At 69.3% G+C, this 53233-nt stretch carries 61 protein-coding genes and 1 pseudogene (1 of these 62 cut by a window edge); 31 read left to right on the forward strand and 31 right to left on the reverse strand.

The window, feature by feature from the left end; all coding sequences use genetic code 11:
* Positions 1-141, forward strand: a pseudogene (locus tag Q7T09_RS06645) (IS5/IS1182 family transposase); the annotation flags it as partial.
* Here the strand turns inward: Q7T09_RS06645 and Q7T09_RS06650 are convergent.
* From Q7T09_RS06650 to Q7T09_RS06670, 5 genes are all read right to left on the reverse strand, one after another.
* Positions 138-545: a hypothetical protein gene (locus Q7T09_RS06650; RefSeq protein ID WP_304698654.1), complete on the reverse strand. Its 408-nt coding sequence runs from the start codon at positions 543-545 to the stop codon at positions 138-140. The pseudogene Q7T09_RS06645 and the gene Q7T09_RS06650 sit on opposite strands and share 4 nt — an antisense overlap.
* A 23-nt stretch (positions 546-568) precedes the next feature.
* The gene (locus tag Q7T09_RS06655) at positions 569-1786 is read right to left on the reverse strand and encodes a hypothetical protein (protein ID WP_304698655.1); all 1218 of its coding nucleotides are present in this window, start codon (positions 1784-1786) and stop codon (positions 569-571) included.
* Positions 1787-1905: 119 nt separating this feature from the next.
* Positions 1906-2253 (reverse strand): hypothetical protein, encoded by a 348-nt coding sequence (locus Q7T09_RS06660; protein WP_304698656.1) that lies wholly within the window; start codon positions 2251-2253, stop codon positions 1906-1908.
* A gap of 36 nt (positions 2254-2289) precedes the next feature.
* Positions 2290-3333 carry a cysteine synthase A gene (cysK, locus tag Q7T09_RS06665; protein WP_304698657.1) on the reverse strand — a complete coding sequence of 348 codons (1044 nt, stop codon included), beginning with the start codon at positions 3331-3333 and terminating at the stop codon, positions 2290-2292.
* A gap of 72 nt (positions 3334-3405) precedes the next feature.
* Positions 3406-3930 (reverse strand): GNAT family N-acetyltransferase, encoded by a 525-nt coding sequence (locus tag Q7T09_RS06670; protein WP_304698658.1) that lies wholly within the window; start codon positions 3928-3930, stop codon positions 3406-3408.
* Positions 3931-4447: 517 nt separating this feature from the next.
* On the opposite strand from Q7T09_RS06670, the gene Q7T09_RS06675 reads away from it, so the two are divergent.
* The gene (locus Q7T09_RS06675) at positions 4448-5242 is read left to right on the forward strand and encodes an SDR family oxidoreductase (protein WP_304698660.1); all 795 of its coding nucleotides are present in this window, start codon (positions 4448-4450) and stop codon (positions 5240-5242) included.
* Here the strand turns inward: Q7T09_RS06675 and Q7T09_RS06680 are convergent.
* From Q7T09_RS06680 to Q7T09_RS06695, 4 genes are all read right to left on the reverse strand, one after another.
* Positions 5239-5661: a type II toxin-antitoxin system VapC family toxin gene (locus tag Q7T09_RS06680; RefSeq protein WP_304698662.1), complete on the reverse strand. Its 423-nt coding sequence runs from the start codon at positions 5659-5661 to the stop codon at positions 5239-5241. The genes Q7T09_RS06675 and Q7T09_RS06680 overlap by 4 nt on opposite strands.
* The gene (locus Q7T09_RS06685) at positions 5661-5903 is read right to left on the reverse strand and encodes a type II toxin-antitoxin system Phd/YefM family antitoxin (RefSeq protein ID WP_304698664.1); all 243 of its coding nucleotides are present in this window, start codon (positions 5901-5903) and stop codon (positions 5661-5663) included. Before Q7T09_RS06685 ends, Q7T09_RS06680 begins: the two co-directional genes overlap by 1 nt.
* A gap of 61 nt (positions 5904-5964) precedes the next feature.
* Positions 5965-6387 carry a hypothetical protein gene (locus Q7T09_RS06690; RefSeq protein WP_304698666.1) on the reverse strand — a complete coding sequence of 141 codons (423 nt, stop codon included), beginning with the start codon at positions 6385-6387 and terminating at the stop codon, positions 5965-5967.
* 127 nt (positions 6388-6514) lie between these two features.
* On the reverse strand, positions 6515-7267 hold the full coding sequence (locus Q7T09_RS06695) for a hypothetical protein (protein WP_304698667.1): 753 nt from the start codon (positions 7265-7267) through the stop codon (positions 6515-6517).
* A 144-nt stretch (positions 7268-7411) separates the two neighbouring features.
* On the opposite strand from Q7T09_RS06695, the gene Q7T09_RS06700 reads away from it, so the two are divergent.
* Positions 7412-7771 (forward strand): DUF2200 domain-containing protein, encoded by a 360-nt coding sequence (locus Q7T09_RS06700; protein ID WP_304698668.1) that lies wholly within the window; start codon positions 7412-7414, stop codon positions 7769-7771.
* Positions 7772-8083: 312 nt separating this feature from the next.
* On the opposite strand, the gene Q7T09_RS06705 is transcribed toward Q7T09_RS06700, so the two are convergent.
* Entirely contained in the window at positions 8084-9100 is a 1017-nt protein-coding gene (locus Q7T09_RS06705; protein ID WP_304698670.1) for a phosphotransferase, read from the reverse strand.
* Positions 9101-9402: 302 nt separating this feature from the next.
* On the opposite strand from Q7T09_RS06705, the gene Q7T09_RS06710 reads away from it, so the two are divergent.
* The gene (locus Q7T09_RS06710; RefSeq protein WP_304698671.1) at positions 9403-10092 is read left to right on the forward strand and encodes a glutathione S-transferase family protein; all 690 of its coding nucleotides are present in this window, start codon (positions 9403-9405) and stop codon (positions 10090-10092) included.
* Positions 10093-10132: 40 nt separating this feature from the next.
* Here Q7T09_RS06710 and Q7T09_RS06715 read toward each other — a convergent pair whose 3' ends face one another.
* The 3 genes from Q7T09_RS06715 to Q7T09_RS06725 all read right to left on the reverse strand — a co-directional run bounded on the left by Q7T09_RS06715 (position 10133) and on the right by Q7T09_RS06725 (position 11391).
* Positions 10133-10303 (reverse strand): hypothetical protein, encoded by a 171-nt coding sequence (locus Q7T09_RS06715; protein WP_304698673.1) that lies wholly within the window; start codon positions 10301-10303, stop codon positions 10133-10135.
* Between the two features lie 171 nt (positions 10304-10474).
* The gene (locus Q7T09_RS06720; protein ID WP_304698675.1) at positions 10475-10975 is read right to left on the reverse strand and encodes a MarR family winged helix-turn-helix transcriptional regulator; all 501 of its coding nucleotides are present in this window, start codon (positions 10973-10975) and stop codon (positions 10475-10477) included.
* A complete protein-coding gene (locus Q7T09_RS06725; protein WP_304698677.1) occupies positions 10972-11391 on the reverse strand; it encodes an organic hydroperoxide resistance protein in 420 nt (139 codons plus the stop codon). Before Q7T09_RS06725 ends, Q7T09_RS06720 begins: the two co-directional genes overlap by 4 nt.
* A gap of 165 nt (positions 11392-11556) precedes the next feature.
* Here Q7T09_RS06725 and Q7T09_RS06730 point away from each other — a divergent pair, with 165 nt between their 5' ends.
* Positions 11557-12834: a NupC/NupG family nucleoside CNT transporter gene (locus tag Q7T09_RS06730; protein ID WP_304698679.1), complete on the forward strand. Its 1278-nt coding sequence runs from the start codon at positions 11557-11559 to the stop codon at positions 12832-12834.
* A 3-nt stretch (positions 12835-12837) separates the two neighbouring features.
* Here the strand turns inward: Q7T09_RS06730 and Q7T09_RS06735 are convergent, their stop codons facing one another.
* Entirely contained in the window at positions 12838-13836 is a 999-nt protein-coding gene (locus tag Q7T09_RS06735; RefSeq protein WP_304698681.1) for an MsnO8 family LLM class oxidoreductase, read from the reverse strand.
* Positions 13836-14294: a PaaI family thioesterase gene (locus tag Q7T09_RS06740; protein WP_304698683.1), complete on the reverse strand. Its 459-nt coding sequence runs from the start codon at positions 14292-14294 to the stop codon at positions 13836-13838. Before Q7T09_RS06740 ends, Q7T09_RS06735 begins: the two co-directional genes overlap by 1 nt.
* A 109-nt stretch (positions 14295-14403) precedes the next feature.
* Between Q7T09_RS06740 and pcaF the strand changes: the two genes are divergently transcribed.
* From pcaF to Q7T09_RS06775, 7 genes are read left to right on the forward strand one after another with little or no spacing between them, the layout of a single operon-like run.
* Complete coding sequence (gene pcaF / locus Q7T09_RS06745) at positions 14404-15612, forward strand: 3-oxoadipyl-CoA thiolase (RefSeq protein WP_304698685.1); 1209 nt, start codon at positions 14404-14406, stop codon at positions 15610-15612.
* The gene (locus Q7T09_RS06750; protein ID WP_304698686.1) at positions 15609-16226 is read left to right on the forward strand and encodes a hypothetical protein; all 618 of its coding nucleotides are present in this window, start codon (positions 15609-15611) and stop codon (positions 16224-16226) included. The genes pcaF and Q7T09_RS06750 overlap by 4 nt, the downstream gene beginning before the upstream one ends.
* A gap of 17 nt (positions 16227-16243) precedes the next feature.
* On the forward strand, positions 16244-17392 hold the full coding sequence (locus Q7T09_RS06755; RefSeq protein ID WP_304698687.1) for an acyl-CoA dehydrogenase family protein: 1149 nt from the start codon (positions 16244-16246) through the stop codon (positions 17390-17392).
* Between the two features lie 2 nt (positions 17393-17394).
* On the forward strand, positions 17395-17712 hold the full coding sequence (locus tag Q7T09_RS06760; RefSeq protein ID WP_304698690.1) for a DUF3253 domain-containing protein: 318 nt from the start codon (positions 17395-17397) through the stop codon (positions 17710-17712).
* 35 nt (positions 17713-17747) lie between these two features.
* A complete protein-coding gene (locus Q7T09_RS06765) occupies positions 17748-18332 on the forward strand; it encodes a uracil-DNA glycosylase family protein (protein WP_304698692.1) in 585 nt (194 codons plus the stop codon).
* Positions 18329-19351, forward strand: coding sequence for an alpha/beta hydrolase (locus Q7T09_RS06770; RefSeq protein WP_304698694.1), 1023 nt, complete (start codon positions 18329-18331; stop codon positions 19349-19351). Before Q7T09_RS06765 ends, Q7T09_RS06770 begins: the two co-directional genes overlap by 4 nt.
* 60 nt (positions 19352-19411) lie before the next feature.
* On the forward strand, positions 19412-20488 hold the full coding sequence (locus tag Q7T09_RS06775; RefSeq protein WP_304698695.1) for a Glu/Leu/Phe/Val dehydrogenase dimerization domain-containing protein: 1077 nt from the start codon (positions 19412-19414) through the stop codon (positions 20486-20488).
* An 11-nt stretch (positions 20489-20499) separates the two neighbouring features.
* Here the strand turns inward: Q7T09_RS06775 and Q7T09_RS06780 are convergent, their stop codons facing one another.
* Both Q7T09_RS06780 and Q7T09_RS06785 read right to left on the reverse strand, forming a co-directional pair.
* Positions 20500-21810, reverse strand: coding sequence for an MFS transporter (locus Q7T09_RS06780; RefSeq protein WP_304698696.1), 1311 nt, complete (start codon positions 21808-21810; stop codon positions 20500-20502).
* A gap of 161 nt (positions 21811-21971) precedes the next feature.
* Positions 21972-23147: an MFS transporter gene (locus Q7T09_RS06785; RefSeq protein WP_304698697.1), complete on the reverse strand. Its 1176-nt coding sequence runs from the start codon at positions 23145-23147 to the stop codon at positions 21972-21974.
* A 531-nt stretch (positions 23148-23678) separates the two neighbouring features.
* Here Q7T09_RS06785 and Q7T09_RS06790 point away from each other — a divergent pair.
* Positions 23679-25862 (forward strand): transglycosylase domain-containing protein, encoded by a 2184-nt coding sequence (locus tag Q7T09_RS06790; protein WP_304698698.1) that lies wholly within the window; start codon positions 23679-23681, stop codon positions 25860-25862.
* Positions 25863-25985: 123 nt separating this feature from the next.
* Here the strand turns inward: Q7T09_RS06790 and Q7T09_RS06795 are convergent, their stop codons facing one another.
* The 5 genes from Q7T09_RS06795 to Q7T09_RS06815 all read right to left on the reverse strand — a co-directional run bounded on the left by Q7T09_RS06795 (position 25986) and on the right by Q7T09_RS06815 (position 30416).
* Positions 25986-27140, reverse strand: coding sequence for an MFS transporter (locus Q7T09_RS06795; RefSeq protein ID WP_304698699.1), 1155 nt, complete (start codon positions 27138-27140; stop codon positions 25986-25988).
* Positions 27141-27797, reverse strand: coding sequence for a TetR/AcrR family transcriptional regulator (locus tag Q7T09_RS06800; protein WP_304698700.1), 657 nt, complete (start codon positions 27795-27797; stop codon positions 27141-27143).
* A gap of 73 nt (positions 27798-27870) precedes the next feature.
* Entirely contained in the window at positions 27871-29055 is a 1185-nt protein-coding gene (locus Q7T09_RS06805; RefSeq protein ID WP_304698701.1) for a VWA domain-containing protein, read from the reverse strand.
* A gap of 161 nt (positions 29056-29216) precedes the next feature.
* Positions 29217-29726, reverse strand: a complete 510-nt coding sequence (locus tag Q7T09_RS06810) for a recombinase family protein (protein ID WP_370689212.1) — start codon at positions 29724-29726, stop codon at positions 29217-29219.
* 135 nt (positions 29727-29861) lie between these two features.
* Positions 29862-30416 carry a GNAT family N-acetyltransferase gene (locus Q7T09_RS06815; RefSeq protein ID WP_304698703.1) on the reverse strand — a complete coding sequence of 185 codons (555 nt, stop codon included), beginning with the start codon at positions 30414-30416 and terminating at the stop codon, positions 29862-29864.
* A gap of 38 nt (positions 30417-30454) precedes the next feature.
* Here Q7T09_RS06815 and Q7T09_RS06820 point away from each other — a divergent pair, with 38 nt between their 5' ends.
* The 4 genes from Q7T09_RS06820 to dxs all read left to right on the forward strand — a co-directional run bounded on the left by Q7T09_RS06820 (position 30455) and on the right by dxs (position 34534).
* The gene (locus tag Q7T09_RS06820) at positions 30455-31381 is read left to right on the forward strand and encodes a histone deacetylase family protein (RefSeq protein ID WP_304698704.1); all 927 of its coding nucleotides are present in this window, start codon (positions 30455-30457) and stop codon (positions 31379-31381) included.
* A gap of 78 nt (positions 31382-31459) precedes the next feature.
* Positions 31460-31702 carry an exodeoxyribonuclease VII small subunit gene (locus Q7T09_RS06825; protein ID WP_304698706.1) on the forward strand — a complete coding sequence of 81 codons (243 nt, stop codon included), beginning with the start codon at positions 31460-31462 and terminating at the stop codon, positions 31700-31702.
* Positions 31702-32583, forward strand: coding sequence for a polyprenyl synthetase family protein (locus tag Q7T09_RS06830; RefSeq protein ID WP_304698708.1), 882 nt, complete (start codon positions 31702-31704; stop codon positions 32581-32583). Before Q7T09_RS06825 ends, Q7T09_RS06830 begins: the two co-directional genes overlap by 1 nt.
* Positions 32584-32608: 25 nt before the next feature.
* The gene (gene dxs, locus Q7T09_RS06835; RefSeq protein ID WP_304698710.1) at positions 32609-34534 is read left to right on the forward strand and encodes a 1-deoxy-D-xylulose-5-phosphate synthase; all 1926 of its coding nucleotides are present in this window, start codon (positions 32609-32611) and stop codon (positions 34532-34534) included.
* Here the strand turns inward: dxs and Q7T09_RS06840 are convergent.
* The 6 genes from Q7T09_RS06840 to flgF are packed head-to-tail and all read right to left on the reverse strand — an operon-like array spanning position 34531 to position 38611.
* Entirely contained in the window at positions 34531-35028 is a 498-nt protein-coding gene (locus tag Q7T09_RS06840; RefSeq protein WP_304698712.1) for a hypothetical protein, read from the reverse strand. The genes dxs and Q7T09_RS06840 overlap by 4 nt on opposite strands.
* Before the next feature lie 32 nt (positions 35029-35060).
* Positions 35061-35540: a hypothetical protein gene (locus Q7T09_RS06845; RefSeq protein WP_304698714.1), complete on the reverse strand. Its 480-nt coding sequence runs from the start codon at positions 35538-35540 to the stop codon at positions 35061-35063.
* Positions 35541-35587: 47 nt separating this feature from the next.
* Positions 35588-36310 carry a flagellar basal body L-ring protein FlgH gene (gene flgH / locus Q7T09_RS06850; RefSeq protein ID WP_304698715.1) on the reverse strand — a complete coding sequence of 241 codons (723 nt, stop codon included), beginning with the start codon at positions 36308-36310 and terminating at the stop codon, positions 35588-35590.
* 15 nt (positions 36311-36325) lie between these two features.
* On the reverse strand, positions 36326-37066 hold the full coding sequence (flgA, locus tag Q7T09_RS06855) for a flagellar basal body P-ring formation chaperone FlgA (RefSeq protein WP_304698716.1): 741 nt from the start codon (positions 37064-37066) through the stop codon (positions 36326-36328).
* 4 nt (positions 37067-37070) lie between these two features.
* Positions 37071-37859 (reverse strand): flagellar basal-body rod protein FlgG, encoded by a 789-nt coding sequence (gene flgG / locus Q7T09_RS06860; RefSeq protein ID WP_304698719.1) that lies wholly within the window; start codon positions 37857-37859, stop codon positions 37071-37073.
* A gap of 14 nt (positions 37860-37873) precedes the next feature.
* Positions 37874-38611, reverse strand: a complete 738-nt coding sequence (gene flgF / locus Q7T09_RS06865; RefSeq protein WP_304698721.1) for a flagellar basal-body rod protein FlgF — start codon at positions 38609-38611, stop codon at positions 37874-37876.
* 225 nt (positions 38612-38836) lie between these two features.
* On the opposite strand from flgF, the gene Q7T09_RS06870 reads away from it, so the two are divergent.
* Genes Q7T09_RS06870 through Q7T09_RS06890 form a run of 5 tightly spaced genes read left to right on the forward strand, consistent with a single transcriptional unit; the run spans position 38837 to position 44996 of the window.
* Complete coding sequence (locus Q7T09_RS06870) at positions 38837-39433, forward strand: flagellar basal body-associated FliL family protein (protein ID WP_304698723.1); 597 nt, start codon at positions 38837-38839, stop codon at positions 39431-39433.
* A 26-nt stretch (positions 39434-39459) separates the two neighbouring features.
* Positions 39460-40527, forward strand: a complete 1068-nt coding sequence (gene fliM, locus Q7T09_RS06875; RefSeq protein WP_304698724.1) for a flagellar motor switch protein FliM — start codon at positions 39460-39462, stop codon at positions 40525-40527.
* The gene (locus Q7T09_RS06880) at positions 40524-41066 is read left to right on the forward strand and encodes a DUF6468 domain-containing protein (protein WP_304698726.1); all 543 of its coding nucleotides are present in this window, start codon (positions 40524-40526) and stop codon (positions 41064-41066) included. Before fliM ends, Q7T09_RS06880 begins: the two co-directional genes overlap by 4 nt.
* On the forward strand, positions 41063-42043 hold the full coding sequence (locus Q7T09_RS06885; protein WP_304698728.1) for a MotE family protein: 981 nt from the start codon (positions 41063-41065) through the stop codon (positions 42041-42043). Before Q7T09_RS06880 ends, Q7T09_RS06885 begins: the two co-directional genes overlap by 4 nt.
* A 4-nt stretch (positions 42044-42047) precedes the next feature.
* On the forward strand, positions 42048-44996 hold the full coding sequence (locus Q7T09_RS06890; protein WP_304698730.1) for an endoglucanase: 2949 nt from the start codon (positions 42048-42050) through the stop codon (positions 44994-44996).
* Here the strand turns inward: Q7T09_RS06890 and fliP are convergent, their stop codons facing one another.
* Together fliP and Q7T09_RS06900 are read right to left on the reverse strand one after the other, a co-directional pair.
* A complete protein-coding gene (gene fliP / locus Q7T09_RS06895) occupies positions 44997-45794 on the reverse strand; it encodes a flagellar type III secretion system pore protein FliP (protein WP_370689213.1) in 798 nt (265 codons plus the stop codon).
* Positions 45794-46063 carry a flagellar biosynthetic protein FliO gene (locus Q7T09_RS06900; RefSeq protein ID WP_304698732.1) on the reverse strand — a complete coding sequence of 90 codons (270 nt, stop codon included), beginning with the start codon at positions 46061-46063 and terminating at the stop codon, positions 45794-45796. Before Q7T09_RS06900 ends, fliP begins: the two co-directional genes overlap by 1 nt.
* Before the next feature lie 107 nt (positions 46064-46170).
* Here Q7T09_RS06900 and flgB point away from each other — a divergent pair, with 107 nt between their 5' ends.
* The 5 genes from flgB to Q7T09_RS06925 are packed head-to-tail and all read left to right on the forward strand — an operon-like array spanning position 46171 to position 49672.
* Positions 46171-46593: a flagellar basal body rod protein FlgB gene (gene flgB / locus Q7T09_RS06905; RefSeq protein ID WP_304698769.1), complete on the forward strand. Its 423-nt coding sequence runs from the start codon at positions 46171-46173 to the stop codon at positions 46591-46593.
* 10 nt (positions 46594-46603) lie between these two features.
* Positions 46604-47023, forward strand: a complete 420-nt coding sequence (gene flgC, locus Q7T09_RS06910; protein ID WP_304698734.1) for a flagellar basal body rod protein FlgC — start codon at positions 46604-46606, stop codon at positions 47021-47023.
* Positions 47024-47034: 11 nt separating this feature from the next.
* Positions 47035-47340 carry a flagellar hook-basal body complex protein FliE gene (locus Q7T09_RS06915; RefSeq protein ID WP_304698736.1) on the forward strand — a complete coding sequence of 102 codons (306 nt, stop codon included), beginning with the start codon at positions 47035-47037 and terminating at the stop codon, positions 47338-47340.
* A 23-nt stretch (positions 47341-47363) separates the two neighbouring features.
* Positions 47364-48137, forward strand: a complete 774-nt coding sequence (locus Q7T09_RS06920) for an ABC transporter ATP-binding protein (RefSeq protein ID WP_304698738.1) — start codon at positions 47364-47366, stop codon at positions 48135-48137.
* Entirely contained in the window at positions 48134-49672 is a 1539-nt protein-coding gene (locus tag Q7T09_RS06925; RefSeq protein ID WP_304698740.1) for a glycine betaine ABC transporter substrate-binding protein, read from the forward strand. The genes Q7T09_RS06920 and Q7T09_RS06925 overlap by 4 nt, the downstream gene beginning before the upstream one ends.
* 95 nt (positions 49673-49767) lie before the next feature.
* On the opposite strand, the gene Q7T09_RS06930 is transcribed toward Q7T09_RS06925, so the two are convergent.
* Positions 49768-50163, reverse strand: a complete 396-nt coding sequence (locus tag Q7T09_RS06930; protein ID WP_304698741.1) for an endonuclease domain-containing protein — start codon at positions 50161-50163, stop codon at positions 49768-49770.
* Positions 50164-50314: 151 nt separating this feature from the next.
* Here Q7T09_RS06930 and fliQ point away from each other — a divergent pair, with 151 nt between their 5' ends.
* The 4 genes from fliQ to cckA all read left to right on the forward strand — a co-directional run.
* Entirely contained in the window at positions 50315-50578 is a 264-nt protein-coding gene (fliQ, locus tag Q7T09_RS06935; protein WP_304698743.1) for a flagellar biosynthesis protein FliQ, read from the forward strand.
* A gap of 10 nt (positions 50579-50588) precedes the next feature.
* Positions 50589-51347: a flagellar biosynthetic protein FliR gene (gene fliR, locus Q7T09_RS06940; RefSeq protein ID WP_304698745.1), complete on the forward strand. Its 759-nt coding sequence runs from the start codon at positions 50589-50591 to the stop codon at positions 51345-51347.
* 1 nt (position 51348) lies between these two features.
* Entirely contained in the window at positions 51349-52455 is a 1107-nt protein-coding gene (gene flhB / locus Q7T09_RS06945) for a flagellar biosynthesis protein FlhB (RefSeq protein ID WP_304698746.1), read from the forward strand.
* Positions 52456-52587: 132 nt separating this feature from the next.
* Positions 52588-53233 carry the 5' end (the start) of a cell cycle histidine kinase CckA gene (gene cckA / locus Q7T09_RS06950; RefSeq protein ID WP_304698748.1) on the forward strand. Its footprint extends 1421 nt past the window's final position, so the window shows 646 of its 2067 coding nt (coding positions 1-646); the start codon lies at positions 52588-52590; the stop codon falls past the right edge of the window.

Here is a 53233-nt window from a genome sequence, read left to right on the forward strand (position 1 = left end):
CTGGTCGAGCGCTGCTTCTCAAAGCTCAAGCACAGCCGAAGACTGGCCACCCGATACGACAAGACCGCCGACAGCTATATCGGCTTCATACTCGTCGCAGCCGCTCGGCTGTGGGTCAGACATTTCGTCAACAGAACCTAGTCGTGCTCATCCACGGGCGATGCACTTACGGGCGGTTTGAGGTTGCTGTCGGCATACCATTGAAGATGGTGAAAACGGGGATCGCGTCCCAATGCCCCGTTTAGCCGTTTCATGACGTCAACATAGATGGGGCTCGGAGGCCGTTTGAAGAGTTTGTCCGTCAGGCTACGCGACAAGTCCTCGCAGTTAAGGAGGAGGGTCTCGTCCATCGCTGTGACCAGACCTCCGAACCGTCGTTCAGACGCCCGGAACTCGAAGCCCCACCCGTGATCGTCGTACTCTGGCGGCGAGACTTGAAAGCCGAAGCCCTTGAGAATCTCAACAATCGCCTCGGTCACGGCCCGACCGCGGAACTGCGGCACGCCATCCTCATCCTCGACGCCGTCCTCCGGAAAGTCGCTCACGAATTCCGCCCAAGGTCGAACCATCATCGCGGGGTCTCCTCACCCAGACGGTCGTAGATCAATGCGCCGGTCCCAGTGGCGCTCGCGCCTGCAGCCGCTTTCAACGGCGCCGGAGAACTGTGCCAAACGCGTTCAAGGCCCTCATACTTCTTCAGGCCCAACGGCTCGCCGTCCCAGCCGCCGGTGCGCCTGTAGTAGGGTAGATTTGCATGGTGGAAGCGAGGATCAACCTTGTAGTGAAGCTCGTAGAAATCGCCCCGGCTGATGTTCTGCGGTGAGAGGACATTAAACGGGCTTTCTATGAACCATTCTGGGGGCTTCCAGCCCACGATGGCCTTCGGTAGCGGCAAAGGTCCCACCTTCTCCTGAAGCGTGAAGCTTCGCGCGACGTTGTGATGGCCTCTGCCTTTATAGGGCTCAGCCAAGTAAGCGGCCTGTGTCGGATTGAAGCCTTGCTTCAGGCGTTTGGCGATCTGCGCCTCTTTGGACAGATAGCCTAACCCCGCGATTTCTTTAGCAACCGCGCCACCGTACAAGGTCGATCCAACGTCGAATGCAAGCTCTCCCTGGTTCTTGCCGATCTCGTAGTTGCGCTTCAGCTCCCCGTCGACCGTCGTCGCGCCAGGAGAAGCCCCCAGGTCGAGATTGGTCCGCGCCTTGCGAAGGAGTCCTCCTAAGTCTGCGACCACTTCCCCCGGATTTGAGACGCCATTTTTAGCGTACCTCAGCACTTGGTCGCCGGCTTCGAAGACTTGACCCCATGCAGCTTCACCTGGCGCTGAGTAGGTCGCGTCCAGTGGATCCATCAGCCGCGAGACAAAATTCACGCTCGAACCAACGTCTCGGATCGTATTTCTGGCTCCTCGTGCGGCGCCCACAACTCGGCCGGCGGGAAGTGCGACCATCTTGGCGGCGGCCTTGCCCGCATGGTCCAGCAGGCCGGGGTTGTTCGGACGGGCACTGACCGAAGCCAGCTTCCTCACTGGAATCGACGCTGCATGCCCTTGCGGCGCCGGCGGCGCCTTACCTTGCTTAAGAAGCTTCGCGCCAAGCGCCAGCACATCGCTGGGGCGCATCGCGGCGAGATTTTCGCCCGTCGTTGTGGCGCGTTCCCAGGCTTCTCGCCCGGCGGCCTCGGCATCCCGTTTCAGCCGATACGCATCGGCGTTCCGTTGCGCCATCCAGTCTTCGACATTGTCTAAAACACCCGCGCGTCGCTGCGCTGGCTGCCGTTCAGCCATGGAGCATCCTCACCTCAATTCAGGAAATGATTGCTCAGCGACGCGCTGAGTTCAGCCTGAACTATGGGGCAAGCGGCACCGAAAGGCAAGAACAAAAGAAGAACAAATTTGGTCGAAGGCTACCGCAACCCCGCCGCCTTCGCCTCGCTGCGGTCCTTGGACCAGCCGAAGACCAGCAGGGCGACGATGGCGATGCGCAGCCCCCACAGCAGCAGATCGCTGGTCCCCGCCGGCGCCAGCAGGCTCACCGGCAGACCCGCCAGCAGCAGCAGCTTCACGCTCCAGCGCCGCCACAGCCGCGTCCGATAGCCCGCCCGCCAGGCCGCGTGCTCGGCGTCTTCGTCGGTGGGGCCGCCGGTGAGCACCCCAGCCGGCACGGCGATCCGCTCAGGCCTCGGAGCCAGCGCAACCGCCCGCGCCACCGGCGGCGGGACATAAGCGGGAACCTGGCGGCGTCCAAAGCTCATGGGCGGCAGGCTAGGCCCGCCGCCGTGAACGCGCCGTTAGTCCGCCTTCCCCAACGGCGTCGAGTCGAAGATCACCTGCTCGTCCGGCGTCATCTCCACCGGCACGTCGGCGAACAGCGGGGTCGAGAGGTAGCGCTCGCCGGTGTCGGGCAGCATGCAGAGGATGTTGGCCCCCTTGGGCGCCGTGGCCGCGATCCTCAGGGCCCCGGCGAAGGTGGCGCCGGAGGTGATCCCCACGAAGATCCCCTCCTGGTCGGCCAGCCGCTTGCTCATGGTCAGCGACTCCGGCCCGGCGATCGGCAGGATCTGGTCGATCAGTTCCATGGCCACCGCGTCGCCGGTCAGCTTGGGGATGAAGTCGGGGGTCCAGCCCTGCATGGGGTGGGGCTTCCAGGCCGGGTGTCCCGCCGCGGCGCTGCCGTCGGGATTGCGCGCCTGTTCCGCGCCGCTCCCCAGCAACTGGGCGTCCTCGGGTTCGCAGACGATGATCTTGGTCTTGGGGCTCTTGTCCTTCAGCACCCGGGAGACGCCCTTCAGGGTGCCGCCGGTGCCGTAGCCGGTGACCCAGTAGTCCAGGGTCTCGCCCGCGAAGTCGGCCAGGATCTCCTGGGCGGTGGTCGCCGAGTGCATGTCCGGATTGGCTTCGTTCTCGAACTGCCGGGTCAGGAACCAGCCGTGCTTCTGCGCCAGCTCCACCGCCTTGGCCACCATCCCGGTGCCCCGCAACGCGGCGGGCGTGGTGATCACCTTGGCGCCCAGGAACCGCATCAGCTTGCGCCGCTCCACCGAGAAGCTCTCGGCCATGGTGACCACCAGGGGATAGCCCTTCTGGGCGCAGACCATGGCCAGGCCGATGCCGGTATTGCCGCTGGTGGCCTCGATCACCGTCTGGCCGGGCTTGAGCGCCCCGGATTTCTCGGCCGCCTCGATGACGCCGAGCGCCAGGCGGTCCTTCACCGAGCCCAGGGGGTTGAAGGCCTCGACCTTGACCCACAGGTTCACGCCGGCCGGCCCCAGCTTGTTGATCCGCACCACCGGCGTGCGGCCGATGGTTTCGAGAATGGTCTGGTATCTGGCCATCGGCGGGCTCCGGTCATGCGCGGGAAACTGGCGCGCAACCTATGTCTTGGCTTGGCCCCGCCACAACCCCAGTCAGGACATCGCCACCCCCATCGTCGTGGTCAGCTCCTCATGCCAGTCCTTGCGGGTGCGGGAATAGATCAGGCAGTCGGCCGGATCGCCCGACCCGAAGCCGGAACTGCGCAACAGCCCCTCGCGGGTGAAGCCGCAGCGTTCGGCCAGCTTCCACGACGCGGTGTTCCACGCCTCGATCATCAGCTGCTGGCGGTAGAGCCCCGGCCGCTGGTCGAACAGCAGGTCGGAGAATTCCCGCACCGCCGGCGCGGCCAGGCCGCGGCCCCGGTCGGCGGGGTCGTGCAGGATATAGCCCAGCTCGAAGCCGTGGATGCAGGGCGCGGCGCGGTAGAACTGACAGGTCCCCACCAGCCGACCGTCCGCCTCGATGGCCACAGCGCCGGACTCCTCGGTCCAGAAGCCGGTGGCCGCGAAGGTCTCCGCCAGCCGCTCGGGCGCGGTCATCGGTTCGGTGATGGAGACGGTGAAGGGATAGCGAGCGATCTGCGCGAGATCTGCGGCTTCGATACGGCGGATGGTCATGGGGGGGCCTTTGGACATGGGACGTCGGAACCCGCGCGGGATGCGGGTGTGAAGGGCGCACAGGTCGCGCCGATGTCCGGGGTCAGGCCATGGGGGGAGGCTAGCGGAGAACGCGGGGGCGTCAACGGCCTCCTCCTCGCCCCTTTGGGGGAGAGGTCGGGCGAGGGGGCCTCCGCGCAGCGGAGGTCTTGCTGCGCCCGGAGCGACAACGGGCCTTCAGAAAGAGCCCTCACCCGACCTCTCCCGCAAGCGGGAGAGGAGGAGCTGATGTCAGATCCTCCCCCAGGCGCGTAGCGCCGATGTGGGGGAGGTGGCTCGTCGCCGCGCGACGAGACGGAAGGGGATCGACGTAGTCGACACAAACCGCCGTCAAACGAGAGTCAAAGTCCCCCTCAGTCAGCTTCGCTGACAGCTCCCCCAGTGGGGGAGCATCTGAGAGCCCCCGACGCGGGGTCACCCTTTCTCACCCCTTCGCCGCGCCCTAAGCTCGGCCCCAACGAACATCAGAGGAAACCCCATGGCCCAAGACACCCAACTCGTCGGCAAGACCTGCTTCGTCGCCGGCGCCTCCAGCGGCATCAATCTCGGCATCGCCAAGCGCTTCGCCGCGGCCGGCGGCAATGTCGTCATCATCAGCCGCAGCGAGGAGAAGATCGCCGCCGCCGCCAAGGAGGTCTCCACCTTCGGCAAGCCCTGCATCGGCATCGCCGCCGACGTCCGCGACTACGCCGCCGTCGAGGCCGCGCTGAAGCGAACCCACACCGAGTTCGGCGACATCGACATCGTGCTCTCCGGGGCGGCGGGCAACTTCGTGGCCCCGGCCCTGGGCATGAGCGCCAACGGCTTCAAGACCGTCGTCGACATCGACCTGATCGGCACCTTCAACGTCCTGCGCGCCTCCTTCGAGTTCCTGCGCCGTCCGGGCGCGAGCCTGATCTCCATCACCGCCGGCCAGGGCGAGCGGGCCTCGATGTTCCAGGCCCATGTCTGCGCCGCCAAGGCCGGGATCAACATGCTCACCAAGTGCCTGGCGCTCGAGTGGGGCCCGGCCGGCGTGCGGGTCAACGCCGTCTCGCCCGGCCCCATCGCCGACACCGAGGGCATGGCCCGCCTGGCCTCCACGCCGGAGGCCGAGGAGCGGGTGAAGAGCCGCAACCCGATGCGCCGCTACGGCACCAAGGACGAGATCGCCGACATGTGCCTGTTCCTGTCCTCGGACCAGGCCAAGTACGTCAACGGCGCCATCATCCCGGTCGACGGCGGCTCCGGCTGCGGCGACGCCGCCGGCAACGCGCTCGCCAACTACGCCTAGAGAAGCTCGACCTTCAGGCCCAGGGCCTGACCGGCCTCGGCCAGCCGTCGATCCAGGGTGCACAGCGCCGCGCCCTGGTCGACGGCGATGGCCAGATGCAGGGCGTCGCCCGCCCGCAGGCCCAGCGCGTACTGGTCGGCGAACCGCGCGGCCAGGCGGAAGTGGCTGCCGGCGATGGGCGTCGTCTTGAAGGACTCCGCGGCCAGTCGAATGAACATGCCCAGGGCCTCGGCGCGGTGCTCGGTGGTGATCTGGCCCGTCCGCAGCTTGATCGACAGGGCGGCCGAGAACTCTGTCGCCACCCAATCGCTGATGGCCAGCTCTTCCGGGTCCTGGGCCGAGAGCCAGGCCTGCATCCGCGCGGTCTCAGCCTCGTTCGTCAGGGCCGCGACCAGGACGGAGGTGTCGAGATAGCGCATCAGTAGCGATCTTGGTCCCGCATCGCCCGGACGAATTCGCCGGCGGATTGACCTTGGGCCGGCATCGCGTCGGTCAGGGCTTTCAGCGCCGCCAGGTCCACCGGCTTGCGCGGCGCGACGGCCGCGCTCAGGCGCGCCACCGGCTTTCCACGCCGGGTGATGCAGACCGGCTCCCCGCCCTCGGCCTGGGCGATCAGTTCACTGAAGTGCGCCTTGGCGTCGGCGAGGTTGACGGTCGTCACGATGACTCCTGACCTGTTCGTTGGTCAAGTCTACCACCTCGCGCGGTTTCGGCCAATCGTCCTATCTTCGCCGCGTCCCCACCACCCCGCCGATCCAGGCGCAGGGCAGGGCGGTGACCGCCAGGGCGATGGGGTACCAGTGCGGCCCCAGGTCCAGGTTCCAGGTGGCCGCGACCCCCAGGGCGGCGACCGCCGTTCCGATCGCCCCTAGGATCATCGCGTGGGTCATCGGCCGCGAGGGCGCCAGGCGGGCGGCGATATAGCTGCCCAGGGCGCCGAACACACAGCGGTAGGACAGGGCCAGCAGGTTGTCCCCCACCTCGTTCATCGGCTCGCGCCCCGGCGGATAGACCCCGAGCGCGTGGAACACCGTGTCCGCCGCGAGGGAGGCCACCACCACCGCGGCGAACCCCGCCATCAGGGCCACCACGCTGTGCAGCCAGGCCCGGAGGTTCGTCGTCTTGTCGGTCGTTTCAAGCGTCATGCAGGTCCCCTCCCATGCCCCCAAGGACGATGGGGCGCCCTCCGATCCGACAACCTGCCCGGGATTTTGTCGAGAGGCCGGATAGGCTCGGCCCCTCACGGTGAGTTCATGGTCGCTCGCGGATCATCTAGCCGCCGTAGAACCGACGGAAGTCCTCGACCGCGCCCTGGGCCCCCAAGGCGCGCATCGGAAAGACCTTCCACGGCGCGGCGATGTCCAGGTGTCTCATGTTGTCGAGCAGGGCCTGCCGGACGGCGGGCTTCACCGACTCTCGAAAGTCCAGCAGCTGGCCCCAGCTGGAGGTTCCATCCAGCCGGACCCGCTCCGGCTCGAACCGGGACGCCCCATAGTCCGGCGGGAACAGTCGGCGGTAGGCTTCGAGGTTGTAGAGCCAGGACCCGCCCCTCACGGTTTGCGCCCCCGGATGGTGCGTCCGGACATGTCCGAACATTTCCCGCAACTCCGATATGCGGCGCTCGGCCTTGGCGCGCGCCAGCGGCCCCTGGCCGCCCTCGCTGTCGCGGTTGCTGAAGTGGATCCGCACCACCTGGCCGGCGTCCTGCGGCTCGTAGCTGAAACAGCCGAACCGGAGCGAAGCGCTCTCTTCCGGCGGAGTCTCCAGGAAGAAGTCGAGCGTCCAGTCCAGCCGCTCGGCCCTCGGGCGCCGCTCCAGTCCGTCGGCGTAGCGCGCCCACCCCGCCGAAACCGTGCCGCCCCCCGCCCGGCCCAGGCCAAGCCGCCGGTGCAGGTTGGTGACCTCCAGGCAAGCGTCCGACAGCGGGCGGGACGTCTTCTCCGCCATCGCCTCGGCGAACAGCAGCTGCACCTCGAAATAGCCCCGCAGGCGTTCGGCCTGCTCGCGGCGCGCATCCATGACCATGGCCCAGGATCAGGGCCGCGGCCGGGCCAGGTCAATGGCCGCCGTCCCCCCGTCCGCGATCCCCGGGCCCGGACCTTGAACCCCGGGCCGGGGTTTGCTCTCCTGACGCCTGGGCGCCACAGGCCCGCTGCGCCAGGGGACGGCATGACCCAGCACCGCGTCTACGCGATGAGCGTCGCCAAGGTCTATCCGGCCCTGGTCGCCAAAGCCGAGCGCAAGGGCCGCACCCGGGCCGAGGTCGACCAGATCATCCACTGGCTGACCGGCTACGACGGCGAGGCGCTCGCCGCCCAGCTGGCGAACAACACCGACTACGAGACCTTCTTCGCCCAGGCCCCGGCCCTCAATCCGGCCCGCGCCGACATCCGCGGCGTGGTCTGCGGCGTCCGCGTCGAGGAGATCGCCGAGCCGGTGATGCGGGAGATCCGCTACCTGGACAAGCTCATCGACGAACTCGCCAAGGGCAAGGCGATGGAGAAGATCCTGAACCGCGCGCCCGCCTAGGCCTGGGCTTGGCCCCTTCAAGCCGGCTCCCCTTCCTCAGGGGCATGGAGTCGGGGAAGGTCTGCTTGCGGCGATCGCGCGTGGGGCCGCTTCCGACCGAGGCTGTGTGAAAACTCGGAGCCGAACCCATTTGCGAAGGAGAGCTTTCGCGTCCCGACCGGCCGCTGTGAGCGACAGAGCGCCAGATCAGCGATTTGGAGGGGGGACCGAAGGGCGGTTTCGGACCAGCAACCCGTTTTCACACAGCCTGGACCCGTAGCGGACAATGGGAGCTTCCGCTCTTGGGCAGCGGATTTGTGATCCGCTTCCCCCTCAGCCCTGCTCGACGAGCTTCAAGGCGTCCTTAAATCCGGGCGCTGCTATGCCGTCCAGGAAGGCCGCGAGCGACATCTGCGCGAAGGCATGGGCCGTCTCTGGAGCGCCGGACACCAGTCGGCCTTCAGCGACCGCGCGGCGAAACCCGGCGGGTGTGAATGCAGTGCCGACAGCGGGTTGAGCTGAGCGCCAAGGGTCGCCCAGGCTGTCGAGGACGATGCAGCCGTAGAAGAGCCGGGTGAGCAGGCGGATCACGTGCAGTCTGGCACGCAGGCGGGGATCGGGCGCAACACCCAATGCCGCGCTCACGAGGATGTCCTCCAGATCGGGGGTTTCCGCGAACTCGGTGGAGAGGATCGCCAAGTCCACCAGAGGATCGTTTCGGGACGCAAGTTCCCAATCGATCAACCACAGCCGCTCGCCGTCGAAGAGGATGTTTCGCGGGTTCGGATCATTGTGGCTGGGAACCAGCGATGAGGCGTACCAAGGCAGCGCAGATCGGATCAACGCAAGGCCGTCGGCATGCGGCTCCAACTCCCCTGGCGGGAGACGGGGCGAATTCTTGAGGCCGATCAGCAACTCGCTGATGACGTCCGGATAGTCACCGAGCCGTGGGAACAGGGGCGCAGCCTGCACCTTCGCGACGAGCGTCCCAAGCCCCTTCGCAAACTCCGCCGCTCCGCCCGGATATGACGAAAGCGGTCGTCCGGAAACGAAGTCCATGATCGCGACGCCGGTCACCGGGTCGGCATGGTGAAGACGCGGCGCAGCGCCCTCGGCCGCTGCGGCGGTCATGCATGCAAAGCCCCGCTCCCGGTGGTGCAGGGCGACGCGCTCCGGTTCGATGCGCAGCACATATGGCCGGTCCTGAACCTGGAAGCGGAAAATCAGAGCGCCCGAAACGCCGCCGATAACCGGGGTCAACGCGCTGAGTGGGTGATTGCCGAACACCGATTGTAAGGCTGCGCGCGCAGCGTCGCGTCGCGCTTCGGAAGTGACGTTGAGCTCGGGCATGGCCGTCCAAAAAACTGACACAACGCCGGCATGTTCGCCTGGCTGCCTAGTCGGGACCGGGCGTGGCCCGAGACCCAAGCTGCCTTGGAACGCAGTCGACGTCAGCCTCCCTCCAACGGCGGCGCGACTGTACATGAATTCCCCCGCGCGACATGTCCCCTTGCCACCCTTCCGCGACCTTCCCAAGGTCTGCTCCCCGGCGAGCCGCCCCGCGACCGCGCATTGAAACCCCCGCCGATCGACGTTAGCTCTGGGGCCATTCAAACGCCCGTTCGCGGGCGCTCATTTCCAGGACCCCATTCATGAAGCTCTATTCCGGCGACCTCTCGCCCTATTCCGCCAAGGTGCGGATGCAGATCTACGCCAAGGGCCTGACCGACATCGAGATCGCTCCGCCGCCGGGCTTCATGACCGGGGAGTTCCACAAGACCTCGCCGCTGGCCCGCATCCCGGTCCTCGACCTGGGGGGCGACCTGATCCCGGAATCCGAGGTGATCTCCGAGTACCTGGAGGAGGTCTATCCCCAGGTCCGCCTGCTGGGCGCCACCCCTCGCGAGACCGCCGCCATCCGCACGGTGTCGCGCATCGCCGACATCTACCTGCTCAACAACATGTTCATGGTCCTGGGCCAGGCGCGGGCCTCGACCCGCAATTCGGGCGTCGTCGACCTGCTCACCGGCCAGGTGATCCGCGGCCTCAAGGCCCTGGAGCACTATATCGGGGAGGACGGCTTCGCGGTCTCCGGCCGCCTGACGCTCGCCGACTGCACCCTGGTCCCGGCCCTGTTCCTCATCGAGAACGTCATCGACACCGTCGGCGTCGCCAACCCCATCCCCGACATGCCCAAGGTCGCCGCCTACTGGGCCGCCATCCAGACGAACGAGCACGCCGCGGCGACCCTGGTGGAGCTCCACCACGGCCTGGTGGAACGCCGCGAACTGATCGCCAAGATGGCCGCCAAGGAAAAGGCCAAGGCGGCGGCGGGAGCTTAGCCGCAAAGGTCCCTTCTCCCGCAAGGGGAGAAGGAACGCATCAGGCCAGCGGCCACACATGTTCCGCCAGCAGCCCCGCCATCTGCGGCAGCAGGTAGGAGGCGTGCCCGCCGCCCTCGATGGCGACGAACCGCGCCCCGATCTCCCGGGCATAGGCCGCCACCGCCGAGCTCACCGAATAGGCGTCCAGCGCCCCCTGCAGGAACACCACCGGCGTCGCGATCGGCCCCAGGTCGCCGCCCTGAAACCGCTGTCGTGGCGCGCGTCATCGCGCGGCCCCTGGGAAGGCGTCATGGCTGTGATCCGGAATGTTGAAGCGACGGGCGGCGCGGCGGCCTGCTCACTCCCGAAGCTTGTCAGCCGCGAGGGGGCCCGCGCAAGCCTATTTCCCGGTCCCGCGCAGCTTGCGCGCCAGGTCCTGCAGGCTGGCCCGCAGGGCGACGATCTCCTCGCCCGGCAGGTCGAGCGCGCAGGCGAGTGCGGAGGGCACCCCGGCGGCTTGGTCCTGCAGATGTCGGCCCCTGTCGGTCAGGTCGACCTGCACCCGGCGCTCGTCGGCGCGGTCGCGGGCGCGGGTCACCAGGCCGGCGGTCTCCATGCGTTTGAGCAGCGGAGTGAGGGTGCCGCTATCCAGGCCGAGCGCCTCGCCCAGGTCGCTCACCGTGCGCGGGGCCTTTTCCCACAAGGCCATCATGGCCAGGTACTGGGGATAGGTCAGGCCGAGCGGCTCCAGCAGCGGCCGGTAGGCCCGGGTCACCAGCCCGCTCGCCGCATAGAGGGCGAAGCAGAGCTGGTTATCGAGACGCAGCTGCTCGGCGACACCCTGACGGTCACCTGTCGGCGTTGGTCGGCCGGTCGGCTTGTTTGTCGGCTTGGGACTCATTGCGCCCTTACGGTTATCCCAACATCGACATTGCCGCGAACCGCATTCGAATAGGGGCAGACCTGGTGGGCCCGGGCGACCAGGGCCTCGGCGGCGGCCTGGTCCAGCCCTTGCGTCTCCACCTCAAGCGCCACGCCCAGCCGGAATCCGCCCGCGGCATGGGGGTGCAGCTCCACCGTCGAGGTGACCGCCGCCCCCGTCAGGCCGATCTTCTGCTGGCCGGCGATGTAGCGCACCGCGTTCTCGAAACAGGCGGCGTAGCCGGCGGCGAACAGCTGCTCGGGATTGGTCGCCCCGCCCTTGCCGCCCATCTCCCTGGGCAGGGCCAGGTCGACCTTCAACAGGCCGTCGGTGGTCTCGACATGGCCGGCGCGGCCGCCGACGGCGCGGGCCTGGGTGGAATAGAGGGCGGTCATGGGGTCGTCTCCGTTTTCAATGTTTCACAATCATATTGCGCACAATTTAATTAGGTCAAGCCCGGTCTTCCATCCGTGGCCGCCGACACGTCTTGCCTCGACCCCCGCCTTCCCCTCAATTGCGCCGGTGGGGTCGAGTCCGCCCACGCCGGGGGCCTCAGCCGCATGTTCCGTCCCGAAAACGCCCAGAGCCTGGTCGGCGTCGCCCTGACCCTGGCGGTCTGCTGGGCCCTGTCGGAGGACCGCAAGCGCTTCCCCTGGAAGCTGGCGCTCGGGGCCATCCTCGTCCAGGTCGCCCTGGTCCTGCTGCTGTTCGGACTGCCCGCCGCCCAGGGGGTGATCGCGGCCCTGAACGCCGGGGTCGACGGCCTGGCCGCGGCCACCGCCCAGGGGACCCAGTTCGTCTTCGGCTACATGGGCGGCGGGGCCCAGCCCTACGCCGTCACCAACCCCGGCGGTCTCTTCGTCTTCGCCTTCCAGGTCCTGCCCCTGATCCTGGTGATCTCGGCCCTGTCGGCCCTGCTCTGGCACTGGCAGATCCTCAAGTGGATCACCCGGGGCTTCGGCTTCGTCTTCCAGAAGACCATGGGCCTGGGCGGCGCCTCGGCCCTGGCCGTGGCCGCCAACATCTTCTTAGGGATGATCGAGAGCCCCATCGTCATCCGCGCCTTCCTGGACAAGCTGACCCGCTCGGAGCTGTTCCTGATGATCGTGGTGGGCCTGGCCACCGTCGCCGGCTCCACCATGGTGGCCTACGCCACCATCCTGAAGACCGTCCTGCCCAACGCCGCGGCCCACGTCCTGGTGGCCTCGATCATCTCGGCCCCGGCCGGGGTCCTGCTGGCCCGCATCATGGTGCCCGAGAAGCCGGGGCAGGGCGGCTTCTATGCCGACTACAACTCGCTGCTGAAGTACGACAGCGCCATCGACGCCATCTCCAAGGGCACCATGGACGGCCTGTCGGTGGTGCTGAACATCTCGGCCATCCTCATCGTCTTCGTGGCCTTCGTGGCCATCGGCAACGGCCTGCTCTCGGTCTTCCCCGACGTCCTGGGCGCCCCGCTCACCATCGAGCGCATCCTCGGCGTGGTCTTCGCCCCCCTGGCCTGGACCCTGGGCATCCACGCCGACGAGGCGCTGAAGGCCGGCTACCTGCTGGGGGTGAAGCTGATGCTCACCGAGTTCATCGCCTTCATCCAGCTGGGCGCCATCCCCGCCGCCGAGATGACCGAGCGGACCCGGATGATCATGACCTACGCCCTGTGCGGCTTCGCCAATGTCGGCTCGGTGGGGATCACCGTCTCGGGCATGGGCATCCTGATGCCCGAGCGCCGCAACGAGATCATCGGCATGGTCTGGAAGGCCCTGCTGGCCGGCTTCCTGGCCACCTGCATGACCGCCGCCGTGGTGGGCGCCATGCCCCGCGAACTGTTCGGTCAATGAGGGCTATCTGGGCCTGATCAGCTCCAGCGACCGGATGCGGCTCTGCAGGTCGGGGCCCACCGCCATCACGAAGACCTCGTCGGCCCCGGTGGTCCGCGCCTTGTCATCCAGCCGCGCGCGGACCGTGGCCGCGTCCCCGACGATGCCCCGCGCCAGCACGCCGGCCAGCCTGGGATCGCCGGCTCGTTCGGCCAGGAAGGCCTGGGCCTCCGGGATGGAGGTGAACCGCCGCCGCTCGCCGTCCAGGGTGGCGAGGTTACCGGCCCGCATCGGCGCGGCCAGGCGCTCGGCCTCGGCGGCGCTCTCGGCGGCGAGCGCGACGGTGGCCACCCCGGCCCACGGGGTCTGGCGGAAGGCGGAGGGCTCGAAGGCCTGCTTGTAGGCCGCCACCGCCGGGCCGCCGTCGGTCCGGGCGATGAACTCGGCGAACACCATGCCCACCCCCACCTGGCCCGCGAAGGTGGCGCTTTCCACCGAGGTGCAGAGCAGGAAGAGGTCCGGGTGCGAGGGCCCTTTGGGGTTGGCGTGGATCTCCCGGGCCGGGTGGGCGTCGGTGATCGGCTCGACATCGGCGGCGTCCAGCAGCCAGGCCGACAGCAGGGCGAAATACTGCGGGAAGGCCTCCGAGCCGGAGCTGCGCAGGGCCGCCCCCGTGCGCGGGTCGGTCCCCAGGGCGCGTCCGACCCCCAGGTCGATGCGGCCGGGCGCCAGGGCCTCCAGCTCCATGAACACCTCGGCCACCTTGAGGGGGCTGTAGTTCACCAGCATCACCCCGCCCGACCCCAGCCGGATGGTCGAGGTGATCTGGCTGGCCGCGGCGATCAGGACCTCCGGGGCCGGCGAGCCCAGCCCGCCGATATTGTGGTGCTCGGCCACCCAGAAGCGGTGATAGCCCAGGCGCTCGGCGGCCTTGGCCACCTCCAGGCTCTCGCGCACGGCTTGCGCCTGGGTGTTGGTCCCGCTGACCGGCGAGAGATCGAGGACCGAGAGGGTATAGGCCATCAGGCTCTCGGCGCGGTCTTCTTGAGCACGGCCGAGAAGCTCAGCACCGGCTCGCCCTCGACGGCCATGATCCCGCGCACGAAGATCATGCTACGGCCGGCCTTCACCACATCGCCGGTGCATTCCAGCAGGCAGCCGGGGGGCACCGCGCCGACGAACTCGCTGTTGAAGGTGGCGGTCACGCTGCGGCTGTCCTTCAGCGCGTCGCGGGCGATCACGAACAGGCAGTAGTCGGCGAAGGTCATCAGGGCCCCGCCGTGCATGAAGCCGCCGCCGTTCATGTGCTTGGGCTCGGGGCGCATGGCGCAGACCGGGCGGCCGTCCTCGCCCATCCGGTAGTAGAAGGGCCCGGCGTGATCCTCGAAGGGATCGGCGCCATACATGGACCAGCCGGCCCATTCACCGTCCTTCACCACCTCATGAACCCAGCCGGTGGTCTGTGCTTCGGTGCCGTCCATGGATCGCCCCATTCCTGACCGGAAGGGTTTGCCCGCCGCCGATCCAAACACTAGTTTGCGGCCGCGAAGACGCGCCGCCGCAAGGCGACCTAAGTGGCGGAGAGAGATGATGCAAGGCCGGACTGTCTATCTGTGCGGAGGCCTCCGCAGCCCGATCGGCCGCTATGCCGGGGCGCTCTCCAAGGTCCGCGCCGACGACCTGGCCGCCCATCCGCTGAAGGCCCTGATGGCCGCCTATCCCAAGCTCGACTGGGGCCAGGTGGACGAGGTCATCTACGGGAACGTCAACCAGGCCGGTGAGGACAACCGCAACGTCGCCCGCATGGCCCTGCTGCTGGCGGGCCTGCCCTCCACCGTCCCCGGCCTCACCGTCAACCGCCTCTGCGCCTCGGGCCTGGACGCGGTGATCGCCGGCGCCCGCACCATCGCGGTGGGGGAGGCCGACCTGATCATCGCCGGCGGGGTGGAGAGCATGAGCCGCGCCCCCTTCGTGATGGCCAAGCCCGACACCGCCTTCTCCCGCGCCCCGGAGATGTACGACACCACCATCGGCTGGCGGTTCGTGAACCCGCAGATGAAGAAGGACTACGGCGTCGACGCCATGCCGGAGACGGCCGAGAACGTCGCGACCGACTACCAGATCAACCGCGAGGACCAGGACGCCTTCGCCCAGCGCAGCCAAGCCCGCGTCGGCGCGGCCCGCGCCAAGGGCTTCTTCGACGGCGAGATCGCGCCGCTGACGATCAGGGACCGCAAGGGCGACATCGTCGTCTCCGAGGACGAGCACCCGCGCCCCGACACCACCCTGGCCGCCCTGCAGGGCCTCAAGCCCATCGTCCGTGAGGGCGGCACGATCACAGCCGGCAACGCCTCGGGGGTCAATGACGGCGCCGCGGCCCTGCTGCTGGCCTCGGCCGAGATGGTCCAGAAGCTGGGCCTCGAGCCGCTGGCCCGCATCGAGGGCGGCGCGTCGGGTGGGGTGGCCCCGCGCATCATGGGGGTCGGTCCGATCCCGGCGGTGGAGAAGCTCTGCGCCCGGCTGGGGATCAGCCCGCGCGACTTTGACGTCGTGGAGCTCAACGAGGCCTTCGCCGCCCAAGCGCTGGCGTGCACCCGCGCCTGGGGCCTGGCCGACGACGCGAGCCACGTGAACGCCCACGGCGGCGCCATCGCTATCGGCCACCCGCTGGGCGCCTCGGGCGCCCGCCTGGCGCTCACCGCCGCCCGCAGCCTGCACCAGTCGGGCGGCGAGCGGGCGCTGGCCACCATGTGCGTCGGCGTCGGCCAAGGCTCGGCCCTGGCGCTCGCCAAGGCATGATCCGGCCGCTGATCCTCGCCGGCGCCCTCCTGGCCCTGGCCGCTCCGGCAGCCGCCCAGGACGAGGTGGTCAAGACCGCGCCGGCGGCGTCTCCGCCCCTGGCCGGCGGCCCGGCGACGCCGGGCGGGACCGCGCCGGCGCGGCCGACGGGTCGGCCGCCCCTGGTGGCCGCCCTGATCGCCGCCGGCTTCGACCCTCACTCCAAGCTGATCGGCGAGAGCGTCCAGGTGATGTTCGGCCAGCGGGCGACCCTCCACTTGGCCGACGGCAAGCCGGTGCTGGACGCCGTGGAGATCGGCCGCCTGGACATGGCCCTGCCCGAAGGGACGCCGGACACCTACAAGCCGCTGGAGCCCGGCAAGGTCGCCTTCGCCGTCGATTCCTCGCCGGAGAAGCGGCAGTCCTTCCTGAAGATCTGGAATGGCCTGGGCCATGCCGTCGGCTACGAGGCCGAGCTCACCGCCATCCGCGGCGGCCAGCTGGCCAGGCGCAAGGCCCAGGTCTGCGCCGTGCCCGGCGGCAGCTCCAACTACGAGATCTGGTCGGATCCGGTGCTCGCCGTCACCCTGTCCCAGATCGTCGAAATCGCCGACGACAAGATCACCTGCAAGTAAGCCCCGAGAGAGACATCATGGCCCTCGACCTGGAAACCCGCGACCAGCTCATCGACACGGTGCGCCGGTTCGTCTCAGAACGCCTGCGGCCCCTGGAGGCCAAGGTCTCCGAGGAAGACGCCATGCCCCCGGAGCTGGTGACCGAGATGAAGGAACTGGGCCTGTTCGGCCTCTCCATCCCCGCCGAATACGGCGGCCTGGATCTCTCCATGGAGGACGAGTGCCTGGTGGCCGTGGAGCTCGGGCGCACCAGCCCGGCCTTCCGCTCCACCTTCGGCACCAATGTCGGCATCGGCAGCCAGGGCCTGGTGATGTTCGGGACCGAGGACCAGAAGGCCAAGTACCTGCCGGGCATCGCCTCGGGCGACATCATCACCTCCTTCGCCCTGACGGAGCCCGAGGCCGGCTCGGACTCCGCGGCGGTCCAGACCCGCGCGGCGCTGGACGGCGACGCCTACGTCCTCAACGGGACCAAGCGCTACATCACCAACGCCAACAAGGCCGACCTCTTCACGGTCATGACCCGCACCGACGCCACCAAGCCGGGCGCGGGCGGGGTCTCGGCCTTCCTGGTGGAGCGCAACCTGCCGGGCCTGTCCATCGGCAAGCCCGAGAAGAAGATGGGCCAGCAGGGCGCCCACATCTGCGACGTGACCTTCGACAATGTCAGGGTGCCGGTGGAGAACCGCCTGGGCCGGGAAGGGGAGGGGTTCAAGGTCGCCATGCAGGTGCTCGATCGCGGCCGCCTGCACATCTCGGCGGTCTGCGTCGGGGTCGCCGAGCGCCTGCTGGCCGACTGCGTGGCCTACGCCAATGAGCGCAAGCAGTTCGGCCAGCCTATCGCTGGCTTCCAGCTCATCCAGGGCATGATCGCCGATTCCAAGACCGAATCCCTCGTCGCCAAGGCCATGGTCATGGAGACCGCCCGCAAACGCGACGCCGGCGAGAGCGTCACCATGGAGGCCGCCGCCGCCAAGTACTTCGCCTCTGAGATGGTGGGCCGGGTCGCCGATCGGGCGGTGCAGATCTTCGGCGGGGCCGGCTATGTCGCCGACCACGGGATCGAGCGCTTCTATCGCGACGTGCGCATCTTCCGCATCTATGAAGGCACCAGCCAGATCCAGCAGGTGGTCATCGCCCGCGAAACCCTGAAACGAGGCGGCTGACCATGAGCATCGACATGGAGGCCGTCATCCTGGAGATCGTCGGCAAGCTTCCCGCCGGCAAGTCGGTGTCCTCCGAGGAGGTGGCCCGCGCCGCCGAACCCGAGCGCTGGCAGCGCCTGACCGGCCACGTCCGCGCCACCGCCCGGGGCCTGGCCCGTCAGGGCCGCATCACCGTCCTGCGCCACAACAAGCCCGCCGATCCCGACACCTTCAAGGGCGTCTACCGCCTGCGCCTGCCCACCGAGGACGAACGCGCCGCGGCCCTGGCCAAGGCGGCCGAAGCGCCAGTGGTCGAGGCGCCGGGCGACGACGAGGTCTAGCTGGCGGCGGCGGCCATCGTTCCTAGATAGCCCCCATGTCCCTCGACGCCGTCCTCGCCGACATCGCCGCCTGCCGGGCCTGCGCCGGGGAGTTGCCGCACGCGCCGCGGCCGGTGGTGATGGTCAATCCCCAGACCCGGCTGCTGATCTGCGGCCAGGCGCCCGGCCGGCGGGTGCATGAGAGCGGCCTGCCCTTCGCCGATCCCTCCGGCGACCGGCTGCGGACCTGGATGGGGATCGACGCGGAGACCTTCTATGGCCGGCCCGAGATCGGGGTGGCGGCCATGGCCTTCTGCTTTCCGGGGACCAGCCCCAAGGGCGGCGACTATCCGCCACCGCCGCGCTGCGCCCGGCTCTGGCGGCCGCAACTGATGGCGGTCCTGCCCGCCATGGAGCTGACCCTGCTGGTGGGCAGGCACGCCCAGGCCTGGTCCCTGGGCGACCGCGCCAAGGCCAACATGACGCAGACGGTGCGGGGCTGGCGGGACTACCTCCCGCACCTCCTGCCCATGCCGCATCCCTCCTGGCGCAATACCGGCTGGCTGAAGAAGAACCCCTGGTTCGAGGCCGAGGTTACGCCCTATCTTCGCCAAAGGGTCCAAGCCATTCTAGAGTCGTGAAGCGCCTCCTCGTCGCCCTCGCCGCCCTGATGCTGAGCGCCTGCACCCCGCTGATGGTGCAGCAGGCCGGCATGCCGCCGGCCGCCTTTTCCGGCCCCCGGCTGGAGGGCGACAGCTTCGTCTCCTTCGACGGCGCCCGCCTGGGTCTCACCACCTGGACCGCCAACACGTCGGAGCCCTGGGCGGTGATCATCGGCATCCACGGCATGAACGACTACGCCAACGCCTTCCACCTGGCCGCGCCCTGGTGGGCGAGCCAGGGGGTGACCACCTACGCCTATGACCAGCGCGGCTTCGGCCGCTCCCCCAACCGCGGGGTCTGGGGCGGGGACGAGCTGATGGTGGAGGACCTGCGCACCATGGCCGCCGTGGTCCGCGCCCGGCACCCCAAGGCCATCGTCGTGGTGGCCGGCGAAAGCATGGGCGGCGCCGTCACCGTCCAGGCCTTCGCCTCGGACCGCCCGCCCACCGCCGACCGGGTGGTGCTGCTCTCGCCCGCCGTCTGGGGCTGGTCAACCCAGCCGCTGCCCTACAAGACCACCCTGTGGTTCGCCGCCCGGCTGACGGGGTCCAAGGTCTATAGGCCGCCGGAATGGCTCACCAAGCGCGTGACCCCCACAGACAATCGCGAGGAGCTCATCGCCATGAGCCGCGACCCGCTGATGGTCTGGGGCGCGCGGTCCGACACCCTCTATGGCCTGGTGGCGATGATGGAACGGGCTTGGCGGGAGACCGGCCAGATCAAGGTCCCGGCCCTCTATCTCTACGGCGCCCACGACGAGATCATCCCCAAGCGCCCGGCCTTCGAGGCCGCCAGCCGCCTGAAGCCCGGCGACAAGACCGTCTATTACGCCGAGGGCTGGCACCTGATGACCCGCGACAAGCAGGGCCCCAAGGTCTGGGCCGATATCCTCAGCTATGTCCGCGATCCCGACCAGCCCCTGCCGTCGGGCGCCCCGTCCATCCCCCGGCCGCGCCACCCGCGCGGGGGGACCGCCGCCGCATCGGCGGGGTTGTGAGATGGGCCGCGCGGGGGTAGAGGCGGGTAAATCCTTCCCCACTTCGAGCCAGTTCTCAGCATGACCCTGTTCGATCACCCCGCCTTCGAGGGGCATGAAAGCGTAAACGCCTTCTTTGACGAGAAAACCGGCCTCAAGTGCATCATCGCGGTCCACTCCACCGCCCTGGGCCCGGCGGCCGGCGGGTGCCGCATGTGGCCCTACGCCAGCGCCGACCTGGCGCTTGAGGACGCCCTGCGGCTGTCGCGCGCCATGTCCTACAAGAACGCCATGGCCGACATTCCGCTGGGCGGCGGCAAGGCCGTGATCATCGGCGACAGCCGCACCCAGAAAACCCCGGCCCTGTTCGAGGCCTTCGGCCGGGCCGTCGACACCCTGGGCGGCCGTTACTGGACCGCCGAGGACGTCGGCGTCTCACCCGCCGACCTGATGCATGCGCGGCGCCAGACCCGCCATGTGGCGGGCCTGGAGGGTCACGCCGCGGCCTCGGGCGATCCCTCGCCGGTGACCGCCGAGGGGATCTTCCGGGGCGTGAAGCTCAGTGTCCGCCGGGCGCTGAACCGCGACCTCGACGGCGTCACCGTGGCGATCCAGGGGGTCGGCCATGTCGGCGCCTACCTGGCCGACAAACTGCACGCCGCCGGCGCCAGGCTGATCCTCACCGACACCAACGCCGAGGCCCTGCGCGCGGTGGCCGAGCGCACCGGCGCAAGGATCGTCAGCCCCGCCGACATCTTCGAGACCGACGCCGACGTCTTCGCCCCCTGCGCGCTGGGCGGCGCCATCAACGCCGAGACCCTGCCGCGCCTTCGGGCCGGCATCATCGCCGGCGGCGCCAACAACCAGCTGGCCAGCCCCGAGATCGGCCGCGCCCTGTTCGAGCGCGGCATGCTCTATGCGCCGGACTACGTCATCAACGGCGGCGGCATCATCAATGTGGCCGCCGAGATCGCCGCCCTGGAGGCCGGGACCAGCTTCGACCCCGCCTGGGTCGCCGCCAAGCTCGACCGCCTGATGGAGACCCTAGACGAGGTCCTGTCCCGCGCGGCGTCCGAACGCCGCCCCACCCACGAGGTCGCCAACGAAATGGCCAAGGCCCGCATCGCCGCGGCGGTAGAGGCCAAGCTGGCGGCTTAGGGCTTTGGCCGCTACATCGCCGAGAGGCGGGCGGTGCGGGGTTCCTTGACCGCCACGATCAGCAGCAGCAGGGCGGCGGCCAGGAAGCCGATGGAGACGCCGAACACGGTCGTGAAGCCCAGGGCCGTGGCCATGATGCCGCCGGCCAGCGGGCCGAGCGCGGCCATGATGCCCTCGGCGGTGGCGGAGATGGCGATGCGCATGGGCATCTCGTCCCGCGACCCGAACTCCAGGATCATGGTGTTGGCGGCCATCATGTAGCCCGACTGCGACGCGCCCAGGCCGAAGAAGGCCAGGAAGGTCATGGGCATCAGGTGGACGTTCATCAGCAGGACGGTGGCCGCGATCCAGATGATCAGCGACACCAGCAGGATCAGCCGGAACCCGGTCTTGTCCCCCATATAACCCCACAGCAGGTTCGAAAGCGTGTCCGCGCCGAGATAGGCGAGCGTGAGCAGGCCCAGGTTGCCGCCGGTGAGCTCGATCGTGGAGCCGGCGTAGATGATGTAGAAGGGCACCGCCAAGCGGCCGGCCGTGGCCAGCATCTGCACCATCAGGAAGTACATGTAGCCGCGGTCCGAGGCGATCAGGGCCGGGAAATCCTTGAGCCGTTCCAGCAGCTTGGTCTGCTTGCGCAGGGTGGGCGGCTCGGGCTCCCGCAGCAACATGTTGAGCGCCGTCAGGCCCAGGCTGGTGAGGATGAAGGCGAAGATGAAGGTCACGCCGTAGCCGTTGCCGAACAGGTTGGCGCCGATGAAGTAGCGCCCCGCGAAATAGGCCAGGACCGCGGCGATCAATCCCCCGGTGGCGTTACGCCAGGCCTGCAGCCGGCCGCGCCGGCTGAGCGGGATCACCTTGGCCATCAGCAGGCCGAACACCACCCGCTGGGCGCCCATGAACAGGCCAAACAGGAACATGAAGCCGAGGATGGCGATCACGAGGGACTGGCCCGAGAGCAGCCAGCCGGAGGCCGCCATGCCCAGAATCTGCAGCCGGGCCAGGCCCCCCATCCACATAGCGGCGGGCATGACCTTGGTGCGGTGCTCGATCTGGGTGGCGCCGACGATGGGCGACACCACGCTGCCCACCTGCTGCAGGGCCAGGCCCAGGCCCACGATGGTGTTGGAGCCGGAGATCATGTGCAGATAGGCCGGCAGGAAGGTCGGCGCGTTCACCAGCCGGAAGCCGGTCATGCCCAGCATGCCGTGCAGGTAGTTGCCGATATAGTTGCGCTTCAGATTGTCCCAGACGAACTTCTCGTAGGCGGCTTCCTTGACCGCCATGGTCTCGTCTTCGGGTGCGCCGGCCTGGCCGGTCGCCACCAGGTCGTCCCTAATGATGTTCTCTTCCAATGGCGTCCCGCCCGCGCGCGCAGGGGAGTGAAAAGCCGCGCAGGGCTCTCCCTTCATAAACGGATAAATCTAATGTCTTCCGTCTAGCAGAGTCCCCCGGGAGGGAAACCCCAAACCCCGGCGGCGCGACATCACGTTCCGTCGGCGGGCCGGCGCAGCAGCATCAGGGCGCCGAAGGCCAGGACCGAGCCGGCCGCCATCACCGCCAGGGCCAGGTTGGCCGAGCGGTCGATCATCAGGGCGAAGACGAAGGGCGAGAGCGCCTGTAGCAGCCGGGCGGGCACGTTCAGCACGCCGAGCCTGCGCCCGTAGTTGCGCTCCCCGAACAGGGCCAGCGGCAGGGCGCCGCGCACGATGGTGAAGAGCCCGTTGCCGGCGCCATAGAGGATGGTGAAGGGGGCCGCGGCGATCCCGCCCAACCCGATCAGCAGCACCGCCCCGATGGGAAACAGCGACACCGCCACCCGCCCCGAGACCAGGGGATGCATGCGGCGCACCAGGGCGAACTCCGCCAGCCGCGCGGCCACCTGGGCCGGCCCCACCAGGGCCGCGGCGCCGACCGCCGCGGCGGGGCTGACCCCGAGCGCGTTCAGCAGGGGCGGCAGGTGGGCCGACATGGCCGAGCCGATGGCCGCCAGCACCGCGAAGGCCGTGGCCATCAGGATCATCTTGGACAGGTCGCCGGGAACCGGAGCGTCGCTGACCGGGGCGGCGTCGGCCGCGGGCTCGGGCCGCGGCGCCGGGGCGTGGGGCAGGCTCAGGTGCAGGGGAAGGGCGATCAGCAGGTTCAAGGCCGCCCAGGCCAGGCAGGCGCCGCGCCAGCCCACCTGGTGCTCCAGCCAGGCGGTGAGCGGCCAGCCGATGGTGCTGGCGAAGCCGGCGATCAGGGTCACCCCGGTGATCGAGCGCCGGGCGTCGACCCCGAACCAGCCCACCAGGCCGGCGAAGGCGATGTCATAGAGCCCCGCCGACATGCCGAACCCGATGACGAACCAGGCGGCGATCAGCACGGCCGGCGTCTGGGCGAGCGCCAGGCCCGCCAGGCCTGCGGCGAACAGCAGGCTGGCCGCGCTCAGCGGCAGGCGCCCGCCGCGATGGTCCACCAGCTTGCCGATCCGGGGGCCGGTCGCCGCCTGCAGCAGCAGGGCGGCGGAAAAGGCCAGGAAGACGCCGGAGGTCGACATGCCCACATCGGCCGCCATGGGCTTGGCGAGCGTCGCCGGCAGATAGGTGGAGCAGGCGTAGCCGATGGTCTGGGTCACCCCCAAGGTCAGAACCGCGCGGCGAGGGGTGAAGGCGGCGGTCAATGGCTCCGGGCTCCCCTCGCCAGATGGCGTCGGAGCGCAGCCTAGCCGGAGTCGCGCGCTCCGTGGGCGGAGCGGTCGCTACGTTTTCAGGCTCTCGCCTGGACGGTCAGGGTCTAGTGCCCCGGCCGCGGCTGAAAGGAGCGCGGCTCCTTGGGTTTGACGGGTTTGGGGTCCGGCGTCCGCCCGTGCTGGGGCGTGGGCGCGGACTTGGGGAAGCTGAAGTCGAGGGACGGGTTCTGCTGGTCGAAGCCTCGAGTCATGGGCTGTTCCTTCCGTACGCCACTGTCGCTCACGCCACGCCATCTGTGTTTCGGCCGGGCGCACATCTACGCGAATCGAAAGCTCGCGGTGGCCCGGGTCCCCCAGGATCACGCCGCTGACCGGGTGGCCTCGGCGCGCCGGATGCTGGAATGGCGCAGAAGGAACTGTCCAGCACGGCGCCGGTTCCGCCCGCGGCCAAGCTTGGCTCGCGGCGGGCCTGTGCTATTGACGCCGCTCTTCCGGGCCTCCGCCCGATGGGCGCCTTTCCGAATGTCCGACCCCGAGGCCGATCCGTCGCACCCTGAGCCCCCCGTCGACCCCTCGGCGGAGCGGGGAATTGAGCTGGACGCGGCCAGCGAGACGGAGTCGCCCGCCGAGCCCGAGCCCGAGCCCGAGCCCGAGCCCGAGGCTGTGGTTGAACCCGAAGTCGAAGCTGAACCCGAGGCCGAGGCGGACCTGACGGCCGGGCCGGAGCCGACGGTCGAGTCTGAACCGGACCAACCGCCTGCTGGTGTCCCGCTTGCCGCGCTGGAGCCGACGCCGCTGTGGGAGCGGCGGCCGTGGCAGATCGGGGCCGGGGTCGCGGCCCTGCTCGTCCTGCTGATGATCTGGCTGACCGGCTCCCTGCCGCTGGGTCGGGCCCTTGAGCCCCTGGACAACCCGACCCTGGTCCTGGTGGCCACCGACGGGGCGCCCATCGCCCGGCGCGGCTCCTACAAGGAAGCCCCGGTCGAGGTCGCCAAGCTGCCGAAATACGTGCCCGGCGCCTTCATCGCCATTGAGGACCGGCGCTTCTACCGGCACTTCGGCATCGACCCGCGGGCCATCGCCCGGGCGGTGAACGCCAACGCCAAGGCCGGCGGGGTGGCGGAGGGCGGCTCCACCATCACCCAGCAGCTGGCCAAGAACGCCTTCCTGTCCAACAAGCGCACCCTGCGCCGCAAGGTGCAGGAGGCGATGATCGCCCTCTATCTGGAGGCGCGGCTCTCCAAGGACGAGATCCTCTCGCGCTACCTGTCTTCGGTCTATTTCGGCGACGGCGCCTTCGGCCTGCGCGCCGCGGCCCGGCACTATTTCGACAAGACCCCGGAGACCCTCTCCATCGGCGAGGCCGCCATGCTGGCCGGCATGGTCAAGGCGCCCTCGCGCCTGGCGCCCACCGAGAACCTGAAGGGCGCGCGGGAGCGGATGCGGATCGTGCTCGGCGCCATGGCCGACACCGGCGTCATCACCAAGGCTCAGGCCCGCCGCGCCGCGCGCGGGGTCAGCGTCCACGCCGGCCGCAAGAAGTTGCCCACCGGCTCCTACTTCGCCGACTGGGTGATCCCCCAGGCCAAGGAGGTGTTCGAGGCCAGCTATGGCGAGACCGTGGTCCGCACCACCCTGGACACCAACCTCCAGGCCCAGGCCGAGAAGATCCTGGCTCGCTACCTGGACCGCGACGGCAAGGGGCTGGGCGCCGGCCAGGGCGCCCTGGTGGCCATGCGCACCGATGGCCGGGTCGTCGCCATGGTGGGGGGGCGCGACTACAAGGTCAGCCAGTTCAACCGCGCCGACGCCGCCCGCCAGCCCGGCTCGGCCTTCAAGCTGTTCGTCTATCTCGCCGCCCTGCGCGAGGGCTGGACCCCCACCAGCCCGATCCTCGACGCCCCCGTCGATGTCGCCGGATGGTCGCCGAAGAACCACGAGGGCAAGTACGCCGGTCGCGTGGTGCCGCTGATCACCGCCTTCGCCGGCTCCTCCAACGTGGCCGCCGTGCGCCTGGCCCAGCAGGTGGGCCGCGACGACATCGTCCGCACCGCCCGCGACCTCGGCGTCACCGAGCCGATCCCCAAGGACCTCACCCTGGCGCTGGGCACCGGTCCCATGAGTCTGGTCCAGCTCACCGCCGCCTATGCCGCCATCGACGCCGGCGAGGCTCCGGTGATCGCGCACGGCCTGGCCGACTGGAAGAAGCCCAAGACCGTCCACAAGCTCGGCAAGGCCGAGCTGGCCGGCATGCGCGACCTGCTGCGCTCGGCCACCCAGCGCGGCACCGGCATCGAGGCGGCCATCCCGGGCGCCTTCGGCAAGACCGGCACCACCCAGGATTACCGCGACGCCCTCTTCGTCGGCTATGTGGGCGACTTGGTGGTGGGGGTCTGGGTCGGCAACGACGACAACAGCCCCATGCGCGGCGTGGTGGGCGGCGGCCTGCCCGCCAAGATCTGGAAGGACTTCGCCTCCTACGCCGTGGCCCGCAGCGCGCCCAAGGCGGCCCTGGTCGAGGCGCCCCCGGTGGAGACCGAGGACCTGGCCGTGCCCGAACTGCCGCCCGCCGACGGGACGGCGCCGGAGGCCCCTGACGCCCCGACCGCCGAAGCCGCCCCCGGCGCTCCGGCGCCGGCCCCGGCTCCCGCGCCCGGCGAGCCTCCGGTCGCACCCGTCCCCGCGGCCGAGGCGCCGCGCCCTTAGAGCACGTCAGGCGGAAGTGGATACCGGTTCCGCCGCCCGACGTGCTCTAAGATGTGGAATATAGACCCTTCTTTCCGCTTCAGATGGATTCATCTGAAACGGTCAGAGTCTAGGGTCTGTCGGTCAGGCCTTCAACAGCCTCGATCGCAGCAGCGCCCCCACCCCGATCACGGTGATCGCCGCGCCGCAGGCCAGGAAGGCGGCGCGGTAGGAGGACGCCTGGGCCAGGCCGCCGAAGACCATCAGCATGCCGGTCATGGCCACCTGGCCCGAGAAGCTCTTCACCGCGGCGATGGTGGCCCGGGTCTCGGTGGGGATGGCGTCATGCAGCCGGGCGTCGAAATTGACGTCGACGATCTTGAACAGGCCGCACAGGGGCACGATCAGGGCCACGGACCAGGGCTGCATGGATCCTGCCGCCGCCAGCAGCAGCAGGCCGATCAAGGCGAACAGGCCGAAGAAGACCGGGGTCGCCGCCTCCCGCAGCCGGTGGGCCCAAAGGGCGCCGCCGGCCTGGGCGGCGCTGATGGCGGCCACGAACAGGGCCACGCTGGAGGCGGGAAGGCCGGTCTGCGAGCCGAAGATCGGCCAGAACCCCTCCAGCCCGCCGCCGAAGGCGTTGCTCAGAGCGGCGAAGGCGATGAAGCCCAGGATCAACGGCGCCCCGGCCACGGTGCGGAAGCCCTGCCTGAGCAGGGCCAGGTAGTGGCGTCCGACCCTCAGGGTCTGGCGGGCGCGGGGCAGGGCCAGGGCGGCGGCGGCCGCGCCCAGCACGCAGACGATGCTCACCAGCAGGATGGCGGTGTAGCCGAACCGCACCGCCACCGAGGCGCTGAGCGAGGCCAGCAGCACCGCGACGAAGCCCACCCCCTGGGCCCGGCCGATGACGCGGGAATAGTCCTCGGCCCGGCCCTCGCCATGCAGCTCGTCATAGACCAGGGCCTCGAACACCCCGTTGGTGAAGGCGCTCTTGGCGCCCCACAGCACCATGCCCAGCAGGCAGCCGGCGAAGCTCGGCCAGACGATCCAGGCCACGAAGCCGATCACCCGCAGGATCTGGGCCCCGGCCAGGATCCAGCGGCGCGACCAGCGGTCGGCCATGACCCCGGACGGGATCTGCAGTAGGAAGGCGGTGATCGACCAGGCCATCAGGGTGGCCGAGACCTGCACCGGCGTCAGGCCCCGGGCGACGAACATCACCGTGTAGAGGGGGTAGATCAGGACGAAGGCGTCCAGCGCCTTGAAGGCGTAGACCCGGCCGACGAAGGGCCTGGCCACCTAGGCCAGGAAGCCGGCCTCGGCGAAGTCGAGCATCCGCTTCAGCAGGCCGTCGATGTCGCTCTCGCGGGTGGCGCCGTCCGACAGCACGTGCAGGCGGTCGAACTCGGCGAAGCGGTTGTTGTGCACCATGCCGAGGCAGAAGTGCAGCCGCCAGTAGACGCTCTCGCGGGGCAGGTCGGGCCGGGCGGCGATCAGGGCGTCGGCGAAGCGGGCCAGGTGGGAGACGTCGTTGGTGAGCGCCTCGCGCATCTCCGCGGTGCCCTCGCTGCGCGAGCGGATGATGAACTGCACCGAGATGCGGCGGTCGTTCTCCGGCGAGGCCCAGCGCAGGGGCGGGGCGAACAGGGCCTCGAGGATGTCGCGCACCGGCGGCTTGCCGTTGTGGCGGTCGCGGGCCTCGTGCAGCATCCGGGCCCGCTCGCGGTTCAGCTCGGCGGTGCGACGGCGGAAGATCTCGAACAGCAGGGCGTCCTTGGACCCGAAATGGTAGTTCACCGAGGCGAGGTTAACCCCGGCCTCGGCGGTGATGTCGCGCACCGAGACGTTCTGGAAGCCGTGGAGGGCGAACAGCCGCTCAGCCGCGGCGAAGACCGCGGCCTTGGTGGCGGCCTCGTTGGGCGGGTCCGGGTCGTTGGCCGGCACGGGGTCGGTCACAGGCGAATCCTTCACGGTTGCCGGCAGCTTAACAGGCTCGCGGCGGTCGCAAACGATTGTCCGCCTGCGACCTTTAGCGCGAGAGCTCCCGCATGGCCTTGTCCAGCCCCTCGATGGTCAGGGGATACATCCGGTCGCCAACCAGCTGCTTCATGACCTCGATGGAGGGAGTGTAGTCCCAATGCCGTTCGGCGGTGGGGTTCAGCCAGACCATGTTCTCGTAGATGTTGGCCACCCGATCCATCCAGACCGCGCCGGCCTCCTCGTTCCAGTGCTCCACCGAGCCGCCCGGATAGGTGATCTCGTAGGGGCTCATGGTGGCGTCGCCGACGAAGATCACCTTGTAGTCGTGGCTGAACTTGTGGAGCACGTCCCAGGTGTTCAGCTTCTCGGCGTGACGGCGACGGTTGTCCTTCCACACGCTCTCATAGAGGCAGTTGTGGAAGTAGTAGAACTCCATGTTCTTGAACTCCGACCGGGCGGCGGAGAACAGCTCCTCACAGACCTTGATGTGGCTGTCCATGGAGCCGCCGATGTCGAAGAAGATCAGGACGCTGATCTTGTTGCGGCGCTCGGCGCGCAGGTTGATGTCCAGATAGCCCTTCTCCGCGGTGCCGCGGATGGTGGCGTTCATGTCCAGCTCTTCCTGGGCGCCCTCCCGGACCCAGCGGCGCAGGCGGCGCAGGGCGACCTTGATGTTGCGGGTGCCGAGCTCGACGGAGTCGTCCAGGTTCTTGTACTCGCGCTTGTCCCAGACCTTGATGGCCTTGCCGTGGCGGCCCTTCTCCTGGCCGATGCGCACGCCCTCGGGATGGTAGCCGTTGGCGCCGAAGGGCGAGTCGCCCTTGGGACCCTGGCCGCCCTTGCCCTCGTCGCCCTCGCCCTTGCCTTCCTTGGCGTCCTTCATGCGCTGGGCCAGCGCCTCCATCAGCGCCTCGAAGCCGCCCATGGCCTCGATCTGGGCCTTTTCTTCATCGGTGAGGAACTGGTCCGACAGCTTCTTCAGCCATTCGGCGGGAATGTCGGAGACGCCGATGCCGTCGACCTTCTCCAGGCCCTTGAAGACGTGACTGAAGACCTGGTCGAAGCGGTCGAGGTTCTTCTCGTCCTTCACCAGGGCCGAGCGCGACAGGTAGTAGAACTCGTCCACCGTCCGGTTGATGACCACCTTGTCGAGCGCCTCCATGAGCATGAGGTACTCTTTCAGCGTCACCGGGACCTTGGCTTCCCGAAGCTCGGTGAAAAAGCGCATGAACATGGGCGGCTTCCCTAATAGGGGGACGAACGATTGTTTGATCCCGGAAGATGGAGGCCCGCGCGCCTTATGTCCAGTATGGCTAGCGGGTCGGATCAGCGCTCGCTGTCCCACGGGGCCGCCTGGGGCGCGGCATAGCGTCGCCAAGCCGCCTCGCCGAAAACCTAGGCCGTCGCGCGGGTCTCGACTTCGCGCAGCTTGCGCCAGACGGTCATGCGCGAGACGCCGAGGCGACGGGCGATCTCGACGGGGCCGACGCCGGCGGCCTGCAGGGCCCGGATCTCGTCGGTGGCCGACTGGCCGCGGCGGCGGCGGACGCCGCCCGGGGGTTCGACGGCCAGCACGGCCTGGAGGGCCGCGCGCAGGGCCCGGCCGCCCTCGCCCTGGCTGGAGATCTCGGGTTCGACGATGTAGACGCTGGCGTTGCGCTCCTCGAGCCGGTCGATGACCTCAAGCACGTTGCGGCTGGCGCCGCCCAGGTGTTCCAGGCGGGTGACGACGAGCTGATCGCCCTCGCCGATGAAGTCGAGAATCGAGCTCAGCACCGCGGACTCGTCCATCATCGGGCCGACGGGCTCCTCGGCCCGGACCACGTGACATCCGATCGCTTTCAACGTCGCCGTATCGTCCGCGGAGCGTTCGTCACGCAACCGGACATATCCAATTCTCAGCATCCCACCCGTCGCTTTCAGCTACTGCGATGATTGCGCGCAAAGTCGCAAAAGCTGGGGGCGCCGTCAAAGCGTAGAAGCTTAATTCTCCGCAATAATTCTCCGGTTATCGGCGTTTACCTACGGTTTGGTTGCAAACTAGGCAGGCGAACTGATGGGTTTGTGAGAAAAACTATCCGCTCGGCGGCATAGGATGAACTCCCGGTCCGTCGTCGACCCGACTTTGAAGCCGTATTCGCCGACCTTCTCGAAGCCGGCGCGCCGATAGAATCGCTGCGCCCCGTGGTTCTCCGACCAGACTCCGATCCACAGATCGCGCGGGCCGTCCTCCAGCATCCAGGCCATGGTCTCCTGGAACAGCCGCGTCCCGGTCCCGCCGTTCTGCCAGGCCTTGAGCAGATAGAAGCGCTTGAGCTCCCGGCTCTGGGGCGTGACCTCGTCGTGAGGCAGTTCGCAGGGGCCGCACTGGGCGTAGCCCACCGCCAGGCCCCGGGCCTCCACGACCCAGGCGGCCTTGGCGGGATCGGCCAGGTCGGAGGCCATCTTCTCCACGGCGTAGGCGCTCGCCAGGAAATGGGCGAGGTCGGTGGGATCGTAGAGGTGGGCGAAGGTGTCGCTGAAGGTCCGCGCCCCGAGGGCGGCCAGGGGCGAGGCGTCGTCGGGGCGGGCGCGGCGGATCATGATATCGGGCATTTCGGGTCGGGACGGTTTCAGGGTTAGGATCGATTCCAATGACTGTCGCGCTCTACACCCATGCGGACATGCTCGACCACCGTCCTGGTTCCGGCCACACGGAGCGGCCCGAACGGCTGTCGGCGGTGATCGACGCCCTCAGCGACGCCTCGGATCTGGATCTCGAACCCTGCGACGCCCCCCTGGTGAGCCCGCAGGACCTGGCCCGGGTGCACCTGCCGGCCTATGTCCAGGCCATCTTCGAGGCCGCGCCGACCCAGGGCCGCCTGATGCTGGACGCCGACACCTTCATGTCGCCGGGCAGCCTGAACGCCGCGCGCCGGGCCGCGGGCTCCGTCGTCCAGGCGGTGCAGGACGTGGCCGCCGGCCTGCAGGGGCGGGCCTTTTGCGCCGTGCGGCCGCCTGGCCACCATGCCGAGCCGCACAAGCCCATGGGCTTCTGCATCTTCTCCAACATCGCCGTCGCCGCCCGGGTCGCCCAGGCCGCGGGCCTGAAGCGGGTGGCGGTGGTGGATTTCGATGTCCACCACGGCAACGGCACCCAGGCCGCCTTCGCCGGCCACGAGGATCTGTTCTTCGCCTCTGTGCAGCAATGGCCCATGTGGCCGGGCACGGGCCATCCCGACGAGCCGGTCCCGGCCAATATCAAGAACGCCGTGGTCCCGCCCGGCGCGCCGGGCGAGGAATGGCGCAGGGCCTTCGAGAGCCTGATGCCCCATGTCGACGCCTTCGCCCCCGATCTGATCCTGATCTCGGCCGGTTTCGACGCCCACGCCTTCGATCCGGTGGGCGACGCCCACCAGAACCTGGAGGCCGAGGACTTCGCCTGGGCGACCCGGGCCATCGCCTCGGTGGCGACCAGGCACAGCGGCGGCCGTATCGTCTCCTCCCTGGAGGGCGGCTACGGCCTGGAGGCCCTGGGCCGCTCGGCCCTGGCTCACGTTCGCGCGCTCTCGGCGCCTTGAACCCCATTCCGCGCGCTTGCCCCGTTGCGGGGCCCTGCGGGCCTCTCTAGGTTGCCAGGCTCAATTCTGGGAACCGCCATGGCCGACGCCGCTGACATCGAAGGGCTTTCGTTCGAGCAGGCCCTCGCCGAGCTCGAGAAGATCGTGGCCCAGCTGGAGTCGGGCCAGGCGCCGCTGGAGCAGTCCATCGAGCTCTATGAGCGCGGCGCCAAGCTGAAAGCCCATTGTGAGTCGCGGCTCGAGGCCGCCCGCCTGCGGGTCGAGAAGATCGTCATGGGCGCCGACGGGGCGCCGGGGGTCGAAGCGGCCGAGTTCAACTGATGCCCGAACTCGCCCATCGCGTGACCGAGGCCGCCGACCTGGTCACCGTCGCGCTGGACGAGCTGCTGCCTCGCGCGGACGGGCCCGAAGCCCGGCTGACCGAGGCCATGCGCTATGCCGCCCTCGGCCCCGGCAAGCGCCTGCGGCCCTTCTTCGCCATCGAGACCGGCAAGATGTTCGACCTGGACGAGCGTCCGGTGCTGCGGGCGGCCTGCGCGGTGGAGTGCGTCCACGCCTACAGCCTGGTCCACGACGACCTTCCGGCCATGGACGACGACGACCTGCGCCGCGGCCGGGCCACGGTGCATGTGGCCTATGACGAGGCCACGGCCATCCTGGCGGGCGACGCCCTGCAGACCGCCGCCTTCGAGATCCTGGCCCATCCCGACACCCACAAGGACGGCAATGTGCGGGCCGAGATGGTGGTGCGCCTGGCCCACGCCTCGGGCGCCAAGGGCATGTGCGGCGGCCAGATGATCGACCTACTGGGGGTGCGCGACGACCTCGGGGCGGTGGCCCGCATGCAGCGCCTGAAGACCGGGGCCCTGATCGCCGTGGCCTTCGAACTGCCCCTGATCATGGCCCACGCCGGGGAGGGCGAGCGCCACGCCCTGATGGCCTTCGCCCAGGACCTGGGCCTGGCCTATCAGATCGTCGACGACCTGCTGGACCACGACGGCGAGGACGCGGTCCTGGGCAAGAAGGCCGGCAAGGACGCCGCCAAGGGCAAGGCCAACTATGTCACCCTTCTGGGCGCCGACGCCGCCCGCGAGCGGTTGAAGCTGCTGATCGAACAGACCAAGGCGCACCTCGACCCCTTTGGTCCGCGGGCTGAATTCCTGCGGGCCAGCGTCGATTTCGTGCTAGAGCGCCGAAACTGATTTCAGAGAGATCTGTTCGCGTAACATGCCGCCACATACGCCTCTGCTCGACCAAGTCGCCTCGCCCGCCGACATGCGCGGATTCAACGCCGTCCAGCTGAAGCAGCTGGCCGACGAACTGCGGGCCGAGATGATCGACGTCGTGTCCCAGACCGGCGGGCATTTCGGGGCGGGCCTTGGAGTGGTCGAGCTGACCGTGGCCCTGCACCATGTCTATGAGACGCCCAAGGACATCCTGATCTGGGACGTCGGCCACCAGGCCTATCCGCACAAGATCCTCACTGGCCGCCGCGACCGCATCCGCACCCTGCGCCAGGGCGGCGGGCTGTCGGGCTTCACCAAGCGGACCGAGAGCGAATACGACCCCTTCGGCGCGGCCCACGCGGCCACCTCGATCTCGGCGGCTCTCGGCTTCTGCGCGGCGCGCGACGCCCACGGCAAGGACAACAGCGTCGTAGCGGTGATCGGCGATGGCTCGATGAGCGCCGGCATGGCCTATGAGGCGATGAACAACGCCTGCGAGACCACCGGCCAGCTCACCGTCATCCTCAACGACAACGACATGTCCATCGCCCCCCCCGTGGGCGGGATGAGCGCCTATATGGCTCGCCTGGTGTCGGGCGGCGGCTACCAGTCCCTGCGCCACCTGGGCAAGTCCATGGCCAAGGTGCTGCCCAAGCCGCTGCAGGAAGCCGCCCGCAAGGCCGAGGAATACGCCCGCGGCATGGTCACCGGCGGCACCTTCTTCGAGGAACTGGGCTTCTACTATGTCGGCCCCATCGACGGGCACGACCTCGACGCCCTGGTGCCGATCCTGAAGAACGCCCGCGAGATCAAGGACCGGCCGGTCCTGGTCCACGTGGTGACCCAGAAGGGCAAGGGCTACGCCCCGGCCGAGAGCGCCGACGACAAGCTGCACGCCGTGGTGAAGTTCGATGTGGTCACCGGCCAGCAGGCCAAGTCCACGGCCCCGGCGCCGCCCCAGTACACGAAGGTATTCGCCCAGGAGCTGATCAAGCACGCCGAGCGCGACCCGACCATCGTGGCGATTAACGCCGCCATGCCCTCGGGAACGGGTCTGGACCTGTTCGGCAAGCGGTTCCCCGACCGGACCTTCGACGTCGGCATCGCCGAGCAGCACGCGGTCACCTTCGCCGCGGGCCTCGCCGCCGACGGTATGAAGCCCTTCTGCGCCATCTATTCGACCTTCCTGCAGCGCGGTTACGACCAGGTGGTCCACGACGTGGCCATCCAGCGTCTTCCGGTGCGCTTCGCCATGGACCGGGCGGGCCTGGTGGGCGCCGACGGGCCGACGCACGCGGGCTCCTTCGACATCGGCTTCATGGGCGCGCTTCCGGGCATGATCCTGATGGCGCCGGCCGATGAGGCGGAACTGGCCCACGCGGTGGCCACCGCCGTGGCCATCGACGACCGCCCCTCGGCCTTTCGCTATCCGCGCGGCGAGGGCGTGGGCGTGGCGATCCCCGACCTGGCCGCGCCGCTCGAGGTCGGCAAGGGCCGGATCCTCCGCGAGGGGACCACGGTGGCCATCCTGTCGCTCGGCACCCGCCTGGCCGAGAGCCTGAAGGCCGCCGATCTGCTGGGAGCCCGCGGCTTCTCCACCACCGTGGCCGACGCTCGCTTCGCCAAGCCGCTGGATATCGACCTGCTGCTGCGCCTGGCCCGCGAGCACGAGGCCCTGATCACCGTGGAGGAGGGCGCCATGGGCGGTTTCGGCGCCTTCGTGCTGCAGGCGCTCGCCGAGCACGGCGCCCTGGACCGCGGCCTGAAGGTGCGCACGCTCGTCCTGCCCGACATCTTCCAGGATCACGACAAGCCCGAGATCATGTACGCCCAGGCCGGCCTCGACGCCGAGGGCATCGCGCGCGGCGCCCTCCACGCCATGGGCGTCGACAATGTCGCCGCGGCCGGCGCGGGACGTAGGGCCTAGCGGCAGGCGTTGAGGAAGGCCCGGACCTGCCTCAGCGGGACCGGCGGGGCGTCCTTGGTTTCATTCAAGCCCGTCAGGCTGATGACGCCGGTCTTCTTGAAGGCCGCGATCACGGGTGCGCGGGTGGCGACCTCCGCCGACAGCAGGGAGCCGCCGTTCAGGTCGTCGGCGCTGGCCTGGCCCCGCAGGGTGGCCGAGGCCGGGCCGGAGGCGACCGTGACGCTGGCGGGCCAGGGGGCCGGACGGCCGATCTTGTCCACCCAGACCTCGCCCTGCCGGTGGTCGGCGAGCCTGGCGGCGACGGCGAAGCTGGCGGTGACCTGGCCGGTCTGGCGCGGGCAGCGCAGGGCCATCGCCACATCATCGGAATTGGGAGCGCCATAGACCAGGGTCACGTCCGGCAGGGCCTTATCGGCGCCAAGGGTCCAAACGCGACCGTCCTGCGCTTGGGCGGCGGAGGCGGTTAGCAAGAGGAGGGCGAGAGCGAGCTTCATGGGGCGAAGCTAGCACCGCATTCCGACAGGCTCTAGGCGCGGCAAGACGCGAAGAAGTCGCTCACCGCGCGGCGTTCGGGGCCGCGGACCGGCAGGGGCGTCCTGTGGCCATTGGCCATGACGGCGAGATCGCCGGTGGCCTCGAAACTGACCAGGGCCGGATCGGTGACGGCAGCCTGGGCCTCCACATAGGATGCGCCCTCGCCCATGCCGGGGGTGGCGTCGGCGGCGAGCCGGCTGTTGTGGTCGCGGGAGGCGATCTGGATCGCGTCGGCGGGGGCGCCCATCGGGGCGGTCATGGACACCAGGACCCGACCCGACCGTGGCTGGCAGGTCATCATGATCAGGACGTTGTCGCTCTGGGGCTGGCCATAGGCCAGCTTGGCGCCTTCGCCTTCGCCCTCGGCGTGGTTCAGGGACCAGGCCATGCCGGGCAGACCGCTCTGGCCCTGGTGGGCGCAGGAGGCCAGCAGGCAAGAAATGCCCAGTCCGATGATCGCGCGACGTTTCATGAGCGACGCTCCCTTCGGAAAGAGGAACGCCGCCTAGGTGTTAAGGTTCAGAAGGGCGTGAAGCGCTCCACCAGCGATTGGACCGCCGGGGTCTTCTGCACGCGGCTGATGTCCCCGCGGCCGCCGTAGCTGATGCGGGCCTCGGCGATCTGGGTGTGCTTGACGGTATTGGCCGAGGAGATGTCCTCGGGCCGCACGATGCCGGCCACGGTCAGCTGGCGCAGCTCGGAATTGGTGCGCACCTCCTGGGTGCCCTGGATCACCAGGTTGCCATTGGGCAGGACGGCGGAGACCACCGCGGCGATGGTCAGCGAGATCTTCTCCGACCGGGTCACGGCGCCGGAGCCGGCGTTGGAGGATTTCGAATTGGTCTCGATCCCGCCAGCCAGGTCCGTGCCCGGGGGCAGCAGGCGGCCGAGGCTTCCGGTCAGGCCGTAGAGCGAGGGCGCGGCGGCCTTCATCCCGGCGGCGCGGCTGCTGTTGGAGGCGTTGGAGGTCTGGGCGCTGTCGTTGATGTCGATCTGGACGGTGAGGATGTCGCCCACCTTCGACGCGCGCTGGTCGATGAAGAAGGCCCGCGCGCCCGAACGCCAGAGCGAGTTGGCCGAGGCCGCCTGGCCCTGGTTGCTGGCCAGGTAGATCTGCTCCTGCTGCACGAGGGCCGAGGGGTAGCCCACCGGCGCCAGGGTCGGGCCGACCACGGCTTCCTTGACGGTGGAGCAGGCGGCAAGGGGAATGAGGGCGGCGGCGGCGAGGATGGCGATACGCATGCGGGGACGCTTTCTCTAACGCTGGGCGTACTGGGCGCGGCCCAGCGACTTGAGTTGGTCGGCGGCGGGGCCGACCACGGCCTGGCCGGGGCCGCTGGCCGTGGCCTGGATGATCTTCTTCGAGGCGGTGTTCTGGACCGCGACGGTGTCGCCGATCCCGGCGGCGGCCATGGCCTTGCCCTCCAGGGCCAGGGTCACGCCCCCGGCCTCGTAGGTGACGGTGACGGCGTCGCCGGCCTTGATGACCTGGGGGGCGGAGACGTCGCGGTTGGAGACCGCGGCGCCGGCGCGCAGCGGGCGCCGCGCGGCCATGCCGATCACCGCCTCGGCGTCGCGGGGGGCGTCGGAGGGGGCCGCGGCGGCCTTGGCCCAGACCACGTCCTGGGGCTGGACCATCTCGCCGGCCGACAGGCTGCGGGCGTAGGTGAGGATCTCGACATTGCCGCGGGCGGAGGGCGCGTTGACGCCGCCGTCGGACCCGGCGCGGACGACGATGCGGCGGATGCCCTCGGCGTTGGCCCAGTCCAGGCCGGCGCGGCGGGCGGCCGACTGCACGGCGCCGGCGTCGAGCACGGCCGAGGCGCCCGGCCGCGAGGCCACGGCGATCTTGCCGGCCGCGCCCGCCCCGTCGAACAGGTCGGCCAGGGTGATGACGCCGTCGGCGTCGAAGGTGTCGGATCTCAGGGTCACGGCCTGGCCCGCCAGGGCCGGGGCGGCGGCGAGCGCGATGGCGCAGGCCAGGATCAGGGTGCGCATGAACCTAGCCCTTCAGCTGGTTGGCGGCTTGCAGCATCTGGTCGGCCGAGGAGATGACCTTGGAGTTCATCTCGTAGGCCCGCTGGGCGACGATCAGGGAGGTGATCTCGGTCACCGCGTCGACGTTGGAGGCCTCGGTATAGCCCTGCAGCAGGGAGCCGAAGCCGGTGGAGCCGGGGGCGCCGGTGGTGGCGGGGCCCGAGGCGCCGCTCTCCATGAACAGGTTGTCGCCGATGGCCTCAAGGCCCGACTCATTGATGAAGGTCGCCAGTTCCAGGCTGCCGATCACCTCGGGCGAGGTGGCCCCGGCCTTGGTGACCTGGACCTGGCCGGCCTTGGAGATGATGACGTCGGTGGCGTCCGAGGGGATCGTGATGGAGGGCTGGAGCTGGTAGCCGTCCTCGGTGACGAGCTGGCCCTGGTCGTTGACCGACAGGTTGCCGGCGCGGGTGTAGGCGGTCTCGCCCGAGGGCTTGAGCACCTGCAGGTAGCCGCGGCCGTCGATGGCCACATCGTAACGGTTGCCGGTGGCGGTCATCGAGCCCTGCTCGGTGATGCGGTAGACCGATCCGGCCTTCACGCCGCCGCCGATCTGGACCCCGGTGGGAACGATGGTCCCCTGGTCCGAGGACTGGGCGCCGGCGCGCTCCAGGGTGTTGTAGAGCAGGTCCTGGAACTCGGCCCGTTGGCGCTTGAAGCCGACGGTGTTCATGTTGGCGATGTTGTTGGAGATGACCTCGACGTTGAGCTGCTGGGCAGCCATGCCGGTCGCGGCGGTGCGAAGTGCTTGCATCTCTTAGACTTCCCTTACTGGACGCGACCCATCCGCTCGATCGAGCGGCGGGACAGGTCGGCGTTGGAATCCATCATCTTGGCCATCGACTCGTAGGCTCGGGTGACTTCCATCATCCGGGTGATCTCAAGGACCGTGTTGACGTTCGAGCTCTCCAGCATGCCCTGGTGGACGCGGGCGTCCGGGGCGGCCTGGGGCTGCTGATTGGAGGTGTTGCGGTAGAGGTTGTCGCCGGCCTTCTCGAGCACCGACAGGGTGTCGAAGCGGGCCACGGCCACCTTGCCGATGCGCTCGGAGCCTTGGCTGACCGTGCCGTCGGTGGCGATGGTGACGCCACCCTTCTGGGGGTCGATGGCGATCTCGCCGCCGCCCTCGTCGAGCACAGGCTGGCCGGCCTGGGTGGTGAGGCGGCCAGTGTCGTCCATCCGGAAGCGGCCGTCGCGGGTGTAGCGTTCGCCGTCGGGGGTGGTGATCTTGAAGAAGCCCTGGCCCTCGATGCCGAGATCGAAGGGGGCGTCGGTCTTGCGCAGGGCGCCGCCGGTGAAGTCGCGGGCGACGCCGGAATCCAGCACGAACTTGACCGGCTTGGGGCCGCCTTGGGTCACGGCCGGGGCGCGGGCGGCGGTCTCGAGCATCAGGCTCTCGACCTTGAAGCCGGTGGTGTCGGCGTTGGCGATGTTGTTGGCCACGATGTCGAGTTCGCGGCGCAGCGTCATCTGCCTCGACAATCCGACATAGAGGGCGTTGTCCATCGAAGGCGCTCGAACCTTTAACCTGCGACACTTTCGTCGAAGTCAGGACTGCAAGCTTCGGGCCAGTCTTAAACATCAGCAAAATCAATAAATAAGAAGGTTAACGCGGACCTTCCGGCCAATTCTGCCGGGCAGGCTTGGACTGCCCCTTCGCGCCCCGAAAAAACCAGTCCTTAACCATGTCGGCCCCATGCACAGGGGGTAAGATTCTAAGGAGCCGCGCGCGTGGCCAAGGACAAGGTCAAGGAAGCCCCCGAGGGCGAAGCCGCCGCCGAGGGCGAGGAGGGCGCGCCTGCGGGCAAGAAGAAGCTGCCCATGAAGATGATCATCATCGCTGGCGTCGCCGCGGTGCTGGTCCTGGGCGGCGGCGGAACCGCGGCCTTCATCTTCCTCAAGCCCAAGCCCGACGAGGCCCATGCCAAGGCCGACGAGCACGGCAAGGAGAAGAAGAAGGAAAAGAAGGGCGAGAAGGGCAAGGAAGAGAAGACCATCGGCACCATCGCCGAGGGTCCGGACGGCGTCCTTTTCTACACCATGCCAAACGTGGTGGTGAACATGCAGACTGCCGACGGCCGGGCCACCTTCCTGAAGCTGAAGCTCACCCTGGAGGTCCCCGACCAGGAGACCGTGGACCTGCTGGAGCCGAACATGCCCAGGCTGCAGGACATGTTCCAGACCTTCCTGCGCGAGCTGCGCCCGGAAGACCTGCAGGGCAGCCAGGGGTCCTACCAGCTGCGCATGGAGATCCTGCGCCGGGTGAACCTCGTGATCGCCCCGTCAAAAGTAAATGCGGTCCTCATTGAGGAGATGTTGATCAACTAGGGCCTATCCCTGGTTGGCGTGCTCCCATGGACGATGAACTCGAAAACCCCAACGCCGCCGAGGGCGAGAACTGGTCGGACGCAGAGGCGTCCGGCGAGAGCCTGATCGGGTCTGAGCGTATCCTCAACCAGGACGAGATCGACAGCCTGCTGGGCTTCGATCTGTCCGACGAGGAGGCGGCCGAGCGTTCGGGCATCCGCGCCATCATCAACTCCGCGCTCGTCTCGTACGAACGCCTGCCGATGCTGGAAATCGTCTTCGACCGCCTGGTGCGGTACATGACGACCTCCCTGCGCAACTTCACCTCCGACAATGTCGAGGTCAGCCTCGACAACATCTCCTCGATCCGGTTCGGCGACTATCTGAACTCGATCCCGCTGCCGGCCATCCTGTCGGTGTTCAAGGCCGAGGAGCTGGAGAACTACGGTCTGCTGACCGTCGACTCCAACCTGATCTATTCCATCGTCGACGTGCTGCTGGGCGGTCGCCGCGGCACCGCGGCGATGCGCATCGAGGGCCGCCCCTACACCACCATCGAACGCGTGCTGGTGCAGCGGATGGTCGAGGTGGTGCTGGCCGACGCCAAGCTGGCCTTCGAGCCCCTGACCCCGGTGACCTTCACCCTCGACCGCCTGGAGACCAATCCGCGCTTCGCCGCCATCGCCCGGCCGCCGAACGCCGCGATCCTGGTGAAGCTGCGGGTGGACATGGAGGACCGCGGCGGCCGCATCGAGCTGCTGCTGCCCTACGCCACCCTGGAGCCTATCCGGAAGATGCTGCTGCAGCAGTTCATGGGCGAGAAGTTCGGCCGCGACAACATCTGGGAAGGCCACCTGGCCACCGAGCTCTGGACCACCCAGATGGAGGTCCGCGCCGTCCTCGACGAGCAGCAGATCAGCCTCAAGGAGGTCCTGAACCTCGAGGTCGGCCAGACCATCATGCTGAACGCCACCCCCGACAGCCTCATCGAGCTGCGGGCCGGAACCATCCCCCTGACGCGGGGCCGCATGGGCCGCCGCAACCACCATATCGCCGTCCGTGTGGAGGCCCCCCTGACGCCCCACGCCCGGCGCGCCATCCAGAGGTTGAAATGAGCCTGATCGCCATTGGGATGAACCTCATGCTGGCGGGCCTGCTGGTCGCCGCCTTGATGATGGGTTTCCGGCTGAATATCCGCCTCAAGCACCTGCGCGACAGCCATGACGGCTTCGCCCGGGCCGTCGCCGAGCTGGACGTCGCCGCCGCCCGCGCCGAGCAGGGGCTGGCCGATCTTCGCGCCGCCACCGACGAGGCCGCCGACGCCCTGGCCGACCGCATCGAGAAGGCCCGGGCCCTGACCGGCAAGCTCGACCGCCAGCTGCAGGGCGCGCCGCAGACCGCGGCGCACAGCTCGCCCCGCGCCGCCCGCGTCGCCTTCCGCCAAGAAGAGGCCGAGGTCGACGAGGCCGACGTCGAGCGCGTCACCCATCGCCTGGGCGCCCTGCTGTCGGCGGCCCGCGAGCCCCGCGTGCGGCCCGAGCCCGAGCGGTTCGTGCGGCCCGACATCGCCCCGACGCGCCAGCGTCCCCGTTTCGAAGACGACCTGTTCGATGGCCCCGCCGAGCGCGTGGCCATGGGTGGAGCCCGCCGATGAAGAACATACCCCGCATCCTGCCCCTGGTGGGCATCGCCGCCGCCGGGGTCCTGGCGGTCAACGCCATGGCCGGCGCCCGCTCGCTGCCCGACATGATCTCCGGCGCCAAGGCCTTCGCCGAGGAGGCCGCCAAGCCGCTCAAGGGCGCCAGGGGCGAAAAGGCCACCGAGGAGAAGGCGGCCGAGGGCAAGGCCGGCTCCGAGGGCGCGGCCGTCGGTTCGGTCCTGGACGCCTCGACCCTGGCGCCCGCCGCGCCCCGGGCCCCGGCGGTCTGCGCCCCGACGGCGGCGGAACTGGCCAAGGAGGCGGGCCTCTCGCCCGCCGAACTGCAGATTCTGCAAAGCCTGGGCTCCCGCCGAGGCCAGCTTGATCAGCGCGAGCAGGACATCGACGTCCAGCTGGCCCTGCTGGCCGCCGCCGAGGCCAAGCTCGACGCCAAGGTCAAGACCCTGACCGGGCTGAAGGGCGACGTGCAGTCGCTGCTGAGCCAGGCCGACGGCAAGGAGCAGGCCGAGGTCGACCGCCTGGTGAAGGTGTTCGAGGGCATGAAGGCCAAGGACGCCGCCCCGCGCATGGTGCTGCTGGACGACTCCGTGCGCCTGCCCATCGCCGGCAAGATGAAGGAACGCGCCCTGTCGGCCATCATCGCGGCCATGCCCCCGGCCGAGGCCAAGCGCCTGACCGAGAGCCTGTCGCGCCGCTTCGCCGACGCCCGCAAGGTGGCGGCCTCCGCCGACGCGGCCGCCACCAACGCTGCGGCCTCCACCCCCTCGGCGCAGCAGCTGGCCGCGGCCGATCCCACCGCCGAGAAGGCCGCTTCGCCGGCCGCCAAGCCCAAGGCCCGCAAGGCCGCGCCCAAGAAGGTCGCCGCCCGCAAGCCCGCCGCCAAGGCCGCCCCGGTCAAGCAGGCCGCCGCGGCCCCTGACGCCGCCCAGCCCGCAGCCCCCGCGGCGGCGGCTCCGCCGAAGGCCGGCTAGTTCCTTGAGCCTGCGCCGGACCCTTCACTCCAGCGTCGCGGCGATCTGCATCGCCGGCGTGATCGCGCCTGCGGGCGTGGCCGCGACGACGCCCGTGCAGGTCGCGCCCCGCGGCCCGCTGGACGTGCATGTGGCCCAGGCCAGGGACTTTTCGCGGATCGAGCTGCACTGGGCCGGCGGCGCGCGGGCCATCACCAAGCGCGACGGCCAGGTCCTGACCCTGAAGTTCAACCGGGACGCCAATCCCGACATCGCCCGCCTGCGGATCGATCCGCCCCGGTGGCTGAAGACCGCCGAGGCCCGCCACTCCGGCGGCGGGCTGGAACTGGTCCTGACGCTCGCCGACGACGCCGAGGCCAAGGTCGGGAACGCCGACGGCGCCACCTATATCAACCTCTTCGAGCGGCCGCCGCCGCCCGAGCCGGAGATCGCCGAGACCGCGCCGCCCTTGACTGAACCGGAGCCGGTGCGGCCCAACCCGATCCCGGCCGGCGGGGTCGTCCAGATGGAGGCCAAGCTGGCCAATGGCCAGGTGCTGTTGAGCTTCCCCTGGGCCAATCCCAACGGAGCTGCGGTGTTCCGGCGCGGCGACGCCATCTGGGTGGTCTTCGACGCCCCTGCCGACCTTGACGTCTCCAAGGCCCCTCGGGGCCTTCGCCAGTTCTCGAAGGTGCAGAGCTTCAAGGGCGCCGACTATTCGGCGGTGCGGATCGCCGCGCCCAAGGGCACGCCCTTCTTCGCCTCGGCCGTCGGGCCGGTCTGGACCGTGGCCATCGGTCCCGGCGCCCAGAGCCAGAGCAGCCAGGTCCGCATCGTCCGCGACGACGTCGGCGGTCCCGCCGCCTTGAAGGCCGTGGTCGCGGGCGCCACCCGGACGGTGAGGGTCGACGACCCCATCGTCGGCGACGCCCTGTCGGTGGTCACCGCGCTTGGCCCCTCCAAGGGTGTGCCGAGCCGGCGCGAATACGTCCAGATGGCGGTCCTGCCCTCGGCCCAGGGCCTGGCTCTGGAATCCTATGTCGAGGACCTGTCCCTCTCCCACAACGGCGACCTCGTGCAGATCGGGCGTCCGGCCGGCCTGACCCTTTCGCCCGCCTCGGCCGGGGTGGAGCGGGCCGAGGCCGAGCTGGGGGCCCCGCAGCCGGCGGGCATGCCGGCCCTGATCGACTACGCCAACTGGCCCAAGACCGGCCATGGCGGCTTCCTCGCCCGCTACAACGGCCTGCTCAACGCCTCCATGGAGGAGGCCGCCAAGGGCCGCGACGCTCCGGTCGCCGCGCGCATGGCGCTCGCCCGCTTCCTGGTGGGCTCGGAACTCTCCTTCGAAGCCATCGGGGTGCTGAACGACAGCGCGCGCAGCCATCAGGAACTGCTGGAGGACCCCGAATTCCGCGGTCTGCGCGGCATCGCCCGGGTGATGGCGCGCCGGTACAAGGAGGCCGAGGCTGACTTCTCCGCTCCGATCCTGGCCGACGACCCCTCCGCGGCTCTGTGGCGTTCCTATATCGCCGCCCAGTTGGCCCAGTGGCCCGAGGCCCGCAGCCAGTTCGCCGCCGGAGCCGAGGCCTTCAATCAGTTCTCCCCCGTCTGGAAGGCGCGCTTCGCCCGCGCCGACGCCCAGGCGGCCCTGGCGCTCGGCGACATCGACGGCGCCGACGCCCGCATCAAGCTAGCCTTGATGGATCGGACCGCGCCCCTGGAGGAGCTGGCGACCCGGTTAATTCAGGCCAAGGTGGTGGAGGCCCAGGGCCACCCAGACCGCGCCCTGCGCATCTACGCCGCGCTTGCCGGCGCCCCGGTGGAATCGATCTCGGCCCCGGCCCTGCTGCGGGCCACCCAGATCCGTCTCACCGCGGGCAAGATCACCCCGGTCCAGGCCGCCGACGTCTTCGACGGCCTGCGCTATCGCTGGCGCGGCGACTCCACGGAGCTGGAGACCATCCGGGCGCTGGGCCAGCTTTACCTGAACCAGGGCCGTTATCGCGAGGCGCTGGAGGCGCTGCGGTCGGCGGGTCAGCGCCTGCCCGACCTGCCCGAGGCCCTGCAGCTGCAGAGCGACCTGGCGACGGCCTTCCGCAGCCTGTTCCTGGACGGCGCGGCCGACGGGCTGGAGCCGATCCAGGCGCTCGCCCTGTTCTTCGACTTCAAGGAACTGACGCCCCTGGGCGCCGACGGCGACCTGATGGTGCGCCGCCTGGTCCGCCGGCTGGTGGACGTCGACCTGCTGGACCAGGCCGCCGACCTGCTGAAATACCAGGCCGACAACCGCCTGGACGGCGTGCCGCGGGCCCAGGTGGCCACCGACCTGGCGGTCATCTACCTGATGGACCGCAAGCCCGAGCAGGCGCTGGGCGCTATCAACGCGTCCCGCACCACGGTCCTGCCCACCGCCCTCAACACCGAGCGGCGGCTGGTGGAGGCCCGGGCCCTGATGAATCTCGGCCGGCTCGACGCGGCCCTGGAGGTCATGGAGCGGGACACCTCCAAAGAGGGCGCGGATCTGCGCGCCGAGGTGGTCTGGAAGAAGAAGGACTGGGCCGGCGCCGGAATTCTGTTCGAGAAGTCGCTCGGCGACCGCTGGAAGGGCCCTGGGCCCCTGGCCAGCGAGGAAGAGGGCAAGCTGCTGCGCGCCGGGGTCGCCTACAGCCTGGCCGGCGAGGACATGGCGCTCACCCGCCTGCGCGAACGCTACCAGGGCTTCGCCGAGCAGGCGCGCAACCCCGACGCGCTGCGGGTGGCCCTGTCTGGCGTCCAGGATGGCCGGCTCAGCGTCGCCGACTTCGGCCGCATCACCGCCGACAACGAGGCCTTCGCCGGCTGGGTGACCAAGATGAAGGTGAAGTTCCGTGACCGCCCGGCCCCGGTGGGTCTGCGCACCGCGGCGACGCCGATCGCCCCCCGCTCCGCCCAGGCGGCGCCCGCGGCGCCCGCGGCGGCGGCGAAGAAGGGCTGATCAGCCCGCGCCGGCCCCGCGCTGGAAGCTTTCCACCAGACTGCCCGCCACCAGCCGCCAGCCGTCCACCAGGACGAAGAAGATCAGCTTGAAGGGCAGGGACACCACCACCGGCGGCAGCATCATCATACCCATGCTCATCAGCACGCTGGCCACCACCAGGTCGATGACCAGGAATGGGACGAAGAGCAGGAAGCCGATTTCGAAGGCGCGCTTCAGCTCCGAGATCATGAAGGCCGGCGTGACCACCCGGATGGGAATCTCCTGCACGGTCTTGGGCCGCTCGATCTTGGACAGGCGCACGAAGAGGGCCAGGTCTTCGCGGTCCACCTGGGCCAGCATGAAGCTCTTCAGGGGGTCGCTTGCGGCCTCGAAGGCCTGGGGCAGTTCGATCTGCTGGTCCAGCAGGGGCTTGATCCCCTCGTCATAGGACCGCTGCACGGTCGGGCCCATGACGATGGCCGAGAGGAACAGGGCCAGGCTGATGATCACCGCGTTGGGCGGGCTCTGCTGCAGGCCGAGCGCCGTGCGCAACAGGGACAGGACCACCACGATCCGCACAAAGGAGGTGGTCATGATGACGATGGAGGGTGCGAGCGACAGGACCGTCAGCAGGCCCATCAGCTGGACCACGCGTTCGGTGAGGCCGGCGCCGGTGCCGAGATTGATGTTCACCGCCTGGGCCAGGGCCGTGGCGGGCACGACCAGGCTGGCCAGGGTGGCCAGCGCGGCCAGCAGGAAGGCCTTGCGCCAGTCCTCGGCGCGCAGCTGGGTGACGGACTTGAACATTCCGGCCATCAGGCGCGGCCCTTCTTCACGGAGGGCAGGACCTGGCCCTCCCCCAGCAGCAGCAGACGTTCCTCGCCGTCGCAGGACACCAGGACCAGGCGCCGCGCGGGATCCAGCACCAGGCTCTCCACCACTGCCAGGCGGCGTTCCTTGCGGGTGGGGGTGAAGCGCGCCAGCGCCTCCGGCCCGAACCGTCGCAGGGCGACGGCGGCCAGGCCCACGAGCCCCAGGGTCACGGCCAGGGCGAACACGGCCCGGGCGAAGATGGCGAAGTCCATCGCGATGAGACGATTAAGGAGACGGCCGGCCGAAAGCGCCGGTCAGGGCCAGGAGTGCCGCAAGGGTCTTAAGGAGCGATTAACCCTATTTATTCACCATGTTCGGCATGGATATCGGCGACATCCCCCTGTTCTCTATGCTGCGCAGCCGGCTCGGTTATCTGTCGGAACGGCAGAAGCTGATCGCCCAGAACGTCGCCAACTCCGAGACCCCGGGCTTCTCGCCGAAGGACCTGAAGCCCTACGACTTCGCCGCCCAGATGAAGCTGGCCACCAGCGGGGCCGGGCTGCAGGCCGTGACCCAGCCGGGTCATATGACGCCGCCCAGCCAGCGGGCCGGCGGCGTCGCGCGCAGCTTCAAGGCCCAGACCGTCAAGGACTCCGAGACCACCCTCGACGGCAATTCGGTCGTGCTGGAGGAGGAGATGCTGAAGATGTCCGACGCCCGGATGAGCTACGACGCGGCCATCGGCTTCTACCAGAAATCCCTGAACCTGCTGCGGATGGCCGCGCGGGCGCCGGGCCGCTAGGACGGATTAGATGCCCGAGATCAAGCCCGTCAGCGGCGCCGCCCAGGCCATCGCCACCTCGGCCCTGCGCGCCCAGCAGGCGCGGATGCGGATCATCGCCGAGAACCTGGCCAACGCCAATTCCACCTCCAAGACCGCCGGCGGCGACCCCTACCGGCGGCAGGCGCCGGTGCTCACCGCGGTGAAGATCGACGGCGCCATGGGGGTCCGCATGACCCGCGTCGCCCAGGACATGAGCGACTTCAAGACCGAGTACGAGCCCGGCCATCCCTCGGCCGACGCCAAGGGCTATGTGAAGACCCCCAATGTCGACCCGCTGATCGAGGCCCTCGACATGAAGGAGGCCCAGCGGGCCTACGAAGCCAACCTCAACGTGATCGAGACGGCGCGCGCCATGGAGACGCGCACCCTCGATCTGCTGAAGCGATAGGAAACTAGGCCATGATGACCGCGCTCGCCGCCGCCAAGGCCTATGCCTCCACCCAAGGGATCGGGGGCTCCAAGCCCATCGGGGGGGCCGCCGAGGGCGGGCTCGACTTCGGGGCCATGGTGAAGTCGGCCATGACCGACGCCATGCAGGCCTCCAAGCACGCGGAAAACCAGATCAAGGCCAATGTGGCCGGCAAGGCCGAGCTGATCGACGTGGTCACCTCGATCTCGGCCGCCGAGGCCAGCCTGGAGACGGTGATGGCCGTCCGCGACCAGGTGATCAGCGCCTATCAAGAAATCATGCGTATGCCGATCTGAGCTTCGTTCGCTAAGGTCCGGGCATGGCCCCGACCGCGATCGAACTTTCGTCCATCGAGAAACGCTACGGCGCCCACGCGGCCCTGGCCGGCGTCAGCCTCGCCATCGCGCCGGGCGAGTTCGTGGCCCTGGTGGGGCCCTCGGGCTCGGGCAAGACCACTCTGCTGAAGACGATCAACGGCTTGGTGACCCCGGGCGCCGGGACCGTGCGAGTGATGGGGGAGGACGCGGGCGCGGTCCCCGTCCACCTCCTGCGCCGGCGGATCGGCTACGTCTTCCAGGAGATCGGGCTATTCCCGCACCTGACCGTTGCCGAGAATATCGCCATCACCCCCAAGCTGCTGGGCTGGACCCAGGAGCGGATCGCCGCCCGCGTCTCCAACCTGCTGCGCCTGGTGGACCTGCCGGCCGAGATGGGAGCCCGGCTGCCGGCCGCCCTATCCGGCGGTCAGAGGCAGAGGGTGGGGGTGGCGCGCGCCCTGGCGGCCGAGCCGAAGATCATGCTGATGGATGAACCCTTCGGGGCTCTGGATCCGGTGACGCGCGATCAGCTCGGGACAGACTATCGCGCCCTGCATGACCAGCTTTCGCTCACTACGGTGATGGTCACCCATGACATGAGCGAGGCCGTTCTGCTGGCCGACCGCATCGTGGTGCTGAAGGCCGGCGTCATCGTCGCCGACGGCGGTCCGACCGAACTCAGCCGGCAGAGCCAGGATCCGGATGTGCGCGCCCTGCTGGACGCGCCCAAGCGGCAGGCCCAGCGCCTGGCCGAGCGTCTGGGAGGCGCGGCGTGAGTCCCCAGCTCGCGGCCGCCTGGGCCCTGCTGCCGGAATACCTCGCCTGGCACGTCATGCTGAGCGCCAGCGCGCTCGCGCTCGGCCTGGTCATCAGCCTGCCGCTGGCGGTCGCCGCCAGCCGCAGCCCGCGTCTGCGCTGGCCGGTCCTGGCCTTCGCGGGGCTGATCCAGACCATTCCCAGCCTGGCCCTGCTGGCCCTCTTCTATCCCCTGCTGCTGGCCATTTCCGCCTTGAGTCTGTCGCTGACCGGTCATGGTTTCTCGGCCCTGGGCTTCCTGCCCTCCCTGCTGGCGCTCACCCTCTATTCGATGCTGCCGATCCTGCGGACGGCCACCACCGGCATCCTCGGCGTCGACCGGGCGGTCCGTGAGGCCGCCGACGGGGTGGGGATGACCGCCCGCCAGAAGCTGTTCCAGGTGGAACTGCCCCTGGCCATGCCGGTGATCATGGCTGGGGTCCGCACCGCCGCGGTCTGGACCATCGGGGCGGCGACGCTTTCGACCCCGGTCGGCCAGACCAGCCTGGGCAACTACATCTTCGCCGGCCTGCAGACCGAGAACTGGGTCGGCGTCCTGTTCGGTTGCGCGGCCTCGGCGGCCCTGGCCATGACCGCCGATCAGCTGCTGGGCCTGATCGAGACCGGCGCGGCGCGGCGCGACCGGCGGCTGATGATCGCAGGCGCCGCGGGCCTGGCGGTGGGGGTCGTCATCGCCATCCTGCCCCTGGCGAGCTTCGGCAAGCCCGGCAGCTATGTGGTGGGCGCCAAGAACTTCTCCGAGCAGTACATCCTGGCCGAGCTGATGGCCGACCGGCTGGAGCGGGCCGGCGCCAGCGTTAGCCGCAAGGAGGACCTGGGCTCGGCGGTGGCCTATCGGGCGCTGGCCGCCGGGGAGCTGGATGTCTATGTCGACTATACCGGCACCCTTTGGACCAACGTGCTGAACCGGCAGGACAATCCCGGGCGCCAGGCGGTGCTGGAAGGCCTCACCACCGAACTCAAGACGAGGGACGGGGTGACCGTCCTGGGGTCCCTGGGCTTCGAGAACGCCTACGCCTTCGCCATGAAGGCCGACCGGGCCAGGGCGCTGGGCATCGTCAGCCTGGCCGACCTGGCCCGCGAGGCGCCGAAGCTGACGCTGGGGACCGACATCGAGTTCCTCTCGCGGCCGGAATGGAAGGCGGTGGACGCCGCCTATGGCTTCCATTTCAGGGCCCAGCGGTCCTTCCAGCCGACCTTCATGTACCGGGCGCTCTCGGGCGGCGAGGCCGACGTGATCTCGGCCTTCTCCTCGGACGGGCGGATCGCCGCCGACAGGCTGGTGGTGCTCACCGATCCCAAGGGCGCCCTGCCGCCCTATGACGCGGTGATCCTGGTCTCGCCGAGGCGGGCCTCCGACCAGCGGCTGATCGCCACGCTCAAGCCCCTGGTGGGCTCGATCCCCGTCGGCGCCATGCAGGCGGCCAACTACAGCGTCGACCGCGACACCGCCAAGGCCAGCCCCGCCGAGGCGGCGAGGGGGTTGGCGAAGTGATGGCGGAGAGGCCCCAGCCCCCTCCGTCACGCGCATATCTGCGCGCGCCACCTCCCCCGAACCGCGCTGCGCGCTGGGGGAGGAACTAGAGCGTTTCAATTCCTCCCCCAGGCCGAAGGCCGGTTCGGGGGAGGTGGATCTGAGCGTAGCTCGGAGACGGAGGGGGTTGGGGCGCCGGCCGCCGCCAGGACCATCGCGATGGCTCCGTCTATGTCTTCGAGAACGAACTGAGCGCTGATCCGCAGCGTCCGCACGCCGCGGGCCGCCAGCCAAGCGTCCCGACGCTCATCACGATGCGGCCGGTCTCCGGCGCTGTGACTCGTCCCGTCGACCTCGACGCACAGGCTCGCCGAGGCGCAGAAGAAGTCGAGGACATAAGGGCCCATCGGGTGCTGTTTGCGGACGTGAAGCGCGCCGTACTTGCCGCCCTTCAGCGCGCGCCACAGCAAGCCTTCCGGCAAGGAGAGGCGGCGTCGGAGCATCCTGGCCATCTTCCGGGTCTCAGGCGCGGCGTGCATGCGGCGATTTTGCCAGAACGCGTCGCGAGAACAAATAGGAAACACTCGCTTTCTAGTAGCCCTTCGTTAACCATGTCTGCGCCACATGGAGGAGTCTTCAATTCCCCCTTTCGAGAGGCCCTTCATGAACGGCGCCGAGGTTCTGGACGTCGGGCGGGACGCCATCTGGCTGACTCTGCAGCTCTGCGCGCCGGTGCTGATCGTGGGCCTGGTGGTGGGGGTGGGCATCGGCCTGATGCAGGCCTTGACCCAGATCCAGGAGGCCACCCTGGTCTATGCGCCGAAGATCGTGGCCATCTTCGTGTCGTTGTTGATCTTCCTGCCGCTGATGGGCGCCCTGATGAGCAGCTTCATGCGCCACATCGCCGCCCGCATCGCGGCGATGTGAGGACGGCCCGGTGGAATCCTACGCCACCGCCCAGCAGGTCTATGTCGCCGGCCTGATCTTCTCGCGGCTGTCGTCCCTGGTCATGCTGATGCCCGGGATCGGCGACACCACCGTGCCGCCCCGCATCCGCCTGGCCTTCGCCTTCGTCATGAGCCTGATGCTGATGCCGGTGGTGGCGCCGCACCTGCCGCCGGTGCCGAACGCGGTGGGCGGCATGGTCACCGGCATCCTCAAGGAGGTGCTGATCGGCCTGATGATCGGCTCGATCCTGCGCATCTTCCTGATGTCGCTGGCCACGGCCGGCGAGATCATCTCCATCCAGACCACCCTGTCCTTCGCCCAGACCGCCGCGCCGGGCGTGGCGCCGGGCTCCTCGACGGTGAGCACCTTCCTGGGCCTGATCGGCCTGGTGCTGATCATGGTGACGGACCTGCACCACCTGTTCCTGGCCGCCATCGTGAAGTCCTACACCTTGTTCCCCTTCACCCGGGACCTGCCGGTGGCCGACTCCGCGACGCTGGCGGTGCAGACCGTGGCCGGCTGCTTCAAGCTCGGCGTGCAGCTCTCCGCGCCGGTCCTGGTCTTCTCCCTGGTGTTCAACATCGCCACCGGCCTGGTGGGCCGGGTGATGCCGCAGTTCCAGGTGTTCTTCGTGGCCTCGCCCCTGATGGTGCTGTTCGGCCTCTCGATCGTGGCGCTCAGCCTGGGTGTCATCGGCACCGTCTGGATGAGCCGCTACCGCGAACTGCTCATGATCTTCGGAGGCTGAGATGGCCGACGACACAGATCCCGAGTCAAAAACAGAAGAACCGTCAGCCCAGAAACTGGGCAAGGCCCGCGAGAAGGGCGACGTCGCCAAGACCGCCGACCTGCCGACGCTCGCCGCCTTCGCCGCGGCCGCCAGCGTCATCGCCGTGGCCGGGGGCTGGATGTCGCGGGACCTGGCCAACGCCCTGACGCCCTTCATCGCCCACCCCCAGTCCATCAGCCTGGAGGGCGGGGGCGGGCAGGGGGTGCTGCGCCACGTCATGGGGGCGGCCGCGCCGCTGATCCTGGGGGTGATGGGCGCCGCGGCCCTGGCCGGGATCGCCGGCAATGTCATCCAGACCGGCCTGATGTTCAGCCCCGACAAGCTGAAGATGGACTTCAAGAAGGTCTCGCCGGTGGGCGGCCTGAAGCGGATGTTCGGCGTCGACGCCCTGATGCAGTTCATCAAGTCCCTGGTGAAGATCGCCCTGGTGGCGTGGATCGGCTACCTGGTGGTCAAGCCGCACATGGCCGAGCTGTCCAACCTGGCGGCCATGGACGCGATGTCGATCCTGCCCTTCGCGGTGGACATCATCCGCCGGCTCACCTTTTCCATCGCCGGCTTCCTGCTGCTGATCGCCGGGCTGGACTGGTTCTGGCAGAAGCAGCGCTTCACCAAGCGCATGCGGATGAGCAAGGAAGAGCTGAAGGAAGAATACAAGCAGACCGAGGGCGACCCCCACGTCAAAGGCAAGCAGAAGCAATTGCGCATGATGCGCGCGCGCTCGCGCATGATGCAGAACGTGCCCAAGGCCACGGTGGTGGTGATGAACCCGACCCACTACGCCGTGGCGCTGAGGTACGAGGACGGGGCGGAGTCCGCCCCCCAGTGCGTCGCCAAGGGCGCGGACGCCGTCGCGCTTCGCATCCGCAAGGTGGCCGAGGACGCCGGCGTGCCGGTGATCGTCGACCCGCCGCTGGCCCGCTCACTCTACGCCTCGGTGGAGATCGAGGACTTCATCCCCCAGAAGCACTACGAGGCCGTGGCCAAGATCATCGGCTTCATCATGCAGAGCGAGCAGAAGCAGAAGCCGAAGATGGCGCCGATGCGCGCCCGGGTCGGCGGATGATCCGACCCCGGCCGGCCGCCCGCCGCCAAGCCATCCCCATTCACCGTAAAGCCGCGTAATCTCTGGGCTTCATGTATGCTGAACACCGATTCGCCGGGCCAACCCGTTCAGGGCGCCCGCCTGGGACACCCCATGGCTGAGCCGACCGCAAAACGCCGGTTTGATCCGCTGACCGCCGCGGCGGTGGTGTTCTTCCTCATGGCCGTCGCCTTCGCCGCCGCCCCGGCCATCAACGCCGGACCCGCGACCCTGGCCGGCCTGATGCTGCTGATCGGCCTGTCGGGCGTGGCTTGCCTGGGCCTGTTCGCCCTGCGTGGCTCGGTGGAGGCCGCCGCCGAGAGCGAGCCCGGCGCCGACAAGCTGATCGAGGCCCTGTCCGAACCCGCCGCCATCGCCGCCGCCGACGGCCGCATCCACGCCGCCAACGGCGCCTGGAAGACTGTTCTCGGCATGGCCCCGCGCCTGCCCAAGGGCGGCCCCTCCGCCGCCAGCCTGTTCTCGGCCCTGACCTCGGCCCGCCGCGGCCTGACCGCCCAGGCCTCGATCCGCGCCAACGGGGCCGAGCACAACGCCACCATCTCGCCGCTGGGCGCGCGCCGCTACCTGGTGCGGCTGGCCGCCGGCCCCGCCGAGCCGCTCGCCCTGCCGTCGGCCGCCCTGGAGGTGCTCACCGCCTTCTCCGCGGCCGTGCCGCCGCCGCCCAAGGTGCTGGACGCCTTCGCCGCGGCCTCGCCCTTCGGGGCGGCCCTGCTGGAGGGGGAAGACCCTCTGGAGGCCA

The organism is Phenylobacterium sp., from assembly GCF_030645195.1.
Taxonomy (GTDB): Bacteria; Pseudomonadota; Alphaproteobacteria; order Caulobacterales; family Caulobacteraceae; genus Phenylobacterium.

What these genes read in the sequence shown, in the direction of transcription:
- Q7T09_RS06655 (WP_304698655.1), bottom strand. Translation starts at nt 1,786, where the DNA reads ATGGCTGAACGGCAGCCAGCGCAGCGACGCGCGGGTGTTTTAGACAAT.
- Q7T09_RS06660 (WP_304698656.1), bottom strand. Translation starts at nt 2,253, where the DNA reads ATGAGCTTTGGACGCCGCCAGGTTCCCGCTTATGTCCCGCCGCCGGTG.
- cysK (WP_304698657.1), bottom strand. Translation starts at nt 3,333, where the DNA reads ATGGCCAGATACCAGACCATTCTCGAAACCATCGGCCGCACGCCGGTG.
- Q7T09_RS06670 (WP_304698658.1), bottom strand. Translation starts at nt 3,930, where the DNA reads ATGACCATCCGCCGTATCGAAGCCGCAGATCTCGCGCAGATCGCTCGC.
- Q7T09_RS06675 (WP_304698660.1), top strand. Translation starts at nt 4,448, where the DNA reads ATGGCCCAAGACACCCAACTCGTCGGCAAGACCTGCTTCGTCGCCGGC.
- Q7T09_RS06680 (WP_304698662.1), bottom strand. Translation starts at nt 5,661, where the DNA reads ATGCGCTATCTCGACACCTCCGTCCTGGTCGCGGCCCTGACGAACGAG.
- Q7T09_RS06690 (WP_304698666.1), bottom strand. Translation starts at nt 6,387, where the DNA reads ATGACGCTTGAAACGACCGACAAGACGACGAACCTCCGGGCCTGGCTG.
- Q7T09_RS06695 (WP_304698667.1), bottom strand. Translation starts at nt 7,267, where the DNA reads ATGGTCATGGATGCGCGCCGCGAGCAGGCCGAACGCCTGCGGGGCTAT.
- Q7T09_RS06700 (WP_304698668.1), top strand. Translation starts at nt 7,412, where the DNA reads ATGACCCAGCACCGCGTCTACGCGATGAGCGTCGCCAAGGTCTATCCG.
- Q7T09_RS06705 (WP_304698670.1), bottom strand. Translation starts at nt 9,100, where the DNA reads ATGCCCGAGCTCAACGTCACTTCCGAAGCGCGACGCGACGCTGCGCGC.
- Q7T09_RS06710 (WP_304698671.1), top strand. Translation starts at nt 9,403, where the DNA reads ATGAAGCTCTATTCCGGCGACCTCTCGCCCTATTCCGCCAAGGTGCGG.
- Q7T09_RS06720 (WP_304698675.1), bottom strand. Translation starts at nt 10,975, where the DNA reads ATGAGTCCCAAGCCGACAAACAAGCCGACCGGCCGACCAACGCCGACA.
- Q7T09_RS06725 (WP_304698677.1), bottom strand. Translation starts at nt 11,391, where the DNA reads ATGACCGCCCTCTATTCCACCCAGGCCCGCGCCGTCGGCGGCCGCGCC.
- Q7T09_RS06730 (WP_304698679.1), top strand. Translation starts at nt 11,557, where the DNA reads ATGTTCCGTCCCGAAAACGCCCAGAGCCTGGTCGGCGTCGCCCTGACC.
- Q7T09_RS06735 (WP_304698681.1), bottom strand. Translation starts at nt 13,836, where the DNA reads ATGGCCTATACCCTCTCGGTCCTCGATCTCTCGCCGGTCAGCGGGACC.
- Q7T09_RS06740 (WP_304698683.1), bottom strand. Translation starts at nt 14,294, where the DNA reads ATGGACGGCACCGAAGCACAGACCACCGGCTGGGTTCATGAGGTGGTG.
- pcaF (WP_304698685.1), top strand. Translation starts at nt 14,404, where the DNA reads ATGCAAGGCCGGACTGTCTATCTGTGCGGAGGCCTCCGCAGCCCGATC.
- Q7T09_RS06750 (WP_304698686.1), top strand. Translation starts at nt 15,609, where the DNA reads ATGATCCGGCCGCTGATCCTCGCCGGCGCCCTCCTGGCCCTGGCCGCT.
- Q7T09_RS06755 (WP_304698687.1), top strand. Translation starts at nt 16,244, where the DNA reads ATGGCCCTCGACCTGGAAACCCGCGACCAGCTCATCGACACGGTGCGC.
- Q7T09_RS06760 (WP_304698690.1), top strand. Translation starts at nt 17,395, where the DNA reads ATGAGCATCGACATGGAGGCCGTCATCCTGGAGATCGTCGGCAAGCTT.
- Q7T09_RS06765 (WP_304698692.1), top strand. Translation starts at nt 17,748, where the DNA reads ATGTCCCTCGACGCCGTCCTCGCCGACATCGCCGCCTGCCGGGCCTGC.
- Q7T09_RS06775 (WP_304698695.1), top strand. Translation starts at nt 19,412, where the DNA reads ATGACCCTGTTCGATCACCCCGCCTTCGAGGGGCATGAAAGCGTAAAC.
- Q7T09_RS06790 (WP_304698698.1), top strand. Translation starts at nt 23,679, where the DNA reads ATGTCCGACCCCGAGGCCGATCCGTCGCACCCTGAGCCCCCCGTCGAC.
- Q7T09_RS06805 (WP_304698701.1), bottom strand. Translation starts at nt 29,055, where the DNA reads ATGTTCATGCGCTTTTTCACCGAGCTTCGGGAAGCCAAGGTCCCGGTG.
- Q7T09_RS06810 (WP_370689212.1), bottom strand. Translation starts at nt 29,726, where the DNA reads ATGCTGAGAATTGGATATGTCCGGTTGCGTGACGAACGCTCCGCGGAC.
- Q7T09_RS06815 (WP_304698703.1), bottom strand. Translation starts at nt 30,416, where the DNA reads ATGCCCGATATCATGATCCGCCGCGCCCGCCCCGACGACGCCTCGCCC.
- Q7T09_RS06820 (WP_304698704.1), top strand. Translation starts at nt 30,455, where the DNA reads ATGACTGTCGCGCTCTACACCCATGCGGACATGCTCGACCACCGTCCT.
- Q7T09_RS06825 (WP_304698706.1), top strand. Translation starts at nt 31,460, where the DNA reads ATGGCCGACGCCGCTGACATCGAAGGGCTTTCGTTCGAGCAGGCCCTC.
- Q7T09_RS06830 (WP_304698708.1), top strand. Translation starts at nt 31,702, where the DNA reads ATGCCCGAACTCGCCCATCGCGTGACCGAGGCCGCCGACCTGGTCACC.
- dxs (WP_304698710.1), top strand. Translation starts at nt 32,609, where the DNA reads ATGCCGCCACATACGCCTCTGCTCGACCAAGTCGCCTCGCCCGCCGAC.
- Q7T09_RS06840 (WP_304698712.1), bottom strand. Translation starts at nt 35,028, where the DNA reads ATGAAGCTCGCTCTCGCCCTCCTCTTGCTAACCGCCTCCGCCGCCCAA.
- Q7T09_RS06845 (WP_304698714.1), bottom strand. Translation starts at nt 35,540, where the DNA reads ATGAAACGTCGCGCGATCATCGGACTGGGCATTTCTTGCCTGCTGGCC.
- flgH (WP_304698715.1), bottom strand. Translation starts at nt 36,310, where the DNA reads ATGCGTATCGCCATCCTCGCCGCCGCCGCCCTCATTCCCCTTGCCGCC.
- flgA (WP_304698716.1), bottom strand. Translation starts at nt 37,066, where the DNA reads ATGCGCACCCTGATCCTGGCCTGCGCCATCGCGCTCGCCGCCGCCCCG.
- flgG (WP_304698719.1), bottom strand. Translation starts at nt 37,859, where the DNA reads ATGCAAGCACTTCGCACCGCCGCGACCGGCATGGCTGCCCAGCAGCTC.
- flgF (WP_304698721.1), bottom strand. Translation starts at nt 38,611, where the DNA reads ATGGACAACGCCCTCTATGTCGGATTGTCGAGGCAGATGACGCTGCGC.
- fliM (WP_304698724.1), top strand. Translation starts at nt 39,460, where the DNA reads ATGGACGATGAACTCGAAAACCCCAACGCCGCCGAGGGCGAGAACTGG.
- Q7T09_RS06880 (WP_304698726.1), top strand. Translation starts at nt 40,524, where the DNA reads ATGAGCCTGATCGCCATTGGGATGAACCTCATGCTGGCGGGCCTGCTG.
- Q7T09_RS06885 (WP_304698728.1), top strand. Translation starts at nt 41,063, where the DNA reads ATGAAGAACATACCCCGCATCCTGCCCCTGGTGGGCATCGCCGCCGCC.
- fliP (WP_370689213.1), bottom strand. Translation starts at nt 45,794, where the DNA reads ATGGCCGGAATGTTCAAGTCCGTCACCCAGCTGCGCGCCGAGGACTGG.
- Q7T09_RS06900 (WP_304698732.1), bottom strand. Translation starts at nt 46,063, where the DNA reads ATGGACTTCGCCATCTTCGCCCGGGCCGTGTTCGCCCTGGCCGTGACC.
- flgB (WP_304698769.1), top strand. Translation starts at nt 46,171, where the DNA reads ATGGATATCGGCGACATCCCCCTGTTCTCTATGCTGCGCAGCCGGCTC.
- flgC (WP_304698734.1), top strand. Translation starts at nt 46,604, where the DNA reads ATGCCCGAGATCAAGCCCGTCAGCGGCGCCGCCCAGGCCATCGCCACC.
- Q7T09_RS06915 (WP_304698736.1), top strand. Translation starts at nt 47,035, where the DNA reads ATGATGACCGCGCTCGCCGCCGCCAAGGCCTATGCCTCCACCCAAGGG.
- Q7T09_RS06920 (WP_304698738.1), top strand. Translation starts at nt 47,364, where the DNA reads ATGGCCCCGACCGCGATCGAACTTTCGTCCATCGAGAAACGCTACGGC.
- Q7T09_RS06930 (WP_304698741.1), bottom strand. Translation starts at nt 50,163, where the DNA reads ATGGCCAGGATGCTCCGACGCCGCCTCTCCTTGCCGGAAGGCTTGCTG.
- fliQ (WP_304698743.1), top strand. Translation starts at nt 50,315, where the DNA reads ATGAACGGCGCCGAGGTTCTGGACGTCGGGCGGGACGCCATCTGGCTG.
- flhB (WP_304698746.1), top strand. Translation starts at nt 51,349, where the DNA reads ATGGCCGACGACACAGATCCCGAGTCAAAAACAGAAGAACCGTCAGCC.